Genomic DNA, 56,812 nt, shown 5'->3' on the forward strand with positions numbered 1-56,812 from the left:
GGCTGGATGGCATTCTCCATCGTCTTCTGCATCTGAATTGCGTCCCGAACCAGTGCCGGCTTGACAGCCCGCTCTACCGTCTTCTGCGTCTCAATCATCGACTGGACTGCTGCCGGTTGGATCGCTACCTCTGCCACTTTCTGAGCCGCGAGAATGCTGCTAACGTCTATATCGACAGTAAAACCTGTAGAGATAGAGGGATTTGGACCTTTCCCGGACTCTGTGTCTGAATCTTCGCTATCCTCACCCATAGTGATCTCTTTGCTGTATTTGGTTTTGAGTCCTCGATTACTTTAGTGCGTCTAGGGGAGTAGTTCGGGAAGGTTTGGAAGCTCCAAATCGAAATCAGGGATGTATCGTTCGATTAGCCCCTCCTTTTCCTGCGGGAACATCCCAACAGCCGAGCCGCCTTCAGGGACGATCAAGTTCTGTATCTCATCGTAGGTGAAATCCAGGTTGACGTCGTAGTTCCACTCCTCCGCGTCGGTCTTGAGGTTCTGAATTTGATCCCATACGAACTCGACGTTGCTGTCCGTGACAGCCTCGCCGTAGACTGAGCCTCGAATCGCCCAGTGGAGTTCGCTCATCAGTAGAGCGATACACCCTCGGCATCCGTGTCGGGCGAACCGGAGGAATGTGCGATTGGCGATGAAACGTGTTCCTCTCCATGCCATCTTGTACGGGGTACCGATGGTCCATAGGACAACCTCCAGACCGAACGCCGCTGACGCGAAGAGGAACCCCTTGATAGCTTCTGGGTTTGGATCAGGAGTTTCGACGACACACGCAGCGTTGCAGAGGTTGTTGAAACTCCCAATGAGAGGGAGATAACGGGTATATTTGCTAAGATCCCGTCGTCTCGATTCAATCATAGACTCGTCTATTTTGTCGGTGATGTTGTACTCGTTGAGGAGGCGAACTCCAAACTGGAGACGACGGACGACGTCAGACACAGACTCGCCACTATCGACCACTGCATTGAGGGTCTCTCCAGAAATTGCCTTGCGTGCGGAGCACAGTTCGTTAGCACATTGAATTACGGTATCGTTCCGTTCGGTTTTCGTCTCCGGGAGTGCGTCGAAATAGCTGTCGGCGACATCGTTTACTGTACTCCTCTCTTTCAGGGCGGTTACCTCCCCTGAAGCCGCAATCGGAGTAGCTGCCGTCGCTTTAAGGAATGTCCTTCGTTTCATTCACTCACTAAGTCATTTTCTCGGCAGGAGCCGACGACGTTGTTTTTAGGACTCGAAAAATCACCGAGCATAGTCGGCTCAGATCCCCTCACTTGCCTGTTTGTGTCGCGTCCAAAATGCTCCAACTCCGATCTCAACAGGCACAATATCGTCCCGCTGTTGGAGTTCTTCCTCTGCTCGGTCCTGCGGCCACTCGTAGACCGTCATGACTTCTTGAGTCGTAACAGGACCGTGCTCGGTAACGAATCCGGAGAGGGGTTGCGGCTCCTCACTATCGATTCCTGATTGGTCGAAAATATCGACGATGTCGTCGTAGTGCAGATAGCCCGATTGAGTGACTTCCTCTCCGTCGACGTGGAATTTGGTGAAGGGCGGATTGAGATCACGTTTAGTCTGACGAGGCTCTACTTTGTCCCAAGCTTCCTCCAATCGGTTGGTATCGAGCCCCGCGTTCTCCGCTAATTCGAAAAGGATCTCCTTATCCTCGATGTTTGTCCCTTCGACCATGGTGGCCGTCCGAAGCCGTCGAAGGTATCGTTGGGCGGCGTTTGGCCCTTGGTGCATCGCTGCCAGGTAAGCGCGGTTTGCGAGTTCGGTTGATTCCGGCGGATTCTCCTCCCACACGGAGGTATCTATAGGCATTTTGTGGCGAAGACGGTCTCTTTCCCACTTCGATGCCATCTTTTCGGGGTCAACGAATTCGCGGACGGGGACAAGGTGATAGTCGGTATCGACTTCGTGTCCGTATCGCTCTTTGATTTTGAGTATTATGGGATACAGCCCCCACCCCACGTTATCCCACGGGTCTGAGTATTGCACAACCTTCGGTTCTTGTTCTTCTTCATCGTCGTCATCATCCTCGTCTTCCGACTCCTCTTGTTCCGGTTCTTCGTCCGGAGTCTCGGGATCCTGTGACTTCTCGGGCTCTGAAGAATCGGGGTCTTCTCCTGCCTCATCGGGGGAGTCGTCACCTACCTCCACACCCTCGGGGATTCCGATGATGCCGCCGCCTCCGCCTCCACCTCCACTGCTTCCATTACCGTCTGTTCCGGACGGTGTGGTCTCCGTTGGCTGGGGGCTAGAATCTTCGGAGGGTGCTTCCTCTGACGGCGATTCATCGGTGTACTCGTCAACTCCTGTCTGGTCGGGATCGACGTCTGGCGCTTCGTCACCGGAGGCACTACCACTGTCATCGTCCTCGGGGTCAATGTACAGGTCGTCTGTCGTCCCGTCACCCATTGATAACCACCTCAGAGTCCGGAAGGTAGTCTCCAATTCGCGACTGCTCGTCGGTGCGCTCCGTCTCTAGCGCTCGTTTGATTTCGTAAATCCACATGGCTAACCTCTGTTGTGAATACCCGTCCGTCGTCAGACCGCAATCCTGCTTCCAGTACCACCCAGCAGCCTCATCAACAACCTCCGGTAGCACTTCGACCTGTCTCGGTGACCCTCGACCGATGACCAAAACTCCCTCAGGGTTCAGGGCGGTTGCCGCCTGATGTATCCGATCTCGGAATTCGTAGTTGCTGGGTGTCTGGACGCCGTACATGGCGAACCGATCGATACCCAGTCGGGCAAAGGTCTCACGAGCCTCCTTGAAATGGGGTTGAGAAAGCCCTTTAGCCAAAGGTATGAGTTCGTGGGATAGTCCCATCTCCTCGGCCGTCTGGTAGAGCCATTCGAATCGATCAAGGTACTTTCTCACGTTCTCTAACTGATGTTCTGGCTCCATCTGATGGTAGACCCATAACCAGTCCGGGATGATTCGCGCCTCACGCGTGATTTCGGCATAGAGGTCTATTTCCGCCCATCGCCCTCTGTCCGTGACTGTTGGGTCGGGTTCCGTGCCCACGATTGTGAGTTTGTGGTGGGGCTGGAGGATGTTATCGAATCCTCCATGATTTCTCAGAACGCTTTCGGCTTCGCTGAGTGTCACCATCACGTGTTCAATCGTTGGATCCGCCTCCAGTAGATCGAGAAACTTCCCGCTGGGCTCGAGGCGAAGAATCGCCTGAAGTTGGGAGTACTGCGCAATCAAGGAGGCTAACAGGGTTTGCTGACCTCTATGCGAATCTCTCTGTATGGAGTGCGAATTCATTGGCGATGGTGCGGGTCGTTCACTTGGCACCTACCGCCATTCTACGAATTCGGTATATAAAACTCTGTTGGAGAATTTTCAAACAGGTGGGCTAGATAGGACACAGATCGTCTATGTTCTAGGCGGGCCGAAACTATATGGTAGCGATAGGCGGTCGATATCGGAGAGATTTAACACGGGGGTGGCTGACTATGAACTATGAGTGATAGGGTTCATTTCATTCCAGTCGGGTTTGATTTTGACCGCCTTATTCGTCCAATATCAAAGGGTGAGATGGAGGCTGACCGGATCGTGCTACTCACGCATGAAGGCGAGCCCGACGATGACCCGACAGACCGGGCAGCGCAGCTTGCAAAGAATATGACCGGGAAACTGGAGCGTACATTCGAGCTGATCGACATAGAGGTCGAAATTGAGGCAGTCAATCTTGAGGAGATGTACGAGTACGAGACGCTCTATCCCAAAGCGCATGACTACATTCTGGAGGAAATCAAGAAGGGGAACGAAGTCTACGTCAATATCTCCTCCATGCCGCGGACGGTGTCGTTCGCGTTTGCGACAGCTGCTGACTCATTGATAGCTGAGAAACAAGAGGAGTTCGAGGACATTCGTGATCGCGTACACACGTACTACGTGGCCCCCAAGGAGTATCTGGTCTTGGAAATGCTTGATGTGTTGGAAGATGCGGCCGAGGCCTTTGATGAACTGAAGGAGTACGAAGACCTTCGGGTACATCAGCACTATGAGGCGATCACCGACATACTAGATCGGGTCGATGAAAGTGGCGTGACAGAGGGTACGCGGGAAGATTTAGATGGTGACGGGCATATGTTCGTTGAGTTTCCGTCATCTCCTGGTAGCAACGTGAAAGAGTTCGAGGAGCATGTTCTTCGATTTCTCAAGGGGAAGGGTACGTTCGAATCGACCTCAGAACTTGCGGAGGCGTTGGCCGAGGAGAATGGTGAAGAATATGGCGAATCATTCAGAAGTCGAGTTCAGTACAATGTGTCTAACCTAGATACAAAGGGGTACGTCACCCGAAGGGATAGCGGAAATAGACACGAGACGGAACTATCGACAATGGGGCGTATGTGGGTAGAAACGCACTAATCTTACTTTCCCGGCTCTGCTGAAATCCTCACTAGTGGACAGAAACCGCGTGCTGGATATAGAGAATGGGGTCAGCAAAGGGGTTTTTCAGCGGGTCACTGGACATTGCCTACGTAGTCGGTGAACAGGTACACGACTGAAGCGGTTGCAGCTAAGATGAGTACAAGTTCTCGGAGTGGGGAGTTCAGATAATTGTTGTTCGGTCCCAAGATGGACTTCGAGTTCGACCCGGGTGATACGTTGGTAATGGGGTAGCTTGCTTATCGAACAGGCCGCCGCATTCTCCCTTCAGCTTCGAGTTCAGCGAGCAGTTCCCGCAGGTCAGCCGCTTTGTCATCGGGAAGATGACGAACGGTTGATCCTAGCGTCCCTGAGATATCCTTCGCACGTCCGTACCGGCCGTCGCCCGGTCCAAGTACTGCGTACTCCTCGAACTGCAGCCCCTTCAGGTCGTAGTCCTTGGTTCCAACAGAGTCCAGCAGCCGGATGCCGTCAGTTCCGTACCGACCTACGGTGATCAGTTTCGAATCAGGGCTTCGAATCGTTCCGATTCCACCGTAGCGGGAGGCATCTCTTACGGCGTTGAACGCTGTGGTTGAGGCGCTACCGTCGTGGTCGTCTTTGTTGAAGGAGTGGCCTGTGCTGTAGTCGACGACCAAAAGCCCAGTTGCGTTGTACCGCCCCTGGGATTCACTGGGTACCGCCTTGTTCTCGCAGGCAATTGCAACCGCCTCGGAGTGGGGAGTAGGTCCCATATCTGCTATGTGTGGGGCCAAGTAGAAAAAACCCAAGGGTAAAATAGCGTTTGGCCTATGTCTATATTATATTCGGCCCTTGGCTAATGTCCGCTGGATATTTGACTAACGGGCGCTTGGTATCTGTATGAGCACTTCCGAGGAGACGCCCCTATGGCGGCGAATTAGGGATGTCGTCTCATCCAACCGACTATTCAAATTTAATATCGCATACCATGACGTCGACCGAGAAGCCTACGCTGACCGACTGTTCGAAGACGGTGTTGTCACGATCTCGGATTGGGCGCTTGCCACGACCGGTGGTGTTGAGCTCGCTACAGACGGTAGTGTCCTGAGCCCTGAAACCGTGCACGAGCCCTACGGAAACACGCTCAAGGGTCAAATCCAGTGGGATGTAATTCGAGACATTATGCATGAGGAGATATATCCCGATGAAGATACAAAAATTAAGGCTGGGAAAGCTATTGGGAGTATCCGAACGTTCGTTGAAGGAGTTGACCCCGGTGATGTTCTCTTAGTGAATCTGCCTAGTGGAATCGCTCCGTGCGTGGTTGAGGGTCCGACTGTATATGACCGGTCCACAGAGTACAGTGACCTTGCACCAAATCACATCATGTACCGGAAAGTTCAGTGGGCCTCAGATGGCGAGCGTCCGCTCACTGTCTCAGCAGATCTCCTTCCACCAGGGTTCGGGACCGCCCGTCACACGATCGAACAAGTGTCCGATCCATCGCCGATGGTGGAACTCCTACGCGTCGTTGAATGGGTTGGTGACTCGATAGGTCAAGAGGAGCGGTGAGTACGACGACTTCACCAATCTTCCAGCATAGAAACAACCGATTCGACGGGGCCGAATAGTGGGCGAAGGGGGGAACGAGTGCTCCAATTCATAAGTCGAGTGTCATAGATTCCATGGAAGACGAGTAGTCTTTCGTGCACTGGCGACCCGCTGGGAGACACGCGCTCTATATCCAGCACGGACGCTCAGAACGATCACCGGCTGAGGATTTCAATAGAGCCACTTTCTCTTGATAATAGGTACATACGATGAGAGTGCCTAACGACGTTGTTGAGAATTTCTGCGTAGCATAGGTCGTGGCTGCGCGCGCAGCGGAGCGAGCACGGAGCGGAGGGTGGGGAGGTGGGGTCTGGGTCGGTCCGGCACACAATAAAAAGAAGGCCGCGTACGCTGGCTACGCTTCCCACCACCGACCGCGCTCGGGGAAGTGAACCGTGGTCCAACCGGTCAGAGCCACCGAGACGCGCCCGTTGTACCAGTTCTTCGCCGCTCCGTGAATACGAACGTGTTCGCCCTCCTCAATCCAGGGTTGGTCGCTTGCAACCCAGCTGGTGAACTTCGTTCGTCCGCTTTCGTCTTCGATGAGGCCGACTTGGGAAATGGCTGAACTCGACGGCTCCCAAAGCTGCGTCACGCGACCTTCGATGCTTACCTCTTTGCGATTGACGTCCTCGAGCATCCCGATGGGAACCACCTGTCCCGGCGCCGTCTGCAACTCCTCGAACACCCCAACGACTGCACTCGTCAGGTCTTTCCCACCGACTACGGCTTCACCCAGCCGCCGACCAATCGCTGCTCGCGACCAGCTATCCAGCTTTTCGGCCAGCCGCATCGACTGCTTGTTCACCGCCGCCAACTGCTCCTGCGTGAGTTCTGCACGAGGATCGTCTCGCTCTGGGTCCGCCCACGGGTCCACGCTCGCCGCCCGCTTCTGGAACTCAGCACGCCGCTCAGCGCTCCGCTTCGCCGCGATATCTCGCGTCCGCTTCTCCCGACCTTCTTGCGTCCCCAGCTCCGCCTGGGCACTGATGCGCTCCAGCTCAGCCTCCCTGGCCCGAATGCGCTCTTCCTGTTCGAGGGTCGCACCGTAGATCCGCTCTTCACTCGTATCGACCATCCCATCCGGGTGGTTCGCATCGACCTTTGCCTGCACCTCCATCTGCACCGTCGCCTGGAACTCCGGCGTCTCATCGACGACCTCGAAGCCGTCTTCATCGACCGCCGCTTCGTCCGCTTTTTCGAATGCCTGTTCATCGACCGAAACTACATTACTGGTAGCGTTGTTACTTGACATTGGAATCACTCACAGGTGATTTCCGACGAAGGCGCTCAGCGCCCGACACCGCGATGCTGCTACATCGCGGTTTTCCGACGACAACGACCGACAGAACCATCTGCGCGCTCTCGCTCGCGCCTTCGCGAGCGCCCCCTGGGGCGCGAGCGAGAGCGCGCCCGAGGAGGCCACCCAACCAGCACCGCGCGCCGACCCGCCTGGAGCGAGCGGCCAGCGGGATATGCCCGTTCGTGTCCGGCCCGATATGCGGGTCCGTGTCCAGGGCGACTGTCGCCGAGAACGCGCGCCGTGGTGTGGCGCGCGACAGCGCAGGCGGCACCAAGCGCTGGAACGCGAAAGCCCGCAAGGGGCGCAACCGACGGGGATACCCGCTGGCGTCGAGGGCACATCCATTTTAGCCCGGAACGGGCGCGGGCGGTGCGGAGAGCGCCCGCACGCCCGGAATGGTCGGTCGCGAGCGACGCGGAGGGCGGCAGCGGCGAGCGGGGCGGGCCGTTACGTACCATCTGGCCAACCGGCCGCGTCGCTCGGCGAACCATCTATCGTCCTGGTGGACTCAGAAAGGGCGAGGCCGCTTCGGCCGTCCCCCGACCCCGTAAGCACCGCAGGCACGAGGAGCGCAGCGGCGGTCGCGGGATGCCGAGCGGTCGAGGGCTTTTAGGAAACGATGACTGTCGTTGGTAGGCAGAACCCAGTGTAGCTTAGATTCGGTTGAGAACATTCGGTTCCAGCCCACTCTGACACAAATATCATATTCTTCGTCTTCACAGTTTCTGCGTAGACATGGCGTCGTATCCATCCGAGAATTCGCTTGTCGTGAATGCGACACACCAAATACTGACTCGTATTCGTGGGCCGTACAATCAGACAACCGCCATCGCACCAACACGGTATCAGGAACACCAGGCTGGTGGAGGATACGACGTCGAGCTCCCGTTAGCGATGCGACTTCTTTTCCAGTACAAAGCACCCAAGGCAGAGCCAAACAGGGGCGTTCGGTTCAAACTCGATACTCAGCAGATCACGACACTTGCAACCCGAGAGCCATGTGAAGTCGCTTACTACGCATGTCCCGTCGTTGACTCTGACAACCAATTATCCGATGCGCTGACGGAGTGCTATTTTATCGATGTGCAGGCGATCGAGGCTGGCTCATCTCAACTCTATATTCCAACCGATTACCCCAATTCGCCTGTCCAGGCAAAATTCAAGGACCCCTCCGACCAGTCCGGGTGGATTGGTGATCCAGTGAACTACTACGAAATCCCCCATTCAGCTGTCAAAATGTGGGACGACCTAAGAACTGGCATCGAGTCACGGAACATTGGTATGGTCATCCGCGAGAGCGGATCGACAACGGACTCCTACGACGATTTCGTGGACCGGTTACAGGACCTCTGGGCGCTCCATGATGATTCTCGTGACCAGGCACGAACTGACGGTGGCGAGCCGAATGAGAACGACCACCAGCGAATTGAGGGACTCGTCTCGTTTGCGCGCTCACAACATCGTCGGCTATTCGAAGAATCTGACGTAGCGGTACCCGATATCGAACGGCATGAACGTCATCTACGAGAGACCCTCGAAGGCTATCAAACTGTCCGACGACCCGATGTTCACGGAATCGGGCGAGCTCAAGAACTCATCGCCCAATCTGGGAGCACAGATAGAAATCGAGCGCTCAAACTCGGGAATCAGCCCTGAATCTATTCGTCGACCGAGCAGTGGTTCTTATTCGTCAGATATCGCTCTACAGAACGGTGATCCCATTACAACCGGCCATCCACCGAGGGTAATCCCCTCAGGGCGTAACAACGACATCCCCTCTGCTCGGAACTCTCGTTCTTTCTCGAATCCGATTGTCCCACCCTTGATACGGTAGGATAGTCGGGCAGTACGCTCAACTGCTTCGTGCATCTGTTCGCTGGCCTCTGTTTTTTCACTCTCATACACGTTCTTCGCAGCTAAGATATCTGCATCACCAGTTCGGTCATGATTGACTGGTATCACCTCCTCTAACGGACGGTCTTCACCGCGCAGGCTTACAGCCTCCACTTCGGTTGTCACAAGTGGAATCGGGCCATCTGATTCTACTAATTCTTCTAACGCGGGCCAGGACAGAATCGGATTTTCCATCAACACGCCGGCTTGTGTGTCATAGACGGTTTCGTAGCCCTCTCCATCCTCGTCACTATTTTTGAATCCCCGTAATACCGTCCAGAAGATGCCGTATCGTATTGGTGCGAGTATCACGAAGCACGTCGATGGATACCTAGTTCTGTTCCATGACGCTCCTCAAGCGTCTTCTGAAGCGTCTGAGAGAGTTCCCACGAAGAGAGGAGGTCTTCTCGAAGATCTTCGATTCCGCTCCCATACCATGAGAAGTCCTGACATTGCGCGGAATAGTAGAGACGGCCGGGATCCGTATTGAGATCAAGCTTGTCCGCGGCGCGAGTCAGTCGGTTGAGGATTTGATCCGCCGATTCGTACCCCTCAGTGGGGAGATCGACACGAACTCCTTCATCTCCATAGATTGGGTCGTACGTGGCCGGTGCGTGATAGGGAACAATGCTTCCATACCCGCCAAGTGATGTCGGTCTCCTCTCGAGTTCGCTTGGGTCCATGTCTGTTCTAACCGATTCTATCGGTTTGTGAATAGTTTTTGGAAGCTCAATGAGCGCAGAAGTGCAATTTAGCGTTGATACAGGTTGGTGTATGCTCGTTCGAACACCGCCTGTGCATCGCCAGTTTCAACGATCTCTGAAAGATCGTCTTGATCGAGCACGAGGATGTCGAGGTCTTGGATGCGCATGTCTCTAAGCAATCCATCAGCGTTCCGGCCACTCTGAGAATCTGACACACCCTCCCAAGAGACCAGAATTGCCCCTTTACTATTCGGAGAGGTCATCTTAGCCTTCCCGTAGACGGAATAGATCTCATCAACTCCAACGGACTCGTTCCAGTTCTTACACTCGACATTAATTGGCGCCCCCAACTGAGTCCAGGGATGATGCTCTTCCTTATTTTGTAGTTGGAGATCGATTTCTTCCGTACTAGTTCGGTTATTTGGCGTCATCACGTGCGTATCCGGTACAGCCTTCTCAAAGATGAATGCCATCAGCTCCTCCAACCGATCTCCCTTGGATTCGGTGGTTTCAGCCTCTCGTGCCGCTACGAACCGGCGTTCGATCTCATCGCGAATCTCTTCATCCGTCGCGAAGTCAGCGAACGAACGTGGATAGCCGGCCGAAATTGGTGAGAGCCGCTCTGCTTGGAGGTCAATGTACATCATTTCAACACCATCCTGTTCATCAAGCTCGCTAACGCTGGTGCTCTCAAGCTCACGATCATATAACAACAGGAGCGAGTGATCAAGATCGCCAGTCTGCTCAATTAATTCCTCGAGAGTTCCCCGATCCCGGTCTTCGGGGCGCATTGCGCGGACAAGGTATTTGTCGTCTCCGTGAGCCACAATTAAGTCGAAATCAACGTTGAGCTCGTCCCGCACCCCCTCGGTCGTATTGCGATACATCTGAATGGTGTAACCTGCACTTCGAAGTGTCCGCGTGATCGTGATATCGGGTGTGAATTTTCCGAGGTCAATTCCTTCGAGATACTGAATCGGCTCTGACTCAGCTTCGTCCGGAGCAGTCGATACTAACGAGTTAGCGAGCTTCAGTACAAACGATGCATTTCGGAGGGTCATACCTGACCCGAACGGGTCAACTTCCGTTCTCGAGATTGTTGGCCTTCCTATTGCGTGGGCAACTCCCTGAACGAGGACGAGCGCATTGGCAATCCAAACTGGATTGTTCATCCGGAAATTTAGATCGTCAATTGTTGGCTGCGAAACAAATTTGGGCACATAAAGAAGATCGCGTACACCAGCTTCACAGTAGAGATCAAACTCACTGAAATCGTACTCATCTGGGGCTTTGAGCAGACAGAGATCGCGCAGTGTGTTGAGCGAACGCCTAACAAGCGGCTGTATCCGTGACTCGTCGAAGAGGCTGTGTTTTGTCAGGCCGTCTTTGGCACCTGCGAACGCATACGCTGCTTCCTCATATCGCCCGTTCCGAAGTTCTTGCATACCGAGATTCAGTAGCCACGCGTGACCGCCTCGCCAACCTGCATCTTCGACTGCTGGTACGAGGTAGTCTAGTACATAGTCGAGATAATCATCGTGGAAAAAATCGGGCTCAGTGTGTCCCTCGGGAATCGCCGCCTCTATGTCCTCCTCGGCATCGAATGAAGTCTCAGTCGATCACATCGACAGCCGCGTAATCTCGTCTGATGGCGATGAATCAGATGGAACTGGTCGTGGCGCGTCTTCGAATCGCTGGTGAGTGTGATCTTCAGGATGGACCGTCGCTGTCGGCGGCGCACTGCCGCCGACGCGACAGTGTCGTCACTCACGACCGCTATCTAAATCGGTGGACAGCTACCGGAAGAATCGGCTGTCGAGTGGCTGGTTCGCTGGAATGGACCTACGTACACCAAGCGCTGTCCAAGCGGCCCGCAGCACCATCTCACAGAACTCCGTGAACGGCCACCTCCAGAGGCGGCGCCCCCCGCGGCGGGGCGCCGCCACGTACCGCCAGTGTAGATACCGCCAGCTATTCTGGAGCAGTAGGCTCACCACAAACATCACCAGCCGTAGCCCAGCGTCCTGAGAACTGGTGAATGCGAGGCTCTGCTTGGCTAATCGGTAGCTCGACTCGATGCCGAAGCGCTTGCTGTAGTGTTCTCGGGCATCCCGTGGTGTGTCGATAAACGGCGCGTCAGCGGCGTAGCCGTGACGCGCCACCCCGTGTTCGTCGTATCGTCCCTGTTGGTAGACGCAGTCGATGAACACAGGGAACGTTACCTTGCCGGCGAGATCGTGTTCGATCTCGCGGCTCCAGCCGCTACTGAGTTCGTCTTGGATCGTTTCACCCCACTTGACGATCGGCATCACGTAGGCGTAGTTGTGCGTGGACAACAGCCCAAGACAGGTGCTGTTGTAGAATCCGCGATCGAGATAGACGGCCTTGACGCCGAGGTCAAGGCCGTCGAGGAGTTCGAGAAACTCACCAAGGACGTCGCTGGTGGTGTCGCCAGCGACAAGCTGGCGCACCGCCAGCGTGTACCGCTTGTTGCGTACCCGCGCGTACAGCGTCGCGTACGCGTGAAACGTTGTGGTTCCTCGTTTCGCCTGTGAGAAGTACAGCGCTTCTGTTTCGTCTTCATCGCCGTAGTAGGGGTCGAGGTGGAGGTCTGCACAGACCTCCACCGGTCGATCTGGAAGCGTCTCAAGCGTATCTCGTTGAAGTAGCGTGTCCCCAACCGCCTCAACGGAGTCAAGTTCGAACTGCTCGGTGAGATGTCCTCGAACGGTGTTGGCGTGTGGCGAGTCCTCGGTCGTTTCGCAGACGTGATTGATCGAGGTCCCGCCGGCGCTGGCGCCGGCGAGGACCTCGTACAACGTCTCTGTCGTGACCTTGACGTTCTCGTCGAGATCTATCGCAAGCTCTTCGTTGAGGCTGTTGACGACAAAATTAAGGAGGTGCTCTTCTTCTATCTCGCTGTCTGCTTCGGTAGCTTCCACACCCTTCCCAAGCAGACACTTTCACTCAAACCCGATGTGATCGACTGAGTCTCCGGTATCTCACTCCAAGATACTTCTCGAACAGTTGCAACGTCACTAATTAGGTCTGAATATGGGAGCGGATCGGGATCTTCGTCTAGTCCCGATGGAGAAAAATCAGGGATTTCGAACCTGATCTCAAGATCAGCTGCTAAATGGTGTGAAATATGCTCGACATCTTCCGGTAGTATACGAAAGGCGAAACTTTCAGATCCAACTGAGACGCTTTCTTCAATGGCTGGTCGCCGGTCGTAGTACTCGTCAATGACTGCAATGATTGCTTCTCTGGCTTCGTCAGTGAGTTTCCAGATTCCGTCAGTTCGATCTCCTCTATGAAAGCGCTCGTCATCCTCTAAGCGAACGATATCGAAATCAAGTCGACCGGCGACAAGCTTCTCCGAGAACTGAAAGCCCGGAGGAAGCGAATTTGATTCAGACGCCATTGAATAATGCTCTCCAGTCAGGCCAGTTAATTCTTGACGAGCCACGCGCACTAGGGCGGCAGTCGGGTTCCAGTCTGTCTGGTGGTTACGGCACCAATGTCGTTTCAACTAGGAAGTATGTGAATTGTCTATCACCGTTGAACTGACAAACTCCTCATTGCGACGAACAGCCGGTATCGGCGATGTAGAGCTCACTTACGGTCGGAGTTGTCGACATCGAACGATGCTCCAAATTCCTCGATGTCGTAGTACTCGTGGACGACGGGGCGGAGCGCCTGCAGGATCATCTCTGCAGCCAGCGGCGAGATATCGAGGTCCTCAGCCATCAGCCGGTGGGTCACATCGCCGCGTTCGCGGGCGACAGCGTAGGTCAGTGCCGTTGCGAGGCCGGCAACGCCGTGACGGTCGACGTAGGTGTCGATATCGTCGTTGGTTTCGGCACGACCGACCACGTCGATGAGCGCTGGCGTGATCGTGTACTCACGGTCACCGGCGGCCGTCGTCACGGTCAGGTCGATCTCGCGGGCGGCGTACCGCCGAGGCTGCTCGTCGTGGGTGACCTCGACGACGCCGGCGTCGACAAGCCGGTTGACGTTGCTGTAGGCCGTCCCCTGCCCGAGCTCGAGGTCGTCTATCATGTCCTGGACGGTCGCCTCGTATTCGTGAACGAGGTACGCGTACAGTTGGGCAAGCTGCGACTCCTTGAGGAGGTCCGCGACCGAGAGGAAGTCGCGGATGATGTCGCCATCAGTACGATTCGAGGTGCGTGACACGGGTCTTCCTAATTGCCGTTTCCAGCGAAACAGTAGAGAGTGTTTGGGTCACTCCGCCGGCGCCGCGACAAGGTGCTCCTCGAGGTCGCGCGTCCAGTAGGTAGCTGGCCCACCGGGACTACACCGGGCGCAGAGTTGGAGCGGGCCTTCTAGGTGGCCGAGTTCCACTCGGAACCGCGTCAGCGCCGCGTTCGTGTCGACGACGAGGCCACAGCTGTCGCAGGCGTGGTGATCGCGCTCATCGGGATCCGGCCGCGTCTGGGTAGCGCAGCCGACACAGATCGGGTGGGTGACCCGCTCGTCCTGGCCCCAGGTGTGCGCCTCGCCAGTCTCGGTGCCAGGCGGGGCGTCGCAGAAGGCACAGCCAACGAGCATTTGCTGCATCACTCGTCCTCCTCGCCGGCGTCGCTTGCGGCCGTCCAGCCACGATGGTAGACGGCTAGCTGCGTTGGTGAGTCGAATGCGGTGCCGCTCGGCTCGTGAACCAGAACGCGGTCCTCGGGAACTGAAGTGACGAGGTCCGCGTCGACGAGATCGTCGACCAGGCTACGGGCCATCGTGTCGTCGATGTCCGCCGTGTCGACCCTGGCGGCGTCGCGGTCCTGGGCGAGCAACTCTTTCTCGAACTGTTCGTAGTCGGCACTCGTGTCGTCGTTCGGATCGGGATCAACCATAGTGAGTCACGCCGCGCACGCTGTCGCGCGCTGCACGCCTTTCGGCGCCGATAAACACTCCACGCGAGACCATAGCCCTTACTCGCTCCAGAGAGTCACGATCCGGTCTTCGATCTCATCGAGGACGAGCGCAACGACGTCACGATGGTCGTCTGGCCACGATGCGTCCTCGCCGGGCGTCGGGGCGGTGGGCGGGGGGTGGAAATGGTCCCGTGTATTGTGCGGATTCGGGTGCCGGTCCCACCGGCACTCCCAGGTATGGTCCGAGTGTTGCTCTCGATAGTGGAGTTTGAAGTCGTCGTTCGTGTACCAACGGACCGTCAACTGTGCCTCGTCGACGGCTGCTGGGTAGTACGACGGGGCAAAGACAACGTGGAGTTCCAGATGGCCGCTGGCGTCCATGACGGTCGCTCGGGAGACCTGCCTCGTCGCTTGGAGCCGCGTCTGGAGAAACTCGAGGATGGGACGATCGATGGGGGCAGGGCTCCCGCCATCGCCTGTCGGTGGCACCATTGAGCGGGCTACCCGGACGCCTGTTCGCGCTCGCCACCCGTGCGTTGCTGGCGCGCGCGTTCGTAGCGGTCACGCTCCTCGAGGGCGGTCGCCCAGTCGCCGAGGTCGCTGTACACGTCGTCGATGGTCCGCTCGCCGCTGCTCTCCGCGACGGCGATGGCGTCGACTGCGGCCGGTGACGCGACGTCGTACATCGCCTCGTACTCGGTGATGCGTGTCGTTAGCTCACGAACGCGATCCTGCAGGTCCTCGACGGAATGGTCGGCCGCGAGCTGGTTGATGCGTCGCCACTCAAAATACGCGTCATTCCGTTCGTAGGTGGCCGGATGGCCATCGTGTCGAGTGACGATTCCCAAATCGTCGAACCAGCCAAGGTACTTCCGGGCGGTCTTGGGGTCACAGTCGGCGCTGTCGGCGATCGCGCTCACCGTCGTCGGCTCGCGGGTTTGCAGGATGGTGCCGTAGATGCGTTGTTCGACGTCATCGCTGCTGAACGCGTCCTCGAAGGGGGGCGGCCCATCGGTGGCGTCTGTTTCGGACATACTCGGAATTGCAGGGCGAAGGATATAGTTCTTACTTCAGGGAATAGTTTCCTGACCTGGGTGGGCTGGGATCCACAGGTTGACAACGCCTTAACCAACATCGGGTAATCAGCTTGTCCAAGTGTTGGTTAAAACATCACTCCTGAAATCGGAGCTCTCGAGCTGGTTTCACGCAGAAGCTGTCTTGACCACCGTCAACGTCATTCTGACCTACCTCACCGCCCAGTGACGACTGGTGTGTGAGCCGGCTGACCAGCTCGTCACGAACCGTTTCACGACTGACAGTCGTTTCGTGCCGGCCGAGCCGCTCGTCGAAATACCGCTTCTGGAACCGTTGGCCGACGTCATCTATGGCGATGTACTGTGTCCGCTTCACTCCCGCAACGCTCGTCGAAACGACCTCGGCTCCGACGTCTTCGTGGGTGAGTTCAACGAGCGCGCACTCGACGAGTGAGACGACGGCAGTCGGACTTCTGTTGTGGGGGATCGTCAGTTCGAGATCTGTCCACGGTTCGTCGCTCGGTTGCTCAGTTTGCTCGCCGTGAAGTCGTGATCGCTGTTGCTCGTGTTCTGAAGACATGGTTGTTGAGTGGGCGCTAACGACAGCCCCTCGCCCCTCTCGGGGGCGACAAACTCCACCGCGAATCGCATCACTATCTATTGAGTGAAATATGACACACCGGCTATAGACGATCGTCGTTTGATGGCCCTTCGGCCCGAGAGAGCCAGCGGCGTTTGCACCGTTGTACCCTAGCCTTCCTTTGGACAAATCTGGAGGTACAGAATAGGATGAAACGAGTTTAGATTTAGCAAGAGGGCCGTCGGGCAGTTCTCAGCCGTTATTGATGTCCTCGACGAGTTCTAAGATGCGGTGATTGGGTGGAATTGTGCTCGACGGGGTGGTGAAGACCTTGAATTCGAGAGAATCGGATTCACATTGTAATTGAGACTTGGCATAACTGACTGACGGCAAATGATGGGCTACGTGATGTTGCTTCTAGTGACCCACCCGTTCTTGTCCAAATTGGTCGATACAAGGTCTGAAAAGTGGATGACGGGATTTTAATATCCGTCACACTCCTGTCTTCTGAATAATGGTGTGATTCCAGATAATTGACTGTCTGCGTTAGAACTCGTTTCCCTTACCCTCGGTTTCACTTAGTCGATCGTACATCTCATCCGGGAAGGGGAGACTCCCCCAGATCGAGTATGGACACTCATCCTGTCCGATGCAGTACCGCTGCATATCGTCGTTGTCGCAGTTCATCGGAAGCGGGGTGTCGCCTCCAATCGTGTTCGAGAACTCGTAGCGAATCTGGTAGTCGGTGACCTGTTCATCGTACCACGGCCACCGCGAGAAGACGTCCTTGAGATCTGTGACAATGGTCTCGAGGTCGCTGTCCTGATACTGTGGCAGCCACATCACCATCCGGGCGAAGTTGTACAGGTCCTTTCGGACTGGTTTCTTCTCGTGGAGGCGTTCGGCCATGTTCGCCATGCAGGGGAGTTCAAACAGATCCTCGATTGATTCGACGGTGAGGGGCTGGACGCCACGCGTAGATTCCTGAATCCGATAGCGGTTCGTATTTTCGTGCTGTCGGATAGTGAGGCTCCGGTGGTCGCGCTGGGAGGCGAGAAGATTCCCGAGACTCCGTGGACTGGAGATGCGATTACACACGTCTCGCTTCCAGGTTGCTTCCGGATCGTACGCCTCCACAGCTTCAAACAGCTCCTTCGCTGAGTAGAAATTCCCCAGCGTGGTGACTTCGTCTGGAGCGTCTCGAATCGCGTCCCGAAGCACACGGATAGTCCGTTCACCAGGGTTCCAGTCTCGCCAGATCCGTTCGTGGTGTCCCGTCTCGATGAATCGGTCGATGCGGTCTGTGATGGCCGACTCATTCGTCGTTAGCCACGTGAGCTGGTCTTCGGAGAGGTTCTCCTCCTGGACTCGCAGGAGCTTCTTGAACGCGCGTCTGGCGTACTCGCGATATTTCGTATCGAAATCACCGACCGGCACGTAGAGACGGTTGTCCTTAACGTGAGTGAGCAGTTCTCCGGCCTCTCCTGTCTCGGTGTCGGCGTGGACGAGGCAATCTCTCGATGCTGCAGCCATTGGGATTTCGAGATACAATCCCTCACCGAACTCGGGCATCTCCTTGATCCCTGTACAAACGCGGCCGGGGTGCGGGCCGTCCTCTCCGGGACCTTTCGCGTACAGTACCTCTGCGATATCCTGTTGAAGACTCCCATCACCGAATTCTTGAAGTAGGGAAGCGAGATTGTTGACGTACAGCTCGCGAGTATCGTAGAGAACCTGTACCTTCCGCGGCGGAGCGTGCTCGAACTTCGGGTGTGCCTTGACGCAGATCGCGCTCAACGTCGCGAGGACGGCGAGTGTTCCGGGTTCGTCGACAAAGGGGTCCTCTGCAGCATTGGCCCTGACATCTTCTTTGAACGCCGCCGTCCCGAACCGCTCGAGGTCGTTCAACAGGTCTTCTGGTTGGTCTTCACCGTCGACGATGTAGCGATTGTAGCCCCGCGTGAACAGCTGGTTAATGCGTGTCGTGCCGTATTCAAGCGGGAGCGTCGCAACGCGATAGGCGGTACGCTCGTCCTCAACTGGAGTCGACTGACTCATGACTGGATGACCTCCGGTGTTGCAGACCGAACGTCGAAGTTCGGGCTCTCTATCGGCGTGACGATACTGCAGACGTCAGCGTGCAACGAGTAGGGGAGTCGGGCAACTCGACGACGGTCGGCGGTAACCACTGGATCGATGGGAATCTCGTAGGTGTCTTGCAGAAGGTCGTTCAGCACTTCTCGACTCTTGGCGTCATATCGATGGGCAGGGTCGGTATCGAGGAGATAAACGTGAACGCCCTGGCCGCTGTACACCACCATCGTCTCCTCGGCGCTGAAGTCGTCCTCGAAGATCTCTCGCACCTCGAAGCCGTACTCGATGGCCTGTTCGATATCCTCGAAGGAATACGGGTAGCCTGCCGGGTCCGCTTCGAGAACTCCCACAGCATCGAGTAGTTGCTCGCTGTCTCCCGAAACATCCTCGTCCGGTACTGCTTGCGCTGCTCGCTCCCGAGCTATCGTTTTCGCGTCGATATCAACGAGAAGCACCCACGGCCGTTCCCAGTGATCGAGGGCGTAATACACTGCATCGGGACGTGGATCTGGTTTCTCGAGCAGATCGGGATCTGCGAGCGCGAAGTCGCTCCGTCCGAGCGGGTCATTCCGTGCTGGGTGGCGGATGAACTCGAGGACGTCGTCGAAGTCGTGGAATGCTGCTGAGCTCCGATCACCAGCGGCGTTCGTCTGCCAGGTATCCCGTCTGATGAAGTCCTTGTCTGGGACTCCGTCTTTCCGTACCGGGTGGGGTTCTCGAAACGCGAGCGCGTACTGCTTTGGTCCCTTCGCGGTGATGAACGACGGGAATTCGTCGATGTACGAGGGGAACTCCTCCGTGTAGTACCTGTAAATCTCCTCGCGCGTAGCTTGGCGCCAACTCATGGATTGAACTCCTCATCGAGCTTGTTGAAGCTCCGAATCGTCGTCATCCCTTCTGCGTCAAACGATTCGATGGCTTCTCGAATATCCGAGAACCGACGGGCTGCACGCCCACTCACACTATTTTCTATCCGGTCGGCCTCTGCGAGTCGATCCAACACCTCAACGGCTGTCTCACGTCTGTTGAACGCCCAGACAGCGTTTGCGTCCACCGCACTCTGTTTGTCGTAATCGTCGACAGGTGCGTGTTTGTTGTTGCTCGGGAATTCCGCTTCACCGACCCACACGAGTTCTCCGTCAGCGTCGAAGGCGGCGACGTCGAATACGGTCTCCTCATCGTACTCGTAATAGGATTCAACCTGCTCGACATCGTCGCGCGCTTCCAACCATAGTTCGAGCAGCTTCACACCGACCTTGTGCGGCGTTTTCTCGCCGATATCTCCCTGACCAGGGCCGACCTTGAGCTTCTGGCCAAGCAGTTCACGCCCTGCCGGGAGGACGGTGTAGTACTTCCGACTGCAGGCTCGTCCTTCTTCCAGCAGATCCTGGTCGATGAGCCGCTGCACGTCCAGGTCATCAAAGTCGTCCTTGAACCCACTCATTGAATCCATGAGTCCATGATTCGGTGCGTCCCTGTTCATCACGTCGAGGACGCGAGTCAAGAACCGGATGTCGTCGTGAGTGAGTCCGCGCCGTCGGAGTTCGTCATCGGAGACGGTCACGCCACCTGCCTGTACTGGCGAAGGTCCGTTTTCGTCGACGGCGTTCGTCTCCTCTTCTGTGGCCGACTCTTCTGACTCTACGGATCCCATATTCCCAAACAGGGAATCAATGGTGTCCGCGTCTTTCTCCTTCTCTTCGTCGGCTACTGAACCACTGGTTGCCTGTCCGATGAACGACGACTCCGTCGAGTCTCCAGAGCTAGTCGATTCTGCAGATGCGGACTGTCCAGCGTTCGGTCTACTCCCCCATCCCTCATCGTCGGCTGTCTCCGATTCGCTTAGGGCCCCAGCAAGTCCGTACTGGGTCTGTGTACGCTCCGACAGCCGTGGAAGAGCTACGGACTCGAAGTGGTCCTCCTGCTCGACAGAGAGCGCCTCGTCGCTTTCTGGATGGCCCGCTGCTATCGGGAGCGGCTTCACCGAGAACGGAGCAGGCCCTGTCTTCCCAAACGAGGGGCTCGGGAGTTGAGCAATCCACTCTCCACTGGGGAGCGTATTGACCCGATTTCGAAGGTCAGTCGGACTCAGGTCTTCGTGGGCCAACGACTCGGCGAGGTCGCGCTCGATAGAGATGTTCCCAATGAGCTTCGTCTTGATGTTGTTGAGGAGCTCGTCGTAGGCGCGCTCGTTTCGATTTCGAACTTGGCCGGGGAACTGCATCACCAGTCCCATGCTCAGGCCGAATGACCGTCCCTGTGGAAGCAGTTGCTCGGAGACGAGTTTTGTCGAGGCCACGGGGGCGGCCTCCTCGATGATGAGATTGGTGAGGTTCTCGTAGTCTGTCTTTCCATCACGTCGGCGTACCTGGACGGCGTCCCAGAGATTACTCAACAGGAGGAGTGTGATTGCCCGTTGTGCCTCCGGACGGAGATCTCCCAAGTCGAACAGGATCGTGGCATCTTCGTCGAGGAACTCGCGGAAGTCGAATCGGTTATCGACGTATTTGCCGTTCTCGTCTTGTTCTGGAACGTGACTGAAGATACGTCGCAGGTGCGCGTCTTCTCTGAGTTTGTCCAGACGGTTTCCGACGGCGTCCATAGACACCTGGAACCGGTGGTCGTCCTTCGCGAAGTGCCGCGTGAGTGATTCCTCGACGTTCCTGTTGTCCGCCGAAACCGGTGGGACAGTTCGCTCTCGTTGCATCCGGAGAGCTGCCGCGAAAAGGTCGTCCAGACCGAAGACGTCGCTCCCGTACTCCTCGTCGAAAAGTGCCTTGATGAGGTAGCTGAGGATCTCGTTCGCGACAAACGCCTGGCCGTACTGCTCGCGGCCCATAATCATCCGCAGGATGTCGTGGAAGTGGTCGACCTTGTCCTGAATCGCGTCTTCGCGGTTCCGCCCGGCTTCGAGCGCAGGCCGGATATCGAAGAAGGAGAACGCTGGGACAGTCTCTGGGACGCGGAACTGGTAGACGTCGTCCAATCCGTTGAAACGTTCGTAGTGGCAGCGAAGGTAGTTCGCACACATCCCATCGCCTTTCGGATCGACGATCACGACGGGTCCGCCGGTCGTCTCGCGGAGCGAGAGCGCGTCGTTGATGATCGCTTTCGATTTTCCGCCGCCAGTCGATGCGAACCGGCCGTAGTGCGTCGTCAGCAAATCCGGCGGAACCCGGATCGGGTCCGGTCGCGGCTCACCGTTCTCGTCGAGCGCGTAGCCGATAGCCATGCCCTCTTGGAACTGCTGAACCAAGTCTGGATTGGGCCACGGGAGCGGGTTCCGGCTCTGCTGCTCAGCTCGAGTTCCTCGCGTCCCCTCAACGGTGAGTTGCTCGGAGGATGGCACGAGCACGAAGTTTGCGAGTTCCGTCCCACTGAGGACGAAATCCGGTCGGGTCTTCCCTCGGCCGGTCGTAATCTCTCGATCTAGCAACTGTCGGAGGGCTGTCTGGGTGTTCTTCTCCTTCGTCTTTTCACGAAAACCGTCTGCCCGGAGTCGTTTTCCTTCGACTTCGTAATAGGGCCCGTCCACTGGGTCGAACACAGGGCGAAGTGAGTCCATTTGGGCCGCGAGTTCGTCGCGAGCCTCATCCCCTGTCGGAACGCCGACTGCTCGGATGTTAGCAGTGAACGACCGCTTGGGGTTCTTCGCGTCGATGTACTCAATGCGTTTTTCGACTGACTCACTGAGCTGCTTCTCGTCGTGGTCGCTCCGCTGGTCTTCGACCTCGAGGAAGGATCCAACGACTTCTTGGAAGAAGGTGTCCCGCCCGTCGACGAGATCCTCTTTTCGGACCTCAGCGTCGGACTGCCAGCTCGCCCGTCGCTGGAACACAACCTGAAACGCCACAGGTGAAGCCGCCTCCATCAAGTGGTCGACGAGTGATGCGAGCGTCGCGCCGGGCTGGTCGACAGCCACTAAGGCGTCGTCGCCATCGCCAGAGGCGAAGGCCGTCAATGACGTCATCCAGTCGTTCTTCCGGGTGGTCGAACCGGACCAGCGCACACCAACTGGCGAGATTGCGTCGATGGTTGGCTGAGCGAGTATCGTTCCCTCGTCTGTCTCGGTTGGTTTTTCGAGCGTCGTCAGTGGCTGCTCGTCCGGTATTTCGCTCGGTGGTGCCAGCTCAAGGGCGGTATCACCAACCTCAACGAAGTGACCAGCAGATGGCTCGACTGCTGCGCCGCCATCTGCAAAGGGGGATGCTTCGGCCGCTAGTGTCTGGTCTTGGCTACGGTCTTCATCGACAAGCTCGTGCTGTTCGTCAGGACCAAACTCGTACTGTAGTTGCCCCGCCTCGTAGTGTTCGAGGAACTCTGCTCGTGTGAATTCGACTGGCTGGATGAGCCGAGAGGCGACGTCGACGTCGACGCGTTCGATATCGAATGTCTCAGGATAGATCGAACGGAGCCGTTTTTCGAGTGTGTCGAGATGCTCGTCGGCGCCGTAAAAGAACTCGACAGGGTCGTCTGTTCCCTCACTCAGTGCGAGAAACTCGAATCGGAGCGGTGTGTCACTGTTGAGTGGGTTCAGCTTCTGTGCGAGTCCCGTTGACTCCGTGGTCGTCAGTTTATGTAGGCTTTCGAGGACTCGAGGAATCCCCTCAGGATCCAGGCCTTCGGATGTGGGCGTGACTCGGAGATACTCACGCATCGTCCTCCCCCTCCATCGATCCGCCGTCAGGTTTGGCAGAGACGGTTTCGGACTCTTTCGACTGTCCGTTCGTCACCTGCTCTTCCAGCTCCTCACGGAACTCCTGAACGTCTGTATCGACTGCCTCCTCGCCAGCGCCGGGGAGTGAAGACCGCCGTTGCTCGGTCGGGTCGAAGTCAATGACTTGCTTCTCCTTGGGCATTGCCTCGACCTTGATGCCGCGCCACTCGCCGTCGACGCCGACGAGCGCCTCAGAGAACCCAGCGTCCTCGTTGCCGGGGACCGCGTCCTGCACGTAGCGCATCTGGGCGTAGTTCAACCCGAATTCGTCGGCCCACTGGTCATCCATTCCATCCAGGCGGTGGAACTGCTTGACGGCACACTGATCAAGGATGGCTTCGGACTCGGCGTGCTCGAAGAACTCGTCGACGGTCTGGGTAACGAGACGAATCGAGAGATCGTGGTGACGGTGATGTCGGAATACCGTCTCGAGGAACGCTAGACTCGCAGCGTCCTGCATGATGTACCGCGCCTCGTCGATGACGAACACGACCTCCTTGTCCGTCTCTTTCGCCCGCTCGTAGACGAGCGAGATGAGCAACTGCATCGTCAGTGCCGTGCTGCTGTCGACGCTGCCCTCCTGTTGTGCGAGATCGAGGTAGATGACTTTCTCGTCGCGAATGTCGAACTCTGAGGACTTCCCGAGATTAGCGTGGCGACCCTCCTCCTCGAAGGGACGAAGCTGGTCCAGAAGCCACGTCGCGTCCTCGCGAATCTTCCCGGCCTCCTCGTCGGAACGAACGACGAACTCCTCGGGGTCGTCGACCATGTCTTCGAAGACGTCCATCATATCCCGGATAGTCGGGCTGGGGTTGCTGTGCGTCGAGATATCGTCGGTGATGTCGTTGCGCTTGTAGGCACGCTTGAGACCGAGTTCGAGCGTCGTCCGACGATCCCCGAGCGAGATGCCCCGCAGTGCGAAGAAGTTCGTCAGGAAGCTCATCGCGTCGTCGAGCTTCTCGTTGAACGGGCTCGCATCCTCACCCATCGCCCGCTGGACGTGGTCGGGTGTCTGACGGATCTCCAAAGGATTCAGACCGAGCGTCCCACCGACGGTGATGCGTTTCGCACCGAGCGCTTCGGCGACCCCCGCCCAGTTGTTGAGCGGTTCGAGGATGATGCCGATTCGGTCCTTACTCTGCTCGATAGAGCGGATGAAGTTCTGCTTCGAACTGAACGACTTCCCAGACCCAGTATCGCCGACGGTGAACATCGCATACCCGTTGTCACGGGCGAACGGGTCGATGACGACCGGGCTCTGGTTGTCCTTGTGAATCCCGAACTCGACGCCGCCCTCCTCGAGAATCGTCGCGTTGTGCGGCGAGGACAGCAACGCGCCGACGGCACCCCCAAGGGCGATCGACTCGCGACCGAATTCGTTGTCGCCAATGGGTGCGGCGGACTGGAGGGCAAGGTCTTGCCGACAAATAGCGGTCTTCGGCGTGAGGTTCGCTGGGTCGTCGCGGAGGGCGCTCTTGACCTTCTGGACTGAGTCCCTGAGGTCCTCCTTGTCGTCGGCGCGAACCGTGACGAACATCCCCTGGTCGAAGACGTTCGCTCCGCTCTCGACGGCCTTGTAGGTCGCAGCGGCCTCGTTTGCTCGCTCTTGGAGGTACGCACTGCGGACACTCTGTTCAAGATCGGCGTCGACCTGGAGGTCGTCAGCGATGTCCTGTAGTTCGTTCCGCGCTCGCTGCTGGTTCTTCGGGGTGATGTGCGCTGTGAGGTCGAACTCGACGTCGGTCAACTCGAAGAGATCGCTCAGATACCCGTCGTTCGGGTAATCGGCGTAGTCCGCGATGTACAGCGTCGTCGTCCACTGCTCGCCGACGCGTGCGGATCGTGTCTCCCACTCGATGGCTGCTGGCGCAGTCACCGTTTTGTGGGACTCAGAGATGTCGTCGAGGAGCTGGCCTTCCGCGTGACCCTCTTCGAGCGTCTCCTCGTCGAGGACGTCCGAGAAATCGACTTCGGGTTCGTCGTCGGCGGTGTGCCAGTCCCAGAGGAGTTTCCCGACGACGCCGAGGACTACAACCAACAGAAGGTAAATCGCCGCACCCTCGGGTGACGTTGGGTTCCGTAGCCACTCTGTGAGTTGGGTGAAGGTCCCGCCACCCGCCTGCAGGACAACGTTACGCATTGGTCTCATCCTCCCGGCGCGAGTGGCCGATGATCGGTTGCTCGCGAACAACACGCTCTGCCTCGTCGTAGTCGTGCTCGCGACCGTTCCAGAAGTCCATATTCAGAACGAACAGTTCGACCGTACTGAGCCGGCGAGCAGACCACCCGGACGCCTGCTGGATGAACTCGGCGCGAACGTCGTTGACGCGGCTGTCCAGCTTCTCGAACATCTGGGCGCGGCGCTCGACATCTGTGAGGTCCTCACGACGAGTCACGAATGGGTTGAACAGGAACCCAATGACGGGGAACTGCGTCAGTTTCTCGGCGGGTGTCCCTTCGTCTCGGTATCTATCGTAGACTTCGAGCGGCGTGACCTCGACGCCGATGTAGTAGCGCACCTGTTGGATGCCCCGGTCACGCATCTCTTTGGGACGCGTCTCGCGGTACTCCTCGAGGAGTTCCCGGAAGATCGGGTTCTGTTTGACGTCCTCGTCGTTGAGCCGCTCCTCGATTGTCTCGGTGATTTGCTCTACCGGAAATGATCGGGTTGTGGCGTGGAGTTTGAGCTTCGAATCAAGTTCCTTGTTGGCGAACTCTTCGCCCGCCTCCTGGAGCTGAGCCCAGTCGTCGGACATCGCGAAGTCCATGTTCCCCGGGTCAATCTCGATGAACGCTTCCATCGTGCCGTCCGCTCGTTGAATCGCTCCAGCACCAGGCCATGCTCGTTTGACGTTCGTGAGGTCCTGCGTTCGCTCGTCCGGTTTGAACGGCGTGTAGTTCGCGAGACCGCCTTCATTCCGCTCTGTCTCGTTCGTGGTACTGTCGGGCTCCTCTGGGGCACTGAACGTAACTCGCGGTCGCTTGGCGTATCGATAGACGTCCTTCGTCCACGTCCACGCGTTCAGGTGGTCAGGAGAGACGTAGATGACGGCAACGCCAAACCCGAATCCTCCTGCTACGAACGGGAGGGCGAGTGACTCGATACCAGTGAGGCCAGCGATGAACAGGCCCATGATCGGGAAGGCGATGAGCACACCGACGTCCCCCTCCTCGATGTTGAGGTAGGGGATGCGACTCTCTTCGCCGAACTGGTCCATGATGCGCCGTGCGGCTGCGTCTTGATCCATCGACATTGTTAGTGGATTCCTCGATCAAACTCCATTCCACGATCAGTGCTCGATGCCTCTGTCGTTGCTCCGCTTGGATCGTTCTCAGTCCGGCGATATGAAGGAGGATCGCTGTCCCCGCCGCTGTGGCCTCCTCGAGCAGCTGCTTTCTGTGCGACAGCGTGACCAGCAGCCGCTTTTGGCCCCCATCGTGCTGCCGTCGTCGCGACGCCAGCACCGCCGACATACGCACCGGCTGCGACACCGCCGACGAGGGCAGCTCCCTTCGTCGCACCACCTACGACCTTGGCAGTCAACGGAGTCGCGTACTTGAACGTCTTCCAGGTTATGTAGAGCGCAACCAGTGGTAGAGAAGCAGCAACTAGGAACTTGAGAAAGGCAGTCTCAGGAGTGAGCGTCCCGCCACCGTATATCAGGTCATAGCCTTTGAATACTATCGATGCTGGTAGTGGTAGGACGGCAAGGGGGACAAACCGCTTGCAGAACCCCATGGCGATATCAGAGACAATTGGTATATTTCCATACCCAAGGGCGATCGCAATCGGCATTCCGTAGAGATAGACATAGAGGAGAATCTCACGGATGTAAAACAGGGCCTCTAGTGCCCACATTGAGATGCCTCCGATCAGCGCAAACAACAGCGATAACCCAGGATTGGTCAGCGTCACGCTGAGGAATCCCAACATAGCGTTACGAAGCGAAGCCATACCGGGCATCAGAGCAATCGAGAATCCATCAACAATGTAGAGCGTGAGGACACCGACCCAATACCAGACAATAATCAGAAACGCACCAACCCACGCAGTTTTCTTTGTTTTCCTCGCTTCGTATGCACTACCGATATTGAATATTCGGATGGTATGACGCCCTTGTACGCTCATCACGAGCAGCAGCAACGCGATGAGCATTATTTCGCCACCGACGAGTGCATCCTGAATCGTTGACCAGGGTGCGTTCGTCGGTTCCCCGAAGACGAATGCTCCATCCGTCTGAGGAGTGGGGGTCCCAAACATCTCCTCGGTGAGCTTGTTGTATCCCGTCGTCAGGCCATCCATGAAGAGGCCGATAATCCAGTCAACGACGTCTTTGAACCCCTCTAAGACAACGTCGATTAGATCAACCATGATCAAGCCTCACTGATTGTGATTTCGCAGTTTTGCATTTCGTCAGAGTCAGTGTACTCTACATTGTACGATTTTGTGACTTCTTGGCCAATGACTCGAGTTTCTAACCCGACCGTGAACTTCCCACTGTTTCCATCAGTCGAACAGCCCATACCCTCGTCACCAATTTCCGAACCGAATGGGAATGAATCACTGAAGAGATCTACTGTCTCACCTGCTGGAATCACAACGCTGTCTTTTTCATAGATTCCACTTCCGCGGGGATCTTCGACAGGGTTAGGGACATCTCCAGTAAACCGGAGCTCAACGACCGCATCTGGTCCGTTCCCGGAGTTCTGAATAGTAACAAATGCCTCTCCATTCTTCTTCGAGTCAGTTTTGCTTTCACCGTAGACCTCATCCCATGGCTTGTCAGGATTGTTTCGGTAGAGTCCAACGTCTCGAATCTGGATTGCCGGTTCGATACTCCTCGTAATTTCTACGACTGTCTCCTCACCTTTCAGAGCGACCACGCGGTACTCTCCGGGCTCGTACGTGGTTCCGATCTCGTACGATACCTGTTGGGCCCCTGCGGCCACGTCACGCTTTCCGAACAGCTCTCCATTAGGTTGGATGAGGTTGACCTGGTCGACGTCGGCTTCGGGCGAGAGCTCGACGACGAGTGTCGTCCCGTCGACAGCGACTCGCTTGAGTGGCCCCTTGCTCTCTGAATCGGTTGTCCCGTCACCGGGAGTTCCGGAGCTATCACCGTTGTTCAGACAGCCAGCCACGCTCACAAGCGCGGCGCCTGCGACTGTTCGGAGGGCGTTTCGCCTACTGATGTGTGGGTAATTCTGTGTCATGGGCTATGGATCTTGTTGGAAGATGTCTTCTGGGCCGAGCATCCGGAGGAGACGGCGTCCCGCGTAGAACATTACGAAGAAGGGAATGAACTGCCAGCCGACCTCGAAGATGAACGCGAACCAGCCGTCGATGGTTCCGAGTGGATGCCACCGGGCGGTCGCCGTATCACTCACGTAGGCCGGATTGTGTCCGAGCCACGACCCTGGATGATACCGAGCGGTGTAGATACCGGGTTCAGTGATCGTCACGATGGCTACGCCAGAGGCGTTGGTCTCGACCTCCCGATTGGCGATGGTGATGTAGCCATCACGTGAGATGCCACCGATAGGATACCGGCGGGCGCTATCGTTGAGGACGATCGGTGCGCCAGTCTGGTTGTCACGTAGCTCAATCCGAAGCGTCGCCTGTGATTCGTTTTGCTGGAGAACCTCGACGGTGAGATTGCTACGACGAAGTTGCCGTTCAGAACCGGCATCGGGCTCGACGATAGACGCGTTCACACCGCGAACGATGCCTGCGACGTGGAGTGCTTCTCTGTCGACGTTCTCGGCGCGGACGGCGACACCGTACGTCGTCTCGTAGGACTGATTTACGATCTCGACGTTGACGTTCTCGCCGATAGTCTCCAGCGGGGAGGGGCGTTCCGTTCCCCAGGTGTCGATGATTTTGGGGCCGTCCCGGACGGGCTCAGCTCGTGGTCCGATTCGGGACGGATACGCGTGGACGTACACGGGGATCGCATCGGACTCGACTTCGGCGCTGTCGGTTCGGTTCGACCTGACGAGCGTATCCCAGTTGGTGTTGCGGGCCGTGTAAAACCGCCAGACACCGCGTACGCTCGCGTTCCCCTCGTCGGTGAGTGTGTACCCTTGCCACGGACGAGACTGGAAGATAGCCACGCCAGCATCGCCGTTGGGGTACTCGGCGTAGTAGGGGTACGCAGAGAGGTCGTATATCTCGACATCGACCGAGTCCGAAACGTTTCGCGTCTCCTCACGATAGACGACGTCGACGTTGGTTCCGCCGCCCACGTCGGTCCGTATCGTCTTCTTCAGCCGAACGTGGATCTCTGCTTCGAGAGTGAGGGTTGCACTCCAGTCGTCGGTGATCTGGTAGTTGATGGCCGGCGTGTGCGACCCATCAGTCCTCGCGATGGTCTCCCCGTCTTTCTGCAGCCGAACTTCCTCGATCTCGTGTTCCGTAAGCGACCACTCGATGGTCCTGTTCCCGGAGGAACTCCCATTTGGAACACGGACCCGGTAATCGACGAACCCACGCATCGTCCCATTCGGTGCGATGTAGAGTGGGGTATCACCGGACTCGAGGTGACCACGAGTCGACGGCTGAACCGCAAACACTGTCGCATGGGCGTCTTCGATGAAGACACCGTCTTCGAGGGATGCGTGAGGCGGATGAACTGACGTATCTGACCCACCGGCTTCGAGGTCGCCGAAATCGTTTCGAGTCCACGTTGCGGCGGTTGAAGGCGGCCGCTTGAACGTGATGTCTGTCCCATTCGCGAGCTGATGGACGGACGTGCGGTCCTCTCCGTAGCGCTGGCGGTACTCTTCTTGACTGATATAGTTATCCGCATCGCGAGACCAGAGCGTCGCTGACTCGTTCTCAGAAAGGCCGTTCCCCTCAGTACCCGGGCGTGGTGGATCGGCTGCGACGACACCCGTGACTAGGCTCGTCACGAACAGGGCGGCCATGAGCACGGAGAGCTCTCGTTGTTCCATGGGCTCGCGACGGGGATGGTAGAGTGACTTACCAGGGGACGAGGTCAACACACTGTGCCAGCGGCAGCCCCATCATCGACCCCGCAACGGTGTACAGCGGGCCGAGAACAACGAGGACGACGGCGGACTTCATCGCCGAGCGCTTGTGGCGCTTGAGGCCCTTCTTTTGCTCAGGGTTCAGGGTGAACATCTCGATGAGGGAGTCGGCCTGCCAGACCACGGCAAGGCCGACGATGCCGAGTCCAGTGGTCAGCTGGAAGAAGCCCTCAATCATACTCGGTAGGTTGTCCGCGCTGCAAACAGCGCTGGTCTGTGCTGCGACGGGCTGGACAGCGAACAGACTCAACAGCGCAACTGTAAGGACGGCTTGTCTGGAGACTTTGCTCACTGCCGTGGACTGACTGTCAGTGCGATTCTCAGGCGTCTCGGAGGGTGTACTGTCCTGTGACATTGCGGGTTATTCCTCTGCGTCTTCGACGAGTGTCTTCAGATCGGCGTACCGATTGGTCTCGTCGACGATTTCTTCTTTCGTGTGGCCCAGCTCGCGAGCCCGTTCGAGGAGGTCACGGAGGTCGTCGGGGTCGACGTCGCGGACTTCCATTTCCTCGCGGAGGGTGCGGCGATAGAGGGCGGAAGCGTTGATGTGGTCGTTCCACATCAGGTACAGGTCATCGATGTCTTCGATGGTAACTGACCGAGTTATCATACGTGCGAGTATGGGTATGCACCAACGGAGTCGTGGTACACATTATGGGAAAATTTGGTGAGGAATAAATATTTTCTGTATATGGAGAATGTTGCTAATCTATGAATGTCTCGGGGGTATTTGGCCCGAAGATAACATCGAACCATCTTAACCAACAGCACAGGTGAGATATTGGGTTTCGTTGGTTAATTCTTCGTGAGCGAACTTGTCATTCTAACTCTTTGATCTCACCATCTCTATCGACGACGAGTTCGCGGAGCTTCGCAAGTCGGTCTTGTCCCACTTGAAAAATCTCCTCTCCATCCGAGATCGAAATCTCACCGGTTTCCAGCTGCTCGATCAGCGTCTTGATTCGCTCGACGTCGTCCGCGATCTCTGTGTCGACCTCGCGAAATCCGGAGCTACAGGTCGCGGAGATGGACCGTCTTCCTGTCGTTCGATTCGGCACGCTCGGCGGCGTCATCGAGGAGATCGGCGACCTCCTCGTTGAGGGAGTTGTAGAAATCGGCCGAGACGTTGTGGTCCGACAGTGCATCCTTCACAGCTGCTTTGACGATCAGGTCTGACATTTTATGGTGAACTTTGCTTGTCCGCTATATATAGGTTCGAAGTTTTTCATGCAGGATTCCGGCCCTTGTACTGCCGGAACGCCTTTAGACATCAGAGAGATGGTATTCAACCCTCAAGCAAGGAAACAAACGGATACACGATCTAACCGAATTCTAGCGAGACACCATTGATAATTGACACTCCAAGTAACACAGATGAAGAAAATTATAAATTTAGCCATGTCTAATTCTTTTCCAATGTTGAGCGCGATCATGGAGGACTATCTCAAAGCGATCTATTCTCTTCAGAACGAAACAGACGGCCGGGTACGAACTTCGGTGCTCGCTGAGTATATCGACGTAGAGCAATCGACGGTTACCAGTATGATGAAAAAATTATCAGAGCGTGATTTCGTGCAGTACGAGCCCTACAAGGGAGTTGAGCTCACTGATACTGGGGTTCCTATTGCTCTCGAAATCATTCGCCATCACCGACTGTTAGAACGATATCTGACGGACCACCTCGAGTATGATTGGGCAGAGGTACACGACGAAGCAGATCGCCTCGAACACCACATCAGCAGTAAGTTTGCCGACCGGATTGCAGAGCAGCTAGGACAACCAGCGGTTGACCCGCATGGCGACCCAATTCCCACCGCGGATCTGGATGTATCGGGAGCAAAGGATGGTGAACGTCTTGCTGATCATCAAGTGGGTGACAGCGTTCAGATCGTACGGGTTCCGGACACCGATCCAGATCTCCTCCGGTACCTGTCCAAACATGGGATTCATCCCGGAACTGTCGTAGATGTTGTCGAGATTGCGCCATTCGGAATGGTCACACTTGACCCTGATAACGGAGATGGTCCGGTTGCGCTACCCGAAGAAGTCGCACGTTCCATATCCACCCAATCTCTCACACAGAGTTCTCACTGAGAAGCTCGGAAGTCTGCTAGTCCATTTTTAGTTTAGATCTACTCAAAGTTTAGATGGGTCTAATTTATATATTGGGATCATCCACTATCACATATGGGTATCCGAATAGTCAACCCGTCGAGGAGATCATGCCCTCGATAGATTACGAGAGTGCGGCAGATGTCACCAAACGACTCGAACAGCGTTTGGTTGAATCACTCACCGGTGAAACGAGCGTCAGTCGTCGCACGGTACTCGGCAGTCTTGGTGTCGCGGGAAGTGCCGCCGTTGGACTCGGGAGTTCACGTGCAAGTGCGTCACCCGGCCACGAGGGCGATGATACACACGGTAACTTCGGTGCGGTGGGCGAATACCGAGATTTGGACTTCGATCCGCACGAGTTCCTCACCGCGTTCAATACCGGAGACAGCGGGCAGGATAACGTTCCGCAGCAGGTCTACGAGGAGGATGGTCGAACCGTACGGGAGTTCGAATTCACCGCGGTCGACACAACGATCACCATCGCGCCGGGCGTCGAGTTCCAAGCGTGGGCATTCAACGGTCAGGTGCCGGGCCCCACGATCCGTGCTGTTGAGGGCGACCTAATTCGCGTCAAATTCACGAACCTCGGACGGCACGCTCACACGATCCATCCGCATCTGAAGAACCTTAACCCGCGAATGGATGGGATCCCCCAGAACGGGCCGGGTGTGCTCGATACGGGAGAATCATTCACCTACGAGTGGATTGCCCAACCAGCCGGTACGCACTTCTATCACTGCCACTCGCTCCCGCTGAAAGAACACATCCACCGCGGACTCTACGGCACGATCATCGTCGATCCGGACCCCGAACGCGTCAGGGAGAATCCACGCGATTACGTCAATTATCCCGGCCCGATTACCGACGACATGCGGACGCGGTTCGTCGAAGAGGCGAAGAGCCGGAACCACGAGTACGCCGAAAACGACGCCGTCAACGAGATGGTCATGGTGATGAACTCGTTCGACACCAACTTCGACGGCGGGAACGAGGTCTACGCGGCGAACACACGGGCGTTCGCATACGGGGTCGGTAGTACCGACGGCACCGGCAACTGGACAGCCGGCGAGACGAAGCGTCCCATCCAGATCGACAAGAACGAACGGCAACGCGTGTACCTCTCCAATGCGACTGAGTTCGACCTCATCAACTCGTTCCACACGCACTCGCAGTTCTTCGATTACTATGATCACGGGACGACGCTGACACCGACGCGCAAGACCGTGGACACGATCATGCAGACGCAGGCGCAGCGCGGTATCATCGAGCTCGACTACTCGGACCACGAACCCGGGCTGTACATGTTCCACGCCCACCAGTCCGAGTTCGCCGAACTCGGCTGGATGAGCTTTTTCGAGGTGGTCTAACATGCCGGATAAGACACAGAAACCGACGGCGGACAGTGGTGTATCTACTGAAAACGAGGTCACACAGCCGCTCGGACTACCGCGATGGGTCAGCGCGATACTTCCGATCGTATTGCTCGTGCTCGTCTTGGGTGTGTTCGCGTTTACGTCACCACTCGCCAGTATTCAGAGCGAGAGCGGTGAACCGCTTCCCGACGTGACGATCACACACACAACGCTTCCGAGCGACGGAACGGTCGTGTTACACGTAACGAACAACGGGCCCGATTCCGTGACGATAGCACAGGTCCTCGTCGATGAGGCCTACTGGAATTTTCAGGTCGAAGGAGCCGGTGGCGACCAAACGCTCGCCCCGATGGAAAGCGCACAGATCGTGATCCCGTATCACTGGAATCCGGGATGGGATCTCAACGTCGCCCTCGTACTCTCTGACGGGGCGACATTCGAGAATACGATCGTCGCTCCGAATCAGGCACCCGGATTTAGCCTCAGTCTGCTCTGGACGCTTGCAGTCATCGGGCTGTTCGTCGGCGTGATCCCGGTCGCATTAGGGATGCTCTGGTTCCCCTACATCAAGACGATGAGCGATCGGTGGCTGCACGCCGTGCTCTTGTTCGCGGCTGGCGTCCTCGGCTTCTTGGCGTTCGACGCCGGGTTCGAGGCGTTCGAACTTGCTCAACGGGTTCCGGGCGCGTACGAGGGCAACCTCTTGGTCGTCTTCGGGATCCTCGGCGCACTCACTCTCGTTCAGGCAATCAGCGCGTGGCGCAAGGGCCGTGTCGCCGCCGGTGACAGTCGGGCGAGTAGCGGTCTCTGGATCGCCTATCTGGTCGCGGTCGGGATCGGCCTGCACAACCTCGCGGAAGGGCTGGCGATCGGGAGTTCGTTCGCACTCGGGCGTGTGTCGCTCGGCGCGTTCCTCGTGATCGGGTTCATGCTCCACAACGTGACGGAAGGCCCGGCCGTCGTTGCACCGGTCGCCCGCGGAGAGCGCCCGTCGTTCAGGCACTTCGCCGCGCTCGGTGTCATCGCCGGTGCCCCCGTCATCCTCGGCGGGTGGATCGGTAGTCTCGCGTACTCACCGACGATCGGCGCCTTCTTCCTCGCGATCGGGGTTGGTGCAATCTTACAGGTCAACTGGGAGATCGCGGGAATGGTTCGGGATGCAGGCGGTCGCGTGGCCAGCGCCACGAACCTGCTCGCGTTCCTGCTCGGCCTCGGCGTGATGTACGTGACCGACCTCTTCGTGGCGCTCTGATAGGCACCACTCATCTCTGTTCCAATGACACTCAAATTCCACAATCGACGGACGGTGTTGCGACTCAGTACTGCCGCCTTGGCGACGCTCAGCACCGCCGGATGTTTGAACGGACAGTCACCGTCGACCCTGACCGTCACGATGCCCGACGATCACACGTTTGAGCCGAAGACTGCGACGATCGAAACCGGTGGGACAGTGATGTGGACGAACGAGAGCGACATCCAGCACACGGTCACAGCGTACGAAGGCGGGATTCCGGCCGAGGCCGTGTACTTCGCAAGTGGTGGCTTCGAGTCAGAGCGTGCTGCGAGGAACCGGGTTACTGAGGGACTCATCGCCCCGGGAGAGAACTACGAGCACACGTTCGATCAACCCGGAACGTACGGGTACTGTTGTATTCCGCATGAAAGTTCTGGAATGGTTGGGACAATTCGGGTAGAATAAATGGCAATAGCGGGCTCAGAACCATGTTAGTATTTCGATGACGAAATATTCCTATTCATGTCAACTAGAGTTTAGATTTTCAAATTCCAAGCGAAACCGAAACCATAGAAAAGAATCACTCTCTACCGCTGGCGTTACCCGGTGTTGTCTCACTACTGATCCTCACCGGTGAAGATCGAGACGGCCAGTCGTTAGAAACGGATGCCCAAATTAGTCTGAGGTATCTTCTGGCGATCCACTCCGTGGCACGGCTGCTCCTTCGTATTCCATTCGATCAGAACTGTTAGTAGGTGGTGACGCGCTCAAAACAGAGATGGTGCTGGTGTAGTTCTCGAATCATCTTCGTGTTCGATCGTGCTATGAAGTACCTGATACATAGAGGTAGTCAATCAAAATAGGTTCACTAACGAGGTGCGAATCCGGGAGAGAATTCCCTCAGACTGTTGTTGAACAGTATGCTGGTCTGAGGAAGTATTGGGTGTATCGGTGGTTTTGGGCACTGACGTCTCACTTTCCTCATCGGAGTGTTCTTCTCCATAGGCGTTACAGTAAATACACATAGTACAAAGAAGGTGTCCAATCATATAAATATATTTGGTGATAGTATAAAATACATCTGGACAGCTTGATCAAGTCGCGAGAGAACTATTACAATACCAAGAAGTACAACGAATCCCAAACTACCGTGTCTTGTTGGCGCGCTTCTCTGATAGGGTTTCGTTCGGAAGAATACCCGTCCTAAAATGTCGACAGCCGAGACATCGGAAACAACCTGTGATTGAGTTTGAGTAACAAACTGGAGAAGGAATTCAATACAACGAAAACGGTGATCACGTTCGTGGCCCTGCTCGCCATCATTATTGATGAGACGATTATGTATCCGATGACCACCAGTATAGTCATGATGGCGAGTGTCGGCCTCATCGTGTTCGGAGTCCTTACACCTCTTCTCGGGACCAAACACGGTGAGTATCGAGCAAACCGTACCTAGGTCTGCGTTTGAGATGGGGGAAACACAGAGTTCAACTTTGTATGTATATTAAACATTGGTAGTGAATGAGCGATTTATAGCAGCCGAGTTAATAAACTTGTAGCGGCTAGTGATGATCTCACCTGACGACGATTCCCACGACAGGAAGTGGTGAATCAATAGATCATACCCCTGAACACGAAGAGGGGTCTCACGAGCCTAGTCACAGGCATGACCACGACCATGCCGATCCGAGCACGCTCAACACGCAGAACGGGGCGTCAAAAACGGTTTCCCACCGCTCGAACATGGGGACGCTGACCCCGCGCGTCCTCGATCTCATCGAAGCCATCCGTCGGGAAGAGCCATCCAGCATCAACGAGACCGCACGGGTTGTCAACCGGGACGTGAAGAACGTCCACGAGGAACTCAGTCGGCTCGCCCAGTTGGGCATCATCTTCTTTGAAGAAGACGGCCAGAGTAAACGTCCGGTCGTCTGGTTTGACGAACTCGTCATCAACCTCCCGTTTGATCCGGAAGCCGGTGACACCGCAACCGTCGCACCGTAAGGCCCGGCGAGTTTATACCATATCGAAAGTTGCAATTTGAAATTCGAATAACCCTTATATCGGCTTCGTTGAAACATGCTGCGAGTAATACTGTTGACCCACTCGCGGCCATTACAGTCACGCTCTATATACGAAGGGAGGACACGAGTATATGTATCAGTGGCGGCGAAAGTCACCTACCAGAAGATGATGGCAGGCAGTCAGAATTCAAACAGACTAGATATGCGGCATACGGTATGGAAGACCGTATGCTACAGCAAGTGACGCGGATCTACGACAACCGATCACGGAACAAGACGAGCTACGAGAATTTCCGGGACGTATGTGCTCTGACAACGACGCCACCGATGCCAATTCGCTGGTCTACGTCGGCGTTTTCTGCGTGAGTATGACCTCGGTTTTGTTCATGCGCTACACCAGCGCAGAGAGCGGCGAAATGTTCGGATTCGTGGTTCCGTTCATCAGCGTGATCGTCTTCCTCTCGCTCAGCGAACAGGATCGGCGAATTGTCGAAGAGGACGAGTGAGATGCACGAACCGGCGGCTCAACTCTCTCGCTACCCGAGCAGGAACACGAGCAGCGCGACACCAGCCGCGAGCGTCAAGAAGAGGACGCTCCGACCGATGCCCGCCCGGATCTCGACGTCGGCGCCGAGCGCCGAGACGGCCGCTCGCGGGTGCGTCGCGGTCCGCTTGACGCCGGCGACCAGCCGCATCACGACGCGGTCGACGGCAGCCCACAGCTCCGTGACGCCCCAGACTGTTCCCCGGCTCAGGTAGAATGCGGCCGGGTACGTCACCGCGTCGACGTCGCGCATATGGTGGGCGAGCCAGCCGAGCGGGCGCTTCAGCGCGAAGAAGCCGACGAAGCCGGTCACGAGTAGCGCCGCGCTCTCCGTCAGGTGGCTCGCGCTGTACGGGTGCAGTTCCGGCGCGACCGCGGCAGTGAACGGCATCAGTTCGACGAGGTAACCGTAGGTGAGCGGCGTGCCGAAGAAGACACAGGCGCCGCCCGCCAGGAGCATCCCCGCCGTCTGGAACGGCGTCGCGTCTTTCGGCGATAGCGTCGCCGACCCGTGAAAGAACATATAGTAGCCGAGCTTGATGAACGACATGAACGTCCCCACGCCGCCGAGGATCAGCAGCCACCACAGCAGCCCTTGGCCGAACAGCAGCTCGAAGTTGTGGACCTCGTGGGCGGAGGAGATCACCATCCCCTTCGAAATGAACCCGTTGAACCCCGGAACGGCGGTAATCGAGGCCGCACCCACGAGGTAGACGAGAAAGGTGATCGGCATCTCCCGCCAGAGTCCGCCCATGTCCCTGATGTCCTCGACGCCGGTACGGTAGACGACGACACCGACTGCCATGAACAGGAGGCTCTTGTAGAGGACGTTGTTGAACAGGTGCGCGAACCCGCCGGTGACGGCGAACTCGCCGACAGCAGTCGCGAGCCCGAGTCCGGCGAGCATGTAGCCGACCTGCGCCTGGATGTGGTACGACAGCAGGCGACGCGGATCGTACTGCAGCAGCGCGAAGAACGCGCCGTAGACGGCCATGAACCCGCCGAGATACGCGAGCCACATCCCGCCCTCCGGGAACGCACGGTACATCACGTACACCGCGGTCTTCGTCGTGAACACCGAGAGGAACACCGACGCCGCGACGTGCGGGCGCGGGTAGGTGTCCGGCAGCCACGTGTGCAGGAAGATGAACCCGCAGTTGACGCCGATCCCGATCGCGGCGAGTAGCGTCGCGGAGGCGTGGATCCCGGTCGTCGACGAGAACAGGAATATCTCGCCGGCCGGCACGCTCCCGAGCATCGCCGCGCCGTGGACGACGACCGCGCCGAGGAAGAATGTCCCGCCGATGCCGTGGAACAGCGCGTAGCGGTAGCCGGCCCGCACCGCTTCCCCGCCGTACTGCCACACCAGCAGCGTCGAGGTGACGGCCATCAGCTCCCAGAAGAAGATCAGGGTGAGCCAGTCGCCGGCGTAGATCGTCCCGATCGTCGAGGCGACGTAGATGAGCGCGAACGCAGTCACCCACGTGGGCGCCTCGGTGCCGTACGCGTACAGCACCGCCGCGGTCGCGAGGAAGCCGACGACGACCCCCATCAAAAGCGAGAACTGATCGACGTTGAAGAAGACCACGTCGAAGCCGAGGAACTGTGTCGCGAGGTACGTCCCCGCGCCGCCGTCGCCGAGCAGGACGGCCTGCGCGAAGGTGAACGCCGTCGCCAGCGCGGCCACTGCGTGACCGGACCGGCGCGGGAGCGCGAGCACGGCGAGGGCGGCGAAGGCGAGCAGCACGTACGGAGGCACCGAGGTGAGAATCGGGTTCACGGCCGCATCATCCCCTCGGGGAGTCGCGTGTCGACGATGAGCTCGATCAGCTCCAGGAAGCCCATCTCGTAGGGTATCACGCCGAGCAGCACCGCGAGGCTCATCGCGGTGAGGATCGGCCCGAGTGTGAACCACGTGGACTCGCCCCCGCAGAGGGCGTCGAGCCCCGCGATGTGCTCCCAGTCGCTCGCGGGCGGCCCGCCCGCGTGGCCGTGGTTGTCGTGGTCTGCGTGATCGTCATGGCTCGTGTCGTGGGCATCATGCCCTGTCTCATCGCCTCCGTCATCGCCGTCGCCGCGCCCCACGCCAAACGGAACGTCGGCGTCGGAGGGGCGCTGGTCGACCGCGTAATCGCCGGTGTCGACGCGCTCTGCGGGCTCGGAGAAGTCCCGGTCGCTCGTGTCGAAGTCCGGGCATACCACGCCGTCTTCGTCGGTCGGGAGGTCGTCCATCTCCGCGTCGGGGATGTCCGAGTCGTCCGGGACATCGGCGTCGTCGCCCGTGGACTCCGCTCCCTCGGCATCGATTGCCGAGTCGCCCTCGGCACTCTCGACGACCTCGTCGACGTCGGGGTCGTCGTCGTTACAAGCGTCAACGTCGTCGTCGGCATCCTTCGGACGGCCCCCATCGGTCGCCGGCAGCGTCGACCGCGTCTCGCCGCCCATCCGGAAGTCGACGAGCGGCTTCGCGTCGTGGGCGTCCTCCGCCTCGAAGAAGGCCGTGTAGATCACCGGCCAGAAGTACGCGATGTTGAGCACGCCGGAGAGCAGCAGCGCGCCGACGAGGTAGTAGGCGACCGGGGTCAGCCGAGCGCCCATCCGAATCCCGCCGATCAGCATGTAGTACTTGCTGACGAACCCGGCCAGCAGCGGGATTCCGGCCATCCCGAGCGAGGCGACCGTAAAGGCCCCCATCGTCAGGGGCATCCGCTTGCCGATCCCCGCCATCTCGGAGATGTAATCGGTGTGCGTCGAGACGTGGAGGTTCCCGGCACAGAAGAACAGGGTGAGCTTCATGAACGCGTGCGCCGGGATGTGCAGCAGCGCGCCGACGAGCCCGTACCAGCCGTACAGGCCGAGTCCGAGGATGATGTAGCTCAGCTGGCTCACCGTCGAGTAGGCGAGCCGCTGTTTCAGGTGGTCCTTCCGCAGGGCGATGATCGAGGCCGCCGTCAGCGTGATCGCTCCGATGGTCGAGAGGACGAGTCCGGCCGAGAAGCCGAACGGGAGCGAGAGGTCGAAGACGAGTTCTGGGCCGAACACGTCGAGGACGACCCGCGAGACGCCGAACGCCCCGGACTTGACGACCGCGACCGCATGCAGCAGCCCGGAAACGGGCGTCGGTGCGACCATCGCCTCGGGGAGCCACTGGTGGAGCGGCATGATCCCGGCCTTCACGCCGAACCCGATCGCGAGCAGGAAGAAGGCGAGCATCGCGAGGCCGGGGTCGGCGTTCGCCAGTTCCTCGATGCCGCCGGCCGTGAACGAGACGTTGCCGGCGATGAGGTAGACGAGGGCGGTCCCGGCGAGGACGAGCACGCCGCCGCCGAACATCGTGTACGCGAGGTACTTCCGGCCGGCCGCGCGGGCCTCGTCGGTCTCGTCGTGGGCGACGAGCGGGTACGTCGCGATCGAGAGGAGCTCGTAGAAGACGAAGATCGTCACGAGGTTGCCCGCGAACGCGATCCCCATCGTCGCCGACAGCGACACCGCGAACGCGGCGAAGTACCGGGTCTGGTTCACCTCGTCGTTCCCGCGCATGTAGCCGATGCTGTAGAAGGAGGTGACGATCCACAGCCCGCTCGCGAGGAACGCGAATAGCATCCCGAGCGCGTCGGCGCGCAGGACGAACTCGATGCCGCCGGGCAGGAACGCGCCGAGCGACCACTCGAACACCGCGCCGTCGAGGACCGCCGGCAGCATCGAGGCGACGATCGCGAACTTCGTGACCGCCGCCGCGATCGTCCACCCCTCGCGGACGTTCGGGGAGCGGTGCGACGCGGCGATGAAGAACGCCGCGACGAACGAGACGAGGACGGCCAGTAGGGGGCGTAGATCGGTTATGGGTACGTCAGTCATGCGAACACCTCCATGAGGACCGGGTCGAACCACTTGAACAGCGCGTAGCCGCCGAAGCCGAGCGCGACCGCGACGAGGAACATCGCCAGTAACGCGGGCGGCACCCGATAGAGAACCAGCGAGGGACGCGGCGTGCCCTCACGGGCGCGACGGGGGACGTCGCCGTCGGCTTCACTTCCTTCGACGACAGCCTCCACGATGTGCACGACTGTCGCACGGAGGGTCGGCAACGGCTCGACGGGGACGACGATCGTCAATCGCGGATCCGAGCCGGCGTCACCGGTAGCGTTCGTGACGGGCTCGTCTGCGTCGTCGGTGTCAGTCACCCACACACCTCCGACGGGTTTAGGATCCACCGTCTCTGTGTACATGGGTATCCCTACTCGGATACTTTTCCTACCGTCCCTAAACGGTTTGTATCCCAGTCGATACGAACAGAACGACGAAAGCGCCGTCACTGATGTCGCAGCCGAGACAAGGATCCTACGCCTCCTCCACTCGCTCGAACGATACCACGAATCGGTCGGCAATCTGCCCGGCGGTGCAGTCCTTCGAGCCGGCCGCCTCCTCCGGAAGTATGCACTCATCTGCAAGCGAAGCTCGTGATCCTCGTCGTGACGCTTCTGATCTCGTACTGGTTGGCATACAAACGACGCCAATCGAGTCGCACCAATCGTCATATTGGCCGTAACTGAAGAGTGATTCATTACAATCGAACGACTGAACACCGATCTTCTGCTTAAATATCAAAGGTCACGCGGAGCATGTCCCGCGTGCCCGAACCGAGCCCCAAGGCCAACACGGTAATCAGAAGCATCAACGTGTTTCGAACCGCCTTCATTTCGATCGTCACCGGCAATCAGTTGATGGACTGGTTCTCGGAGGCGATCCTGTTTGTGTTCGGCGAAACCGACCCTCATCGGATGTCGTTTCTGATCTCCGACCGCATCATCAGCCAACTCGGGGCGGTCGTCGCGCTCATGGCGATCACCTACCTCGTCGTCCGCGAGCTCCCGGAACCGTTGACCATCCTAGAGGATATACTCTACTTGCTCACAGGTGAGGATCATGACCTCCAAGCCACTCTCGATCTCCCGCGTGAGCCCGCGGTCGAACAGCCAGAAGCGGCGACGAAAAGTGACTGAGATCCTCCCAATCACCCACGATCCGGGATGTATGATCGCATTGCTGCCACGACCTTATCGGTGACCACAGCCGTAATCGTTTCCTGCTTGCCAACGATGTGAAGACTATTTTCAGTATTGCCACCGTCTACGGGATTAATATTGGACGTTAGCCGGAGATCTGTGATCGGCACCATCGATCCTTAACCCTGCGCCAGTCTCCTAGTGCAACGTACATAGAATCTATCAAATCCCATATTTCTGGAGTTGCCACGGTTTTTTTACTTGTGTGACTCGATATCTAAACTCGTGGCGAATCCGATTGATCAACGAGTCGAGACGCTGTTGACCTCGTACACAGTTATTATTGTTGCCGCTCTTCTGATCGGTGCTGCGGTCGGTCCGACAGCCTCATTGGCGTTGTTTGAGGACGACGATCGTGGGACCGTCGCAGTGGTAACGATTGAAGGGCCGATCAGCGGCAATTCCGCGGACGATGTGACTCACGAACTACGTACAGTCCGGCAGAACAGCTCGATTGATCCAGTCGTGTTGCCCATCAACAGCGGCGGTGGGCCGTCGCGGCAAGCGAATCACAGTACCGGGCGGTCAAGCGACTTGCCCGCGTGAAGCCAGTCATTACCAGCGTCCGCAGCATCGCAGCCTCGGGAGGTTACTACACGGTGCTGCCGAGCGACGAGATCTACGTGACACCTGGAAGCCTCGTCGGGAGCGTCGGCGTACGCGCGCTAGTCCCCCAACCTGACGGAGTACCCTTGCCTATGGCGATCGGTCCTGATAAAGTCGGTGGCCTCACTAGTGACGACATCCGGGCCTAAGTAGAGACGCTCAAGCGCTCGTTCATCGATAGCGTGTACGCAGAGCGTGGCTCTCGGCTCTCACTGTCTCGAACTGATCTGAGCAACGCGAAGGTCTACTCTGGTGCTGCCGCCGTCGAGAACAGCTTGGCTGACGGGATCGGAGATAGGGAGACGGCTATAGCTGCCGCGGCAGAGGCGGCAGAGCTCGACGAATATTCGGTTGCTTACCGCTCGACGACGCCAAACCTGCGCTTCATCCCCCCAACTGGTGAATGTTAATAACCAATAAAGCTAATTACTCGTTCAGTAACGAATCTGGCTTGATTCTGGAGAGCCGCATCGCGTTGCCGGTGACACCAAGAGTCATACCAGCATCGCCGATAAGGACAGCTGCCCAGATCGGGACGAGTCCGAAGGGCACACCGAGTGCGAGGAGTCCTTTCGCACCCAGACTCGTCCAGATGTTCTGCCGGATGACGCTGTTCGCGTCGTGCGAGAGTTCGTAGAGGTACGGTAGCTTCGATAGGTCGTCGCTCATCAGTGCGATGTCTGCTGTTTCGAGAGCAGTATCCGTTCCAGCGGCACCCATCGCAATACCCACGGTCGCCGTCGCAAGCGCGGGTGCGTCGTTAACGCCGTCGCCGATCATAGCGACCCCGTCGTACTGTTCGTCGAGCTCTTTGATCGCCTCGACCTTCTCGTCGGGCAGGAGTTCTGCGCGGAACTCGTCGACGCCGACCTCCTCGGCAATCGCCCGGGCCGTACGTTCGTTGTCACCGGTAAGCATAACGATGTGCTCAACGCCGAGATCGTGGAGCCGCTGGATCGCTGCCTTCGCTCCGGGTCGAATCTCGTCGGCCACGGCGATCACGCCCTCAATCTCGTCCTCAGTCCCGACTAAGACGACAGTCTTCCCTTGTGATTGGAGTTCGGGGACCGTCCCCTCAAGAAGGTCGAGACAGTTGTTGCGCTCACACATCTGCTGACTCTTCGTCGTGACGACACCGCCGTCGGTCGTCGCGTGGACGTGTTCGAGATTGAACCCGAGTTCCTCGAAGAATCCCGGTTTCCCTGCGTAGTGTTTCTTGCCGTCGAGAGAGGCTTCGACGCCTTTCCCGGTGATACTATCGAAATCATCGACTGTCGGCGCTCCGATATCACTCTCCTCGGCGAATTCGATGATTGCATCGCCGATGGGGTGTTCCGACCGTGATTCCAGCCCGCGGGCACAGCGGAGAACATCGTCCTCACTGTTGTCGTTCAACGGGACGACGTCGGTGACGGTGAGTTCGCCTTTGGTGATCGTGCCGGTCTTGTCCATTGCAATGGCGTCCACCGCGCCCATCGCCTCGAGATGGTTGCCGCCCTTGATGAGGACACCATTCTTCGCGGCGCTGGTGATCCCCGACACCACCGAGACGGGTGTGGAAATAACGAACGCACAGGGACATGCAAGCACAAGCAGCGTGAGGCCGTAGACGATGAACGTCGGCCACGATGCCCCGAATAGGAGCGGCGGGACAACTGCAACCAGGACCGCAAAGCCGACGACGACGGGGGTGTAGTATGATGAGAACCGCTCGACGAACTGCTCGCGTTCGGTTTTGTTGGACTGTGCGTCTTCGACCATCTGGACGATGCGCGAGAGTGTGTTATCGCCCGCTTCGGAGGTGACCTCGATTTCGAGATAGCCCTGTTCGTTGATTGTGCCAGCGTACACCTCGTCACCCGGTGTCTTGTCCACTGGCACGCTCTCGCCTGTGATGGGGGCCTGGTTGACAGCACTCTCTCCGTCAAGAACCTCGCCGTCCATCGGGATTTTTTCACCCGGACGCACGACGACGACATCGCCGACAGCCACGTTATCGACAGGAACGGTTACCTCTTCGCCATCGCGTTTTACGGTCGCCTCGTCCGGCGATAGATCCATCAACTCTTGGAGTGAGTTCCGGGCGCGATCCATCGAATAGCGTTCAAGCAGCTCTGCAATACTGAACAGGAACGTGAGTGTGGCGGCCTCAAAGTAGAGCGCTTCCCCGAAGACGAGGCTGGCGATGATGGCGCCGCTGATGGCAATACTCATCAACAGGTCGATGTCGAGATTCCGGTTCAACGCAGAGTAGTAGCCGTTGCGGAAAATGATCTGGCCAGCGATCCCAACCGCGCCGAGGAACAGGATGTCGGCGACAAGTAACTCGCGCCCGACGAGCTCGGCCACAAGGACGTTCTGGCCCGTAAGGAAGAACTCAAAGAGGAGCCCAAGTGCGACGAGCCCCCCGCTAATCCACGTTTTTATCGCCCGCGAACTTGTCCAAACGTTCTCCCGTTCGTCAGTCGAACTCTCGGCAGTGTTTGCGTCGTTCGCAGTCGAGTCGGTCACTTCGTAGCCAGCACTCTCGATCGCATCAGTGATCTTCGATGGCGAAGTGGAGTCGTCATCGTAGGTCGTCACTACTTTCCCAGTAGTCGGTTGTGTCTCGTAACTCGAGAGCCCCGGGAGATCATCAAGGGCGTTCTCAATTTTTCCCGCACAGGATGGACAGTCCATTTCGGGGACAGTGAACGCCGCGGTTGTCTCGCCCTGGTACTCAACCGTATAGCCCGCTTTTTTGACGCGGTCGGCGATTTCGTCCGGAGATGTTTGGCTTCTCTCATAAGAAACAGAGAGTGTTCCAGTCGTCACCTGTGGGTCAACAGTGGTAATACCATCAAGTTTTCTGACACTATTTTTCACCTTCCCCGCACAAGATGGGCAATCCATCTCGGGCACCGAGAACTGGGCAACATCGTCCCGATTTGACGAGGTCGAGGATACGCTATCAGTGTCCTGTCCGTTAGTGTCATGGTCGTGTTCGTGGTCGTGACCACCTTCTTCTGGTGGTGATGTCATTATGTGAAACGAATGCTCTCAAACTTATTAACCTGGCTGCTATAATACCCCCCAATATTAACAATTCTTATTAAATTCTGTAGTGTAGAATAATAAAAGCGGATGATTTACAGCCAGCCAAGGGACGCACTCGGAGACTTGATTCGAACCTACTCATTGGTGCCTACACTAACAGTAGTCTATCTGATATATGCTCATCCACTATCGGTAGTTCCCATCGTTCCTAATTACGGACTCTGCTTCTGGGAGAAAATGAGATCGACGTCAGAGATCCGTTTGTATATATGATCTGAATTCATATACAGGAATATAACCATGACGTTACTCAAACAGGCGCTTGCGAGGGTCTATGAGTATCGGATGTACTTCCTCGGCGTCTCGGGGTTCGTCATCGCTGGGCTCGCCGTTACCTACGGCGTCCAGACCGAAGACACGGTGGCGGCACTCGGTGCACTCCTGTTTCTGCCGAATGCGGTTGTCCTCCTCGGCATCGGGCTCCGAGAACAAGGATTGATCGGCAATCTATCGCCATCGGGATCCAACCCGGAGTAACGCCCTTCCGACACATTTCTCTTAGTTCGTTTTGACAAGCGTGAGCCGCTGCTGTATCATCTGATCGACGTTGTACAGGAGCACGCTGACCGAGGCGAGGACGGTTCCCAGATAGACGATCAATCCGGGTGGTCCGGAAACCGTTCCACCGAGGGCCGCGCCACCGAGTCCAACAACGATGAGCTCAGCCCACGTCAGCAGAATGCGCGACAATAGCCACGTTCGGTCGGCATCAATCGATTGCTCGTCCGACGCGACGGTGAGCCCTTCCCCGTCGTCAGGAACGTTGGCGTCGACCACTGTCAGTAAGCCTCCTCGGGGGATATGGGACCACTGAACGCCGAGTAGAGCACGACAAAGTAGCTTGCCACCAGCGGCAACAACAGTGCGGCGGCTATTGACATCAGATTCAGCGGGAGCGTCGAGACAATGGTTTCGCTGATCGTTGCTCCAGTTGCTGGGTCGATGGCAGGATACATAATAATCCCCACAACGGCGATCAGCCCGTACGTGAGGACCGCTGCCGCCCCGAGTGCCAGTAGACTCTCACCGCGCCGCATGGCGACGATGTATCCCGCGGTGAGGCCGATCGAAGTCACCACTAACACGACGATGGCCGGATGTAGCAGTGTCAACAGCCCACTGGGCAGTCGCACGGCGAGGATCGCTAGCGTTGCCACCACCGCCACCAAGTAGCCGACGACCGCGAACTGACCGTACGTCGACACCCGCTCGGGCAGATCGAGTGGCGCTTTCAGCCGGAGGAACGCCGCCCCGGAGACGACCGTCAGCAGCGTCAGCGTGAAGCCGACGACGACGCCGATGAGCGAGACGGAGCTCTCGTTGCCGACGAGCCAGTTGCCGGCGAAGACACCGAGCAGGAACGGCGCGAGGACGCTCCCAGCAACGAAGGCGACACTCCACGCCCGCTGCCAGCGCTCGTCATGACGCTGTTCGTACATCTCAGGCGCCAGCCCACGAAGGATGAGCGCACCCAAAATCCCGAACATCAGCAGGTAGTGCCGGCTGAACAGGTTCGCGTAGGCCGCGGGAAAGGCGGCAAAGAGTGTGCCGCCAAAGACGACCAGCCAGACCTCGTTGCCGTCCCAGAACGGACCGACGGCAGCGAGGACAGCCTCATGTTCCCGGTCGGTGTTGAGCAGACCGTAAATCGCCCCTGCCCCGAAATCGAACCCATCGAGAAACAGGAACGTCGCTAGCAGCGTGAAGATGAGACCGAACCACATCTCAGAGAGCGGGAGGCCGAACAGCGGTCCAGCACTGAGCGACTCGACGCTAATCATTGATGATACCTCTCGGCTGTCCGCTAGCAGTATCAATCTGCGTCGACCTCCCCATGACCGTCGGCACGTCAGTCATCGTCGGTACCTCCCGCGGCCGACGTGTCTAGCATAGGTGTGCGGTCGGGACGCTCGCGAAGCTGTTCGCGACCGGGCGGGCCGTTGCGGATGACCCGAGTGATAACGTAGGTATACAGCCCGAGCAACGCAAGGTACACCACGGCGAAGCCAACGAGTGAGATCGTCGCTTCAGTTCCCGTTAACCCGGGTGAGACCGCTTCACTGGTCTTCATCACATCCTGAATGACCCACGGCTGTCTGCCGACCTCGGTGACGATCCAGCCGAGTTCGACCGCGAGGATGCCCAGCAGTGACGAGCCCATCAGTGCCTTGTGTAACAGACCATCATTCAGTAGCTGGCCCTTGTACCATCGGTAGCCACCCCAGAACGATAACAGGATGAACCAAAATCCCAGACCGACCATCGCACGGAAAGCCCAGAAGACGATGGCGACCGGCGGCGCCTGGCTCTCAAAGGTGTTCAATCCACGTATCTCGGCGGTCGGATCACCCCCGCTGGCGAGCCACGACGCGCCACCGGGTATCCCGATGCCGAACAGTTCCTTCGCCCGTGGGTCGGTGATCGAATCGAGGTTCGTCGGGACGGCGATAAGATACTCAGGCACGTAGGAGTCGGTCTCCCAGACGGCCTCCATTGCGGCAAACTTCTGCGGTTGGGTTTCGGCGACCGAGCGGGCGTACATGTCGCCCTGATAGACTTGAAACGGGGCCGTGATCAGCAGAGCGACGAGGGCGATCTTCAGGGTCATCTCCCAGAAATTCACGTTGTCGACATCGATCCCACGAACGTGGTGTTTGAACACGTAGTAGGCGGCGATGCCGGCCATGAAGAGCGCGACCGATTCGACGGCCGCGTTCTGCATGTGGACAAACATGTAGCCGAATCGGGGGTTAAAATACGCTGCAAGCGGATCGACGAGCTTAACGACCGTCTGGCCGCCCTCGGTGACTAGTTCATAGCCACGCGGGGTTTGCATCCATGAGTTCGCGATGAGAATCCACACGGCTGAGAGCCACGTGCCAAGACCGACAGCGACGCTTGAAATGAAGTAGAGCGTGTCATCGACGCGCTCACGGCCGAAAACGAAGATCCCGAGGAACGTCGCCTCTAGCATGAACGCCATCATCCCCTCAACGGCTAGCGGGCCACCAAACAGTTCGCCGGCGGCAATCGAAAACGCCGCGAAGTTCGTCCCGAACTCGAATTCGAGGACGATTCCAGTAACGGTGCCGACAACAAAGGAGATGGCGAAGATCTTGGTCCAGAAGCGACGCAACTGTTCGTACACCGGCTCGCCAGTTCGAATGTCCTTCCATGTAAAATAGATAAGAAACGGGGCTAACCCCATGCTCATCACCGGAAAGATGATATGGACGATTGTGGTGAGGGCGAACTGGAGCCGGCTAGCGATAAGTGGATCGACCATGGCTGAAGGAGTGGCTAACAGCCGATTCTAAAGAACATATCATGTTAAACATATCCGCACCTCCTTCTCGCCGGGAAGCGGCGAACCGTTTATTATGTCGACCGATAACGCCGCCGTATGGATACCCGGCGTGTCGTTCTTGTGCTCGTCTGTCTGGTGACGGCGATCATGGCTATCAGAGGGTTTGTCGCGCTCCAGAACGTGGAGTTCGGCACGGTCGGGCGACAGCTCGGTGTGGGGGCGATCGTCTTCATCTTCGGGATCGCACTTGTCCGTCGATGGGATGAGATCGGGTAATAATTGACGTAGCGTTCGGTGATTCATCAACACTCAACACGGTCCACAATCGGCAGGTCACATCGAGTTAGCGGAGAGCCACAACGGATAGAATTATTAAGATATCAGGGTAATCCTCCGTTGACGTACGAAATCCAGGTTGATAACGGAATAGTTACTGTGACGAGGTGTTCTCTGTCCAAGGATCTAGTCTTTCATATCCGTCCTCCAGGCTCTTCTCCTTCTACAGATGATGCACTGGAGTGTTTCCTTCGTACGGCAGAACCCAAACCTGTGTGTTTAATCTACTAGATTAAGAATCACAATGTAGGTGATTTCGTTTGGGAACTACTCAGAGCCACGACAGCGGACACGGCCATGATAGTGGCGAACGGAGCATCCGGAAATTGGGCGTGGTCGCCCTGATCAACCTCGTCGGCTTCGTGATCGAACTTGCTGGTGGTCTCCTCTTCGGTTCCGTAGCCCTGATCGGCGACGCCTTCCACATGCTGTTCGACGCGCTCGCGTACGTTCTCGCCTTCGGTGCCGCCTACGTCTCACGACGTACTGAACCAGGCGAGTACTGGTCATACGGACTGGACCGTGTCGAGCCGTTCACTGCGTTTCTGAACGGTGTCCTCCTCGTTCCGATGGTGGGATACCTCGTCTGGGAGTCCTATCAGCGATTCCTCAAACCCGTCGAGATCGATCCGTTGATGACAGCAGGACTCGCTACGGGCGGACTGGTCGTGAACTTCGCGTCCGTGTACTACTTACAGGGCGGCGAAATGAACCTCAACGAGAAGGGTGCGTACTACCATCTTATCGGGGATACCGGCGCGTCCGTCGCTGTCATCGTTTCGATGCTCGTTGTTGAGTTCACTGGATCGACACTCGCTGACCCAATCACGGCAGTGTTGATCGCGGTCATCATTATCTGGTCGGCTGTGAAACTACTCCGTGAGAGCGGCAAAATATTCTTCCAGCGGAGTCCGGTTTCCGTCGACGAAGTCGAAACCCGGTTAAAACAACTCGAGGGCGTCGTGGCAGTCGATGATGTACACGTTTGGCAGTTATCGAGTACGATCCGCGTCGCGTCGATGCATCTGAAAGACGATGTCCAGTCACTCGAGGAGCGGGAGAAACTCAAAACACAGGCTGTCGACGTTCTTCACGACGAATTCGACGTTGACCACGCGACTATCGACATGGCTAGTGAATCGAACGAATATGCACAGGTGCCAGAGCATCAGTAAGCGATGACGGCGTGGGACTCACGGTTTCTCTGAGCACTTCACGTTACCTGCAAGTAGAGGGCGGAGAGCAATACGGCATTATACACACCATGGATCACAGCTGGGGTTACGAGGTTCTCCGCATATTCGTAGGTGGCGCCGAGGACGAGTGCGAGAACGAACACGACGGCCATGTAGGTGAGTTGGCCATCACCACTGAGAGCTGTCGTGTGACTCACAGCGAAGATCGCACTCGCAATAACGACTGCACTCCCTGGCCGGAAGGTTTGTCGTAGTGTTCCCTGGATAAGCCCTCGGAATAAGAATTCTTCGCCAGGACCAACGAGCAGTAGTGAGAATGGCACTACGCTCTTGTGACGTAGATTGTTGGTGAGTCAGAGAACTGCTTGGACAATCTCTTTCAGTGCCTCTCGACCCGGTTTATGGAGGATTCGTCGCCGAAGCTGGAGCGGTCTGAGATACGCTGTCAGTTTGTCCTTTGAGACGCCTCGATGCGGCGAGAGCCACCGTCGCGCCAGCGACGCGTGGCTCTCGCACGTGTTCACGTGCGCGTCTCCATCAGCGTACTCGCCGTCATCGTGAATTACTGCTTCTCGGTGGAAGTTCTCGTCATCGTCGAGTGGATCGTAGGCCCGAAATCCGTCAGTATACACGGTCAGCGACTCCTTCTCGTGGTTGCCGAGAAGGAGTCGCACCGTCGCTTCGTCGGCGGATTTCGCCGGAATGACGTATCGCTGACCGCTGCCGCGATCCACGAGGACGAACACGGGTGGTTTGTCTTGATCATACGTTCCGCGTCCGCGTCGAGAGAGGCCGCGAGAGCGCGACCAGCGGTCGCGCTCGCGGCCTTTCAAGCCGGAAGAGACGTAGAACTCGTCAATCTCGACCGGGCCAACGAGAGAGATGTCTGGCGCGTCGAGCGTTCTGGCGAACTGCTCGACGCGCCGGCGAAGTGAACGATACGAAACGTCAATTTCAGCATCTAACTGGCGGATACTCGTGTTGAATCGGAGGAACGAGTAGAACGCGAACAAGAGCTTGTCGAGGCCGATCTTCGCGTGCGCGAAGATCGTGCCAGTCTTGTCGTTGAACGTGCGGTCGCAATCCTTACAGAGATACCGTTGATACTCTCGATAGCTGCCGTGTTTGATCACTGACTCAGACCGGCAGCGGGGGCAACAGAGGCCCTCGCGGCGCTCGCCTCTGAACTCAGCAATTCAAATGGGAACATTGCGTTCGGGTGACGCGTTCGCGTCACCCTTGCCCGCTACGCTTCCACAGCGACAGCTCTACCTGACCAACAATCTACTTCCGAAGAGCGTAAGAGGCAAAGGAGGATACCCAATACGTAGGACACCGACCTCATTTGACGTACCGAACTCGCAAAGTCGGAGTGACCACGGACTCGTTATGTAGACACCATGAGTCGTCTACGGATGTCGAATTCTGTTTCGTAAAGTGATTAGGCTTAACTGGATTCGCCAGTGAGATCAATATGCTCCGTTGGTGTAGCTCGGCCAATCATCTCGGTATCTCACGCCGAGGACCGAGGTTCAAATCCTCGATGGAGCATCTCCAACCCGCTTCGACCCTCTATAGGCCGACCTCATATCTGCCCACTACACGACTAGCTTCACAGAATCGCGTGTTGGGCAGGTATACCTCCGTAGAACTAGTTGCAATCACCAGCCTATGTCTGGTTGCTTTTGCTACCGCGACGGTCGTATTTACCGTAGGCGGAACTCCTTCAAGCACGTTGTCGACGGCAGGTAGATGTCAAGAAAGCCAGTGGCATCCTCGTCATCGCCGATCAGAACGATGATCTTCGTATCACGGTTGCTCAGCTGCGTGAGCGTGTCATCTCTACCCAATTGTGATTCGCCGACGACAACGTCGCCGTTTCGGAGACACTCGAAGACGATTTCGTCGAACACGATGATACCGCGGATCACTGTTTCCTCGATACTCGTTGCGACGGAGAATGGTGTCGCGAACTCGAGTACCCATGGACACCCGATCAAGACACTGACAACGCCGTCAGGACGGCGATCGAGACGCCAGCCCCCATCACGAGCGACCAGCCGCCAGCAATACCGCTCCGCCCACGACGACTGAAAGACCGGACGACCCGGATCGATCGACCCATCGCTGGATGCCGTGGTCTCCACTCTGGTGACCTCAGACCCACGTGATGAGCCGTCAACTCTGCTGGATACACTGTCACTCACCGTGAACACAGCAGCCCCGTTTGTGACGACCGCTCCGCCGACGAGATTGTCGCCCACTCGCTTCAGGGCTGGAAGGTGATTCACCCGCCGTGACTGCTTTCTCGACCGTACATTCGCTCTCGGCAAGATCAGAGCTATTTCTGAATATACAAAGAATACATAATAATCGCGAGTGCGAAAGCGACGAACATACTATTTATGAGGACAACATATGCCAATGAGACAGAGAAGAACTGATTAGCTACACCTGTCAACAGTGCTCCGAGCGTGAGGACACCAAATCCGATACCCAGAACGCGGAGAGAATTCTCACCAGTTCGCCGATAAGCTTTGAACGCGATATAAGTAATTCCACCCCCGAGAATCAGGATTACAAACTTAACTATCGCAATTGCGGGTACAACTTCCTTCATATTTCGTCCCCCATCATTGTCCAGATGTCAGCAAGTCGCTCGTCGGTAGACTGTGATAGCCGCTCGATATTCACCGAAAACTCACCCGTGTCATCCAGGGAAATCATTACGTCATTGAATGACCGCTCGTAGTGAGTGACACGTCCGCCACCGGGATTGATCGTATCCCACTTTCGTACGAGAGCAGCGGAGCTGAGAAGTTCTAATTTGCGATACAACGTCGACTTGGGGATGTCACAGACATCGCTCAATTCGTTTGCAGTCATAGGTTCAATGGTTTCGCGGAGAATGGATCGACACTCAGGATCGTCCAACGCATCGAGGACATCTTGTAACGCCGGTGTGTCCTCAGATGACGCTGAATTGTCTCGCATTGTTCTATTAAATATGTTGGGCGGAATATGGGGTCCAATTGTTCTTCGGGAATGCTCCTGATGGTTCGGATCTAAGACCGGTTGCGATATCCAGCTCATAACAGGTAAGTTGTCGAAAGAATCGCGAGATGAGAGTCGACATAGTGATACTAATAGCGGGGTGTTATAACCTATACTGAGTTTCGGATCGTTGTGCCGTTTCTTCAATGATTTCGGAGAAGCCTCGCCCGAGCGAACTGATGAACTCGTCATTATGAAAGTGGGTACATGTTTGTTCGACAGCAATCAAATGTTTGTCAACTGAATTAACAATATCTATTACGTAAGAAGGTGGCTGGCTACTAACTGTTGTATCTCGATCAATCTTGGTCTCTATCTGAAATTTGCTCATATTAGAATTACGGCTGTGAGTGAATGAAGAGCTGTTTGCTGTCCGAACAGACCCACCCATTCAGGCATGCTTCTCATACACCTCGAGAAGTTCCTGATATCGGTTTTGGATCGTTACTTGGCTGACGTGGGCGATTTCACTTACAGTCTCCTGTGTGAGCTGTTCGTTCGTGAGATGGGTCGCAGCATACAGCGCGGCGGCCGCCAATCCTGCCGGGTTTTTCCCACTGTGGACACCATTATCTGTTGCCACCTCAAGAAGTTCTCTAGAACGTCGTTCTGCTTCATCGCTCACATCAAGCGATGACGCGAATTGTGGAAGATATTGAGTCGGATTTTGCGGCTCGATCTCCAACCCGAGTTCACGGGAGAGATATCGGTATGCTCGCTGGACTCTGATTTTTTTGACACGACTTACGTCGGAGAATTCAGTCAGTGGACGTGGCGTCCCATGCTGTCGAGCAGCCGCATACAACGAAGCCGTTGACATCCCCTCAATCGATCGGCCAGGTAGCAGGTCCTTCTCTACAGCACGCTTATACAGGATGCCGGCAGTTTCTCGGACTGATTTCGGAAGACCGAGAGCAGACGCCATGCGGTTGATCTCACCGAGTGCTTGTTTGAGATTTCGCTCATAGGAATCTTTCGCCCGAAACCGCTCATCCCACATCCGAAGGCGCTGTAGTTGAGCGCGTTTGCGATCAGGAACTGCTTGTCCGTAGGCATCCTTATCCCGCCAACCAATGGTAGTACTCAATCCCTTATCGTGCATCAGATGCGTCGTCGGGGAACCAACACGACTCTTTTCATCACGTTCTTCCGACGTGAACGCACGCCATTCCGGGCCGTGATCGACTCGGCTTTCCTTGAAAATTAACCCACAACCTTCACAAGCCGATTCACCTCCATTGCCCTTCTGAATGATTTGGCCTTGACACTCAGGACACACATTGCTCTCGATACACTCCGAGACCCGCTTGCGACTATCTAACGACTGTTCGTTGCTTTGTTTTTGACACATAATGATAATATTATGGACAGGTTTGCACCTCCAAATCGTGGGTCTTCTTGACAATTCGGAGGGGTGGCTCCGCAATGAACAAGTGGCGGAATCCCACTTAGGGGGAATCCGACCTATACCTTTGTCATCATGCCTTTAACAGCCTTATCGTAATTGGGAGGCATCCCATCAATCGAGATATGGCCCAAAATTCAGCGAACTCAAACTACCTTCGAAAGACGATTTCAGAGGGTCCAGTTAAGTTCGAGCACATCGCCGGCCTGACGCTGGTTCTGACGTACATCGTGATGCTTCTCGGCGCCTATACGAGTGCAATCGGTGCTGGACTCTCTTGCCCCGACTGGCCGAGCTGCTACGGTACCTGGGTACCCTTCTTCCAACCCGATATCATCGCAAATTCACCGTACTCTGCCCTGCAGATATTCGCCGAATGGGCCCACCGGGGACTTGCGATGACTGCTGGCCTCTTCATCGCGGGGACAGCAGTTGGTGCGTGGATTTTCTACCCAGACGATACGTTAGTCAAGTGGTCCGCAACAACGGCACTCATCTTGCTTCCAATTCAGGTCGTACTCGGACGACTGACTGTCACAGAGAACCTCGAACCAATAATAGTCACGACGCACCTCGGAGTCGCTATTCTCATTCTCCTCAGCCTGCTCATGACCGTCCTTACGACCTATCTTCGTGACACACGAGTCGATAAATCCAAAATATGGGGAGAAGCATGACCGATAGCGAACGCATCTCGACTATGCTCACATCATCTGGTGGAGGACATAGACTGTTAACGAGACGTCAGTTCCTCGCGACAAGTGGAGTATTGGCGCTCAGTGGATGTCTCGGTGGCGAAAATAATGAATCAACAAATGCTGCTGTTGATGATGCGGTAGCTAACGCGCCGGACCCAGACGACCCCACATCATCCACATACGCAAGAGCGGGAGCGGCCGACCGACCAACGGTGACCTACTATGGGAACTGGAAATGTCCGTACTGTGCAGACTTCAGCACAGATTTTCTCGGCAATATAGTCACAGACTACGTCGAGCCCGGAGACATCAGCCTACAATTCCGTGCGTTGGCCTACATCGACGGTGAGCCATTCCTCGCCTCTGATGCCCCTCGTGCCGCTCAAGGTGGTCTCGGTGTCTGGAATGTAGCTCCTGAAACCTACTGGCGATACCACGAATACGTCTTCGCCAATCAACCACCGGAGGGTGAGGAATGGGCAACCACTAACAAACTC

Annotated in this window: 56 protein-coding genes, 1 tRNA gene and 3 pseudogenes (2 of these 60 only partly in view); 18 read left to right on the forward strand and 42 right to left on the reverse strand. The window is 57.1% G+C overall.

Annotation, left to right across the window (positions count from 1 at the left end; all coding sequences use genetic code 11):
• From ACZ45C_RS00295 to ACZ45C_RS00310, 4 genes are all read right to left on the reverse strand, one after another.
• On the reverse strand, positions 1–251 hold the start of the coding sequence (locus ACZ45C_RS00295; RefSeq protein WP_379765223.1) for a hypothetical protein. 622 nt of this gene lie to the left of the window's left edge; 251 of the gene's 873 nt are visible here — the first part of the coding sequence; its start codon is at positions 249–251; its stop codon lies off the left edge, out of view.
• Positions 252–302: 51 nt separating this feature from the next.
• Positions 303–1,193, reverse strand: coding sequence for a hypothetical protein (locus tag ACZ45C_RS00300; protein ID WP_379765220.1), 891 nt, complete (start codon positions 1,191–1,193; stop codon positions 303–305).
• A gap of 78 nt (positions 1,194–1,271) precedes the next feature.
• Complete coding sequence (locus ACZ45C_RS00305; protein WP_379765217.1) at positions 1,272–2,432, reverse strand: DsbA family protein; 1,161 nt, start codon at positions 2,430–2,432, stop codon at positions 1,272–1,274.
• The gene (locus ACZ45C_RS00310) at positions 2,425–3,321 is read right to left on the reverse strand and encodes a hypothetical protein (protein WP_460560708.1); all 897 of its coding nucleotides are present in this window, start codon (positions 3,319–3,321) and stop codon (positions 2,425–2,427) included. The genes ACZ45C_RS00305 and ACZ45C_RS00310 overlap by 8 nt, the downstream gene beginning before the upstream one ends.
• 168 nt (positions 3,322–3,489) lie before the next feature.
• Here ACZ45C_RS00310 and ACZ45C_RS00315 point away from each other — a divergent pair, with 168 nt between their 5' ends.
• Complete coding sequence (locus ACZ45C_RS00315) at positions 3,490–4,401, forward strand: HFX_2341 family transcriptional regulator domain-containing protein (RefSeq protein WP_379765214.1); 912 nt, start codon at positions 3,490–3,492, stop codon at positions 4,399–4,401.
• Between the two features lie 260 nt (positions 4,402–4,661).
• Here ACZ45C_RS00315 and ACZ45C_RS00320 read toward each other — a convergent pair whose 3' ends face one another.
• Complete coding sequence (locus ACZ45C_RS00320; protein WP_379765211.1) at positions 4,662–5,156, reverse strand: hypothetical protein; 495 nt, start codon at positions 5,154–5,156, stop codon at positions 4,662–4,664.
• A 127-nt stretch (positions 5,157–5,283) separates the two neighbouring features.
• On the opposite strand from ACZ45C_RS00320, the gene ACZ45C_RS00325 reads away from it, so the two are divergent.
• Complete coding sequence (locus tag ACZ45C_RS00325) at positions 5,284–5,955, forward strand: hypothetical protein (protein WP_224338430.1); 672 nt, start codon at positions 5,284–5,286, stop codon at positions 5,953–5,955.
• A gap of 394 nt (positions 5,956–6,349) precedes the next feature.
• Here the strand turns inward: ACZ45C_RS00325 and ACZ45C_RS00330 are convergent, their stop codons facing one another.
• The gene (locus tag ACZ45C_RS00330; protein WP_379765207.1) at positions 6,350–7,249 is read right to left on the reverse strand and encodes a DNA-binding protein; all 900 of its coding nucleotides are present in this window, start codon (positions 7,247–7,249) and stop codon (positions 6,350–6,352) included.
• A gap of 942 nt (positions 7,250–8,191) precedes the next feature.
• Here ACZ45C_RS00330 and ACZ45C_RS00335 point away from each other — a divergent pair.
• Positions 8,192–8,953, forward strand: coding sequence for a hypothetical protein (locus ACZ45C_RS00335; protein WP_460560705.1), 762 nt, complete (start codon positions 8,192–8,194; stop codon positions 8,951–8,953).
• A 27-nt stretch (positions 8,954–8,980) separates the two neighbouring features.
• On the opposite strand, the gene ACZ45C_RS00340 is transcribed toward ACZ45C_RS00335, so the two are convergent.
• The 23 genes from ACZ45C_RS00340 to ACZ45C_RS00450 all read right to left on the reverse strand — a co-directional run bounded on the left by ACZ45C_RS00340 (position 8,981) and on the right by ACZ45C_RS00450 (position 31,440).
• Positions 8,981–9,502 carry a hypothetical protein gene (locus tag ACZ45C_RS00340; protein WP_379765201.1) on the reverse strand — a complete coding sequence of 174 codons (522 nt, stop codon included), beginning with the start codon at positions 9,500–9,502 and terminating at the stop codon, positions 8,981–8,983.
• The gene (locus ACZ45C_RS00345) at positions 9,499–9,873 is read right to left on the reverse strand and encodes a hypothetical protein (protein WP_379765198.1); all 375 of its coding nucleotides are present in this window, start codon (positions 9,871–9,873) and stop codon (positions 9,499–9,501) included. The genes ACZ45C_RS00340 and ACZ45C_RS00345 overlap by 4 nt, the downstream gene beginning before the upstream one ends.
• Positions 9,874–9,941: 68 nt before the next feature.
• Positions 9,942–11,339, reverse strand: coding sequence for a hypothetical protein (locus ACZ45C_RS00350; RefSeq protein ID WP_460560703.1), 1,398 nt, complete (start codon positions 11,337–11,339; stop codon positions 9,942–9,944).
• A gap of 351 nt (positions 11,340–11,690) precedes the next feature.
• Positions 11,691–12,836, reverse strand: a complete 1,146-nt coding sequence (locus tag ACZ45C_RS00355) for an ISH3 family transposase (RefSeq protein WP_122107030.1) — start codon at positions 12,834–12,836, stop codon at positions 11,691–11,693.
• A complete protein-coding gene (locus tag ACZ45C_RS00360) occupies positions 12,806–13,318 on the reverse strand; it encodes a hypothetical protein (protein ID WP_460560701.1) in 513 nt (170 codons plus the stop codon). The genes ACZ45C_RS00355 and ACZ45C_RS00360 overlap by 31 nt, the downstream gene beginning before the upstream one ends.
• Positions 13,319–13,509: 191 nt before the next feature.
• Complete coding sequence (locus tag ACZ45C_RS00365; RefSeq protein ID WP_379765193.1) at positions 13,510–14,091, reverse strand: DUF7437 domain-containing protein; 582 nt, start codon at positions 14,089–14,091, stop codon at positions 13,510–13,512.
• Between the two features lie 48 nt (positions 14,092–14,139).
• Positions 14,140–14,475, reverse strand: coding sequence for a DUF7558 family protein (locus ACZ45C_RS00370; protein ID WP_379765190.1), 336 nt, complete (start codon positions 14,473–14,475; stop codon positions 14,140–14,142).
• A complete protein-coding gene (locus tag ACZ45C_RS00375) occupies positions 14,475–14,765 on the reverse strand; it encodes a hypothetical protein (protein WP_379765187.1) in 291 nt (96 codons plus the stop codon). The genes ACZ45C_RS00370 and ACZ45C_RS00375 overlap by 1 nt, the downstream gene beginning before the upstream one ends.
• Positions 14,766–14,843: 78 nt before the next feature.
• A complete protein-coding gene (locus tag ACZ45C_RS00380; protein ID WP_379765184.1) occupies positions 14,844–15,278 on the reverse strand; it encodes a toxin-antitoxin system TumE family protein in 435 nt (144 codons plus the stop codon).
• An 8-nt stretch (positions 15,279–15,286) separates the two neighbouring features.
• Positions 15,287–15,820, reverse strand: a complete 534-nt coding sequence (locus ACZ45C_RS00385; protein WP_379765181.1) for a DUF7342 family protein — start codon at positions 15,818–15,820, stop codon at positions 15,287–15,289.
• Positions 15,821–15,956: 136 nt separating this feature from the next.
• Positions 15,957–16,400: a hypothetical protein gene (locus ACZ45C_RS00390; RefSeq protein WP_379765178.1), complete on the reverse strand. Its 444-nt coding sequence runs from the start codon at positions 16,398–16,400 to the stop codon at positions 15,957–15,959.
• 546 nt (positions 16,401–16,946) lie between these two features.
• Positions 16,947–18,458 carry a primase-associated protein gene (locus ACZ45C_RS00395; RefSeq protein ID WP_379765175.1) on the reverse strand — a complete coding sequence of 504 codons (1,512 nt, stop codon included), beginning with the start codon at positions 18,456–18,458 and terminating at the stop codon, positions 16,947–16,949.
• On the reverse strand, positions 18,455–19,339 hold the full coding sequence (locus ACZ45C_RS00400) for a bifunctional DNA primase/polymerase (protein WP_379765172.1): 885 nt from the start codon (positions 19,337–19,339) through the stop codon (positions 18,455–18,457). The genes ACZ45C_RS00395 and ACZ45C_RS00400 overlap by 4 nt, the downstream gene beginning before the upstream one ends.
• Entirely contained in the window at positions 19,336–23,151 is a 3,816-nt protein-coding gene (locus ACZ45C_RS00405) for an ATP-binding protein (protein WP_379765169.1), read from the reverse strand. Before ACZ45C_RS00405 ends, ACZ45C_RS00400 begins: the two co-directional genes overlap by 4 nt.
• Positions 23,144–25,360 (reverse strand): VirB4 family type IV secretion system protein, encoded by a 2,217-nt coding sequence (locus ACZ45C_RS00410; RefSeq protein WP_379765166.1) that lies wholly within the window; start codon positions 25,358–25,360, stop codon positions 23,144–23,146. The genes ACZ45C_RS00405 and ACZ45C_RS00410 overlap by 8 nt, the downstream gene beginning before the upstream one ends.
• Positions 25,344–26,465, reverse strand: a complete 1,122-nt coding sequence (locus tag ACZ45C_RS00415; protein ID WP_144800179.1) for a hypothetical protein — start codon at positions 26,463–26,465, stop codon at positions 25,344–25,346. Before ACZ45C_RS00415 ends, ACZ45C_RS00410 begins: the two co-directional genes overlap by 17 nt.
• A gap of 2 nt (positions 26,466–26,467) precedes the next feature.
• Positions 26,468–27,583, reverse strand: coding sequence for a hypothetical protein (locus ACZ45C_RS00420; protein WP_058365372.1), 1,116 nt, complete (start codon positions 27,581–27,583; stop codon positions 26,468–26,470).
• A 2-nt stretch (positions 27,584–27,585) separates the two neighbouring features.
• Positions 27,586–28,425: a hypothetical protein gene (locus ACZ45C_RS00425; RefSeq protein ID WP_144800180.1), complete on the reverse strand. Its 840-nt coding sequence runs from the start codon at positions 28,423–28,425 to the stop codon at positions 27,586–27,588.
• A 3-nt stretch (positions 28,426–28,428) separates the two neighbouring features.
• Positions 28,429–30,165 carry a hypothetical protein gene (locus ACZ45C_RS00430; protein ID WP_058365974.1) on the reverse strand — a complete coding sequence of 579 codons (1,737 nt, stop codon included), beginning with the start codon at positions 30,163–30,165 and terminating at the stop codon, positions 28,429–28,431.
• Between the two features lie 28 nt (positions 30,166–30,193).
• Complete coding sequence (locus ACZ45C_RS00435) at positions 30,194–30,616, reverse strand: hypothetical protein (RefSeq protein ID WP_058365973.1); 423 nt, start codon at positions 30,614–30,616, stop codon at positions 30,194–30,196.
• 6 nt (positions 30,617–30,622) lie between these two features.
• Positions 30,623–30,871: a hypothetical protein gene (locus ACZ45C_RS00440; protein ID WP_058365972.1), complete on the reverse strand. Its 249-nt coding sequence runs from the start codon at positions 30,869–30,871 to the stop codon at positions 30,623–30,625.
• A 208-nt stretch (positions 30,872–31,079) separates the two neighbouring features.
• A complete protein-coding gene (locus ACZ45C_RS00445; protein ID WP_460560696.1) occupies positions 31,080–31,319 on the reverse strand; it encodes a hypothetical protein in 240 nt (79 codons plus the stop codon).
• The gene (locus ACZ45C_RS00450) at positions 31,273–31,440 is read right to left on the reverse strand and encodes a hypothetical protein (protein WP_058365971.1); all 168 of its coding nucleotides are present in this window, start codon (positions 31,438–31,440) and stop codon (positions 31,273–31,275) included. The genes ACZ45C_RS00445 and ACZ45C_RS00450 overlap by 47 nt, the downstream gene beginning before the upstream one ends.
• A 252-nt stretch (positions 31,441–31,692) precedes the next feature.
• Between ACZ45C_RS00450 and ACZ45C_RS00455 the strand changes: the two genes are divergently transcribed.
• From ACZ45C_RS00455 to ACZ45C_RS00485, 7 genes and pseudogenes are all read left to right on the forward strand, one after another.
• A complete protein-coding gene (locus ACZ45C_RS00455) occupies positions 31,693–32,355 on the forward strand; it encodes a metal-dependent transcriptional regulator (RefSeq protein ID WP_424013256.1) in 663 nt (220 codons plus the stop codon).
• Positions 32,356–32,483: 128 nt separating this feature from the next.
• The gene (locus tag ACZ45C_RS00460; RefSeq protein ID WP_058365976.1) at positions 32,484–33,743 is read left to right on the forward strand and encodes a multicopper oxidase domain-containing protein; all 1,260 of its coding nucleotides are present in this window, start codon (positions 32,484–32,486) and stop codon (positions 33,741–33,743) included.
• A gap of 1 nt (position 33,744) precedes the next feature.
• Complete coding sequence (locus ACZ45C_RS00465; protein WP_058365970.1) at positions 33,745–35,001, forward strand: ZIP family metal transporter; 1,257 nt, start codon at positions 33,745–33,747, stop codon at positions 34,999–35,001.
• A gap of 141 nt (positions 35,002–35,142) precedes the next feature.
• A complete protein-coding gene (locus tag ACZ45C_RS00470; protein ID WP_241659245.1) occupies positions 35,143–35,448 on the forward strand; it encodes a cupredoxin domain-containing protein in 306 nt (101 codons plus the stop codon).
• A gap of 838 nt (positions 35,449–36,286) precedes the next feature.
• Complete coding sequence (locus ACZ45C_RS00475; RefSeq protein WP_424013257.1) at positions 36,287–36,439, forward strand: DUF7333 family protein; 153 nt, start codon at positions 36,287–36,289, stop codon at positions 36,437–36,439.
• Between the two features lie 287 nt (positions 36,440–36,726).
• Positions 36,727–36,987, forward strand: a pseudogene (locus tag ACZ45C_RS00480) (HVO_A0114 family putative DNA-binding protein); the annotation flags it as partial.
• Between the two features lie 322 nt (positions 36,988–37,309).
• Positions 37,310–37,513, forward strand: a complete 204-nt coding sequence (locus ACZ45C_RS00485; protein WP_058365968.1) for a hypothetical protein — start codon at positions 37,310–37,312, stop codon at positions 37,511–37,513.
• Between the two features lie 30 nt (positions 37,514–37,543).
• On the opposite strand, the gene ACZ45C_RS00490 is transcribed toward ACZ45C_RS00485, so the two are convergent.
• From ACZ45C_RS00490 to ACZ45C_RS00500, 3 genes are read right to left on the reverse strand one after another with little or no spacing between them, the layout of a single operon-like run.
• Positions 37,544–39,331, reverse strand: coding sequence for a Na(+)/H(+) antiporter subunit D (locus ACZ45C_RS00490; RefSeq protein WP_058365967.1), 1,788 nt, complete (start codon positions 39,329–39,331; stop codon positions 37,544–37,546).
• Positions 39,328–41,409, reverse strand: coding sequence for a cation:proton antiporter (locus ACZ45C_RS00495; RefSeq protein WP_144800181.1), 2,082 nt, complete (start codon positions 41,407–41,409; stop codon positions 39,328–39,330). Before ACZ45C_RS00495 ends, ACZ45C_RS00490 begins: the two co-directional genes overlap by 4 nt.
• The gene (locus ACZ45C_RS00500; protein ID WP_058365394.1) at positions 41,406–41,735 is read right to left on the reverse strand and encodes a hypothetical protein; all 330 of its coding nucleotides are present in this window, start codon (positions 41,733–41,735) and stop codon (positions 41,406–41,408) included. The genes ACZ45C_RS00495 and ACZ45C_RS00500 overlap by 4 nt, the downstream gene beginning before the upstream one ends.
• Positions 41,736–42,230: 495 nt before the next feature.
• On the opposite strand from ACZ45C_RS00500, the gene artA reads away from it, so the two are divergent.
• Together artA and ACZ45C_RS00510 are read left to right on the forward strand one after the other, a co-directional pair.
• Positions 42,231–42,554: an archaeosortase A gene (gene artA, locus ACZ45C_RS00505; RefSeq protein WP_241659218.1), complete on the forward strand. Its 324-nt coding sequence runs from the start codon at positions 42,231–42,233 to the stop codon at positions 42,552–42,554.
• 605 nt (positions 42,555–43,159) lie between these two features.
• Positions 43,160–43,633: pseudogene (locus ACZ45C_RS00510) on the forward strand (S49 family peptidase).
• A gap of 16 nt (positions 43,634–43,649) precedes the next feature.
• Here ACZ45C_RS00510 and ACZ45C_RS00515 read toward each other — a convergent pair.
• Positions 43,650–46,244: a heavy metal translocating P-type ATPase gene (locus tag ACZ45C_RS00515; protein WP_058365396.1), complete on the reverse strand. Its 2,595-nt coding sequence runs from the start codon at positions 46,242–46,244 to the stop codon at positions 43,650–43,652.
• Positions 46,245–46,559: 315 nt separating this feature from the next.
• On the opposite strand from ACZ45C_RS00515, the gene ACZ45C_RS00520 reads away from it, so the two are divergent.
• Positions 46,560–46,796 (forward strand): hypothetical protein, encoded by a 237-nt coding sequence (locus tag ACZ45C_RS00520; protein ID WP_058365397.1) that lies wholly within the window; start codon positions 46,560–46,562, stop codon positions 46,794–46,796.
• A gap of 21 nt (positions 46,797–46,817) precedes the next feature.
• On the opposite strand, the gene ACZ45C_RS00525 is transcribed toward ACZ45C_RS00520, so the two are convergent.
• The 3 genes from ACZ45C_RS00525 to ACZ45C_RS00535 form a co-directional block, all read right to left on the reverse strand.
• The gene (locus tag ACZ45C_RS00525; RefSeq protein ID WP_241659219.1) at positions 46,818–47,096 is read right to left on the reverse strand and encodes a hypothetical protein; all 279 of its coding nucleotides are present in this window, start codon (positions 47,094–47,096) and stop codon (positions 46,818–46,820) included.
• A gap of 2 nt (positions 47,097–47,098) precedes the next feature.
• Positions 47,099–48,100 (reverse strand): cytochrome d ubiquinol oxidase subunit II, encoded by a 1,002-nt coding sequence (locus ACZ45C_RS00530; RefSeq protein WP_144800184.1) that lies wholly within the window; start codon positions 48,098–48,100, stop codon positions 47,099–47,101.
• A gap of 68 nt (positions 48,101–48,168) precedes the next feature.
• The gene (locus ACZ45C_RS00535) at positions 48,169–49,605 is read right to left on the reverse strand and encodes a cytochrome ubiquinol oxidase subunit I (RefSeq protein WP_144800185.1); all 1,437 of its coding nucleotides are present in this window, start codon (positions 49,603–49,605) and stop codon (positions 48,169–48,171) included.
• A 117-nt stretch (positions 49,606–49,722) separates the two neighbouring features.
• Between ACZ45C_RS00535 and ACZ45C_RS00540 the strand changes: the two genes are divergently transcribed.
• Positions 49,723–49,902, forward strand: a complete 180-nt coding sequence (locus tag ACZ45C_RS00540; protein WP_058365068.1) for a hypothetical protein — start codon at positions 49,723–49,725, stop codon at positions 49,900–49,902.
• A 320-nt stretch (positions 49,903–50,222) separates the two neighbouring features.
• A complete protein-coding gene (locus ACZ45C_RS00545) occupies positions 50,223–51,137 on the forward strand; it encodes a cation diffusion facilitator family transporter (protein WP_058365067.1) in 915 nt (304 codons plus the stop codon).
• Between the two features lie 38 nt (positions 51,138–51,175).
• On the opposite strand, the gene ACZ45C_RS00550 is transcribed toward ACZ45C_RS00545, so the two are convergent.
• Both ACZ45C_RS00550 and ACZ45C_RS00555 read right to left on the reverse strand, forming a co-directional pair.
• Positions 51,176–51,481: a CPBP family intramembrane glutamic endopeptidase gene (locus tag ACZ45C_RS00550; RefSeq protein WP_080508283.1), complete on the reverse strand. Its 306-nt coding sequence runs from the start codon at positions 51,479–51,481 to the stop codon at positions 51,176–51,178.
• A gap of 30 nt (positions 51,482–51,511) precedes the next feature.
• Positions 51,512–52,368, reverse strand: a pseudogene (locus ACZ45C_RS00555) (IS1595 family transposase).
• A 266-nt stretch (positions 52,369–52,634) separates the two neighbouring features.
• Here ACZ45C_RS00555 and ACZ45C_RS00560 point away from each other — a divergent pair.
• Positions 52,635–52,709, forward strand: a tRNA-Glu gene (locus ACZ45C_RS00560).
• Between the two features lie 155 nt (positions 52,710–52,864).
• On the opposite strand, the gene ACZ45C_RS00565 is transcribed toward ACZ45C_RS00560, so the two are convergent.
• From ACZ45C_RS00565 to ACZ45C_RS00580, 4 genes are all read right to left on the reverse strand, one after another.
• Positions 52,865–53,422: a hypothetical protein gene (locus ACZ45C_RS00565; protein ID WP_125919944.1), complete on the reverse strand. Its 558-nt coding sequence runs from the start codon at positions 53,420–53,422 to the stop codon at positions 52,865–52,867.
• A 77-nt stretch (positions 53,423–53,499) separates the two neighbouring features.
• On the reverse strand, positions 53,500–53,778 hold the full coding sequence (locus ACZ45C_RS00570) for a DUF7521 family protein (RefSeq protein ID WP_080508282.1): 279 nt from the start codon (positions 53,776–53,778) through the stop codon (positions 53,500–53,502).
• Positions 53,775–54,152: a winged helix-turn-helix domain-containing protein gene (locus tag ACZ45C_RS00575; RefSeq protein WP_080508281.1), complete on the reverse strand. Its 378-nt coding sequence runs from the start codon at positions 54,150–54,152 to the stop codon at positions 53,775–53,777. The genes ACZ45C_RS00570 and ACZ45C_RS00575 overlap by 4 nt, the downstream gene beginning before the upstream one ends.
• A 451-nt stretch (positions 54,153–54,603) precedes the next feature.
• Positions 54,604–55,563 (reverse strand): transcription initiation factor IIB, encoded by a 960-nt coding sequence (locus tag ACZ45C_RS00580; protein ID WP_080508280.1) that lies wholly within the window; start codon positions 55,561–55,563, stop codon positions 54,604–54,606.
• Positions 55,564–55,742: 179 nt separating this feature from the next.
• Between ACZ45C_RS00580 and ACZ45C_RS00585 the strand changes: the two genes are divergently transcribed.
• A complete protein-coding gene (locus ACZ45C_RS00585; RefSeq protein WP_080508279.1) occupies positions 55,743–56,294 on the forward strand; it encodes a COX15/CtaA family protein in 552 nt (183 codons plus the stop codon).
• Positions 56,291–56,812: the 5' portion of a DsbA family protein gene (locus tag ACZ45C_RS00590; protein WP_206664949.1), read on the forward strand. It continues 222 nt past the right edge of the window; 522 of the gene's 744 nt are visible here — the first part of the coding sequence; it begins with the start codon at positions 56,291–56,293; its stop codon lies beyond the right edge, outside the window. The genes ACZ45C_RS00585 and ACZ45C_RS00590 overlap by 4 nt, the downstream gene beginning before the upstream one ends.

The sequence above is a fragment of the Halorubrum pallidum genome, from assembly GCF_055380345.1.

What these genes read in the sequence shown, in the direction of transcription:
- ACZ45C_RS00300 (WP_379765220.1), bottom strand. Translation starts at nt 1,193, where the DNA reads ATGAAACGAAGGACATTCCTTAAAGCGACGGCAGCTACTCCGATTGCG.
- ACZ45C_RS00305 (WP_379765217.1), bottom strand. Translation starts at nt 2,432, where the DNA reads ATGGGTGACGGGACGACAGACGACCTGTACATTGACCCCGAGGACGAT.
- ACZ45C_RS00315 (WP_379765214.1), top strand. Translation starts at nt 3,490, where the DNA reads ATGAGTGATAGGGTTCATTTCATTCCAGTCGGGTTTGATTTTGACCGC.
- ACZ45C_RS00320 (WP_379765211.1), bottom strand. Translation starts at nt 5,156, where the DNA reads ATGGGACCTACTCCCCACTCCGAGGCGGTTGCAATTGCCTGCGAGAAC.
- ACZ45C_RS00325 (WP_224338430.1), top strand. Translation starts at nt 5,284, where the DNA reads ATGAGCACTTCCGAGGAGACGCCCCTATGGCGGCGAATTAGGGATGTC.
- ACZ45C_RS00330 (WP_379765207.1), bottom strand. Translation starts at nt 7,249, where the DNA reads ATGTCAAGTAACAACGCTACCAGTAATGTAGTTTCGGTCGATGAACAG.
- ACZ45C_RS00335 (WP_460560705.1), top strand. Translation starts at nt 8,192, where the DNA reads ATGCGACTTCTTTTCCAGTACAAAGCACCCAAGGCAGAGCCAAACAGG.
- ACZ45C_RS00345 (WP_379765198.1), bottom strand. Translation starts at nt 9,873, where the DNA reads ATGGACCCAAGCGAACTCGAGAGGAGACCGACATCACTTGGCGGGTAT.
- ACZ45C_RS00350 (WP_460560703.1), bottom strand. Translation starts at nt 11,339, where the DNA reads ATGCAAGAACTTCGGAACGGGCGATATGAGGAAGCAGCGTATGCGTTC.
- ACZ45C_RS00360 (WP_460560701.1), bottom strand. Translation starts at nt 13,318, where the DNA reads ATGGCGTCTGAATCAAATTCGCTTCCTCCGGGCTTTCAGTTCTCGGAG.
- ACZ45C_RS00370 (WP_379765190.1), bottom strand. Translation starts at nt 14,475, where the DNA reads ATGCAGCAAATGCTCGTTGGCTGTGCCTTCTGCGACGCCCCGCCTGGC.
- ACZ45C_RS00375 (WP_379765187.1), bottom strand. Translation starts at nt 14,765, where the DNA reads ATGGTTGATCCCGATCCGAACGACGACACGAGTGCCGACTACGAACAG.
- ACZ45C_RS00380 (WP_379765184.1), bottom strand. Translation starts at nt 15,278, where the DNA reads ATGGTGCCACCGACAGGCGATGGCGGGAGCCCTGCCCCCATCGATCGT.
- ACZ45C_RS00385 (WP_379765181.1), bottom strand. Translation starts at nt 15,820, where the DNA reads ATGTCCGAAACAGACGCCACCGATGGGCCGCCCCCCTTCGAGGACGCG.
- ACZ45C_RS00390 (WP_379765178.1), bottom strand. Translation starts at nt 16,400, where the DNA reads ATGTCTTCAGAACACGAGCAACAGCGATCACGACTTCACGGCGAGCAA.
- ACZ45C_RS00395 (WP_379765175.1), bottom strand. Translation starts at nt 18,458, where the DNA reads ATGAGTCAGTCGACTCCAGTTGAGGACGAGCGTACCGCCTATCGCGTT.
- ACZ45C_RS00400 (WP_379765172.1), bottom strand. Translation starts at nt 19,339, where the DNA reads ATGAGTTGGCGCCAAGCTACGCGCGAGGAGATTTACAGGTACTACACG.
- ACZ45C_RS00405 (WP_379765169.1), bottom strand. Translation starts at nt 23,151, where the DNA reads ATGCGTGAGTATCTCCGAGTCACGCCCACATCCGAAGGCCTGGATCCT.
- ACZ45C_RS00410 (WP_379765166.1), bottom strand. Translation starts at nt 25,360, where the DNA reads ATGAGACCAATGCGTAACGTTGTCCTGCAGGCGGGTGGCGGGACCTTC.
- ACZ45C_RS00415 (WP_144800179.1), bottom strand. Translation starts at nt 26,465, where the DNA reads ATGTCGATGGATCAAGACGCAGCCGCACGGCGCATCATGGACCAGTTC.
- ACZ45C_RS00420 (WP_058365372.1), bottom strand. Translation starts at nt 27,583, where the DNA reads ATGGTTGATCTAATCGACGTTGTCTTAGAGGGGTTCAAAGACGTCGTT.
- ACZ45C_RS00425 (WP_144800180.1), bottom strand. Translation starts at nt 28,425, where the DNA reads ATGACACAGAATTACCCACACATCAGTAGGCGAAACGCCCTCCGAACA.
- ACZ45C_RS00430 (WP_058365974.1), bottom strand. Translation starts at nt 30,165, where the DNA reads ATGGAACAACGAGAGCTCTCCGTGCTCATGGCCGCCCTGTTCGTGACG.
- ACZ45C_RS00435 (WP_058365973.1), bottom strand. Translation starts at nt 30,616, where the DNA reads ATGTCACAGGACAGTACACCCTCCGAGACGCCTGAGAATCGCACTGAC.
- ACZ45C_RS00440 (WP_058365972.1), bottom strand. Translation starts at nt 30,871, where the DNA reads ATGATAACTCGGTCAGTTACCATCGAAGACATCGATGACCTGTACCTG.
- ACZ45C_RS00450 (WP_058365971.1), bottom strand. Translation starts at nt 31,440, where the DNA reads ATGTCAGACCTGATCGTCAAAGCAGCTGTGAAGGATGCACTGTCGGAC.
- ACZ45C_RS00455 (WP_424013256.1), top strand. Translation starts at nt 31,693, where the DNA reads ATGGAGGACTATCTCAAAGCGATCTATTCTCTTCAGAACGAAACAGAC.
- ACZ45C_RS00460 (WP_058365976.1), top strand. Translation starts at nt 32,484, where the DNA reads ATGCCCTCGATAGATTACGAGAGTGCGGCAGATGTCACCAAACGACTC.
- ACZ45C_RS00465 (WP_058365970.1), top strand. Translation starts at nt 33,745, where the DNA reads ATGCCGGATAAGACACAGAAACCGACGGCGGACAGTGGTGTATCTACT.
- ACZ45C_RS00470 (WP_241659245.1), top strand. Translation starts at nt 35,143, where the DNA reads ATGCCCGACGATCACACGTTTGAGCCGAAGACTGCGACGATCGAAACC.
- ACZ45C_RS00485 (WP_058365968.1), top strand. Translation starts at nt 37,310, where the DNA reads ATGTGCTCTGACAACGACGCCACCGATGCCAATTCGCTGGTCTACGTC.
- ACZ45C_RS00495 (WP_144800181.1), bottom strand. Translation starts at nt 41,409, where the DNA reads ATGACTGACGTACCCATAACCGATCTACGCCCCCTACTGGCCGTCCTC.
- ACZ45C_RS00515 (WP_058365396.1), bottom strand. Translation starts at nt 46,244, where the DNA reads ATGACATCACCACCAGAAGAAGGTGGTCACGACCACGAACACGACCAT.
- ACZ45C_RS00520 (WP_058365397.1), top strand. Translation starts at nt 46,560, where the DNA reads ATGACGTTACTCAAACAGGCGCTTGCGAGGGTCTATGAGTATCGGATG.
- ACZ45C_RS00530 (WP_144800184.1), bottom strand. Translation starts at nt 48,100, where the DNA reads ATGATTAGCGTCGAGTCGCTCAGTGCTGGACCGCTGTTCGGCCTCCCG.
- ACZ45C_RS00535 (WP_144800185.1), bottom strand. Translation starts at nt 49,605, where the DNA reads ATGGTCGATCCACTTATCGCTAGCCGGCTCCAGTTCGCCCTCACCACA.
- ACZ45C_RS00540 (WP_058365068.1), top strand. Translation starts at nt 49,723, where the DNA reads ATGGATACCCGGCGTGTCGTTCTTGTGCTCGTCTGTCTGGTGACGGCG.
- ACZ45C_RS00570 (WP_080508282.1), bottom strand. Translation starts at nt 53,778, where the DNA reads ATGAAGGAAGTTGTACCCGCAATTGCGATAGTTAAGTTTGTAATCCTG.
- ACZ45C_RS00575 (WP_080508281.1), bottom strand. Translation starts at nt 54,152, where the DNA reads ATGCGAGACAATTCAGCGTCATCTGAGGACACACCGGCGTTACAAGAT.
- ACZ45C_RS00580 (WP_080508280.1), bottom strand. Translation starts at nt 55,563, where the DNA reads ATGTGTCAAAAACAAAGCAACGAACAGTCGTTAGATAGTCGCAAGCGG.
- ACZ45C_RS00585 (WP_080508279.1), top strand. Translation starts at nt 55,743, where the DNA reads ATGGCCCAAAATTCAGCGAACTCAAACTACCTTCGAAAGACGATTTCA.